This is a genomic window from Nocardioides abyssi (assembly GCF_030412915.1).
In the GTDB taxonomy this organism is placed as follows: Bacteria; Actinomycetota; Actinomycetes; order Propionibacteriales; family Nocardioidaceae; genus Nocardioides; species Nocardioides abyssi.
This window is the reverse complement of sequence record NZ_JAUHJR010000010.1, coordinates 1-57671: the sequence shown is the minus strand read 5'-3', so window position 1 is coordinate 57671 and position 57671 is coordinate 1. Positions and strand designations below refer to the sequence as shown.

The window sequence follows — 57671 nt, the reverse complement described above, 5'->3', positions numbered from 1 at the left end:
GCTTCCTGCGCAAGGCGCTCGACCTGACCTTCTTCCCCGAGCTGTACGCCGTGCGCGGCGAGGTCGGCGCGTGAGCACGGGGGCGGTGGCCCGCCCGACGTCGGCCGAGCTGGACGCGCGCGACCCGCTGGCGGCGTACCGCTCGCGCTTCGTCGGCGCCGACGACCCGGCGGTCGCCGCCTACCTGGACGGCAACTCGCTGGGCCGGCCGGTCGCGGGCGTGGCCGAGCGGCTGACGGCGTTCGTCGAGGGCGCGTGGGGCGACCGGCTGATCCGCAGCTGGGACGAGGCGTGGATGGACGAGCCGACCCGGGTCGGCGACCGGCTGGGGCGGGTCGTGCTGGGTGCGGCGCCGGGCCAGGTCGTCGTCGGCGACTCCACCTCGGTGCTGCTCTACAAGCTGCTGCGCGCGGCGGCCGCGGCCCGACCGGACCGGCGCGAGGTGGTCGTGGACCGCGACAACTTCCCCACCGACCGCTACCTCCTCGAGGGCGTCGCCGCCGAGTGCGGGCTGACGATCCGCTGGGTCGAGGCCGACCCCGACGGCGGTGTCACGGTCGACGACCTGGCGCCCGCGCTGGGTGGGGGCACGGCGTTCGTGCTGCTCAGCCACGTCGCCTTCCGCTCCGGCCACGTCGCCGACGGGCCCGCGCTGACCCGGCTCGTCCATGACGCCGGCGCGCTGGTCGTGTGGGACCTCAGCCACTCGGCCGGCTCCGTCGAGGTCGCGCTCGACGCATGGGGGGCGGACCTCGCGGTCGGCTGCACCTACAAGTACCTCAACGGCGGCCCCGGCTCTCCCGCCTTCGCCTACGTCCGCGCCGACCTGCTGCCCGACCTGAAGCAGCCGCTGTGGGGCTGGATGGGCCACGCCGACCCGTTCGCGATGGGGCCGGCCTACGAGCCGGCGCCGGGCATCCGCCGCCTGCTCACCGGCACCCCGCCGGTGCTCGCGATGCAGCCGCTGCAGGCGATGCTCGACCTGCTCGAGGAGGCCGGCATGCCCGCCGTGCGCGTCAAGGCGATGGCGCTGACCGAGCACGCCGTCGCGCTGGCCGACGAGCGGCTGGCGGCGTACGACGTCCGGCTGGCGAGCCCCCGCGACCCGGCCGAGCGGGGCGCGCACGTGATGCTCGAGCACCCGGCGTTCCGCGAGGTGACCGCCCGCCTCTGGCAGCAGGGCGTCGTGCCCGACTTCCGCCCGCCGGCGGGCCTGCGCATCGGGCTGTCGCCGCTCAGCACGTCGTTCGCCGAGGTCGAGCGCGGGATCGACGCCGTCGCGGCCGCGCTCGCCGAGCTGGGCTGAACCGGCGGCTGCAGGAGTCACCGGTTAACCGGTGACCCCTGCACATATCGGGGCAGATCTGCCCCGATATGTGCAGGGGTCCCGTCGTGCGTGGGACCGGTGTGGCCGCTGGGGTGCTCGAGCCACAGCCCGGCCGGCCCGATCGGCCGGGGCTACTTCGTCGGGTCGTGGCCCCAGTTCATCAACGAGTAGCGCCAGTCGCTGTGCTCGACGTCGCTGCTCGGCCCCTGGGCGAGATGGCGGTGGACGTAGCCGACGACCTTGCGCATGTGCGCGACGTCGTCGTCGGACAGGTCTCCCTTGTTGGTGCGCAGGATCTCGATGATCCGCCTGCCGGAGCGGTGGCCGGTGGACTCGCTGTCGCCACCCGACTTCTGCCCGACGGCCTGGGACTCGTCGGTGTCGAGCCACGTCTCGACCTCCGAGGCGGTCATGTTGACCGCCTCCTTCCAGTCGTCCCAGACGTCGTCGAGGCCGTCGGCGGTCATCGCTGCACCTGGGTGATCGAGCCGACCGGGCCGAGGGTCTTGCCGAAGTCGGCGTCGTCGTCGCCGGCCTGGCTGTCGACGCCGAGGCAGACGAGCAGCACGACGCCGATGAGGGCGACCGCGGAGATGCCGTGCACGGCCATCGCGGCGGTCGGGATGCGGTCCTCGACGGTGTGCTCGGCGTCCTTGCGGCCGCGCAGCGTGCGCACGATCAGGACGTCGCCGATGGCGGCGCCGAGCACCAGCACGACCAGCGTCGTCCACGCCAGCGACTGCTGGCCGGCGGCGAGGTAGGCGATCCACAGCGCCAGGCCCGCGAGCCCGAAGAGCGGGTGCACGAACAGCGCCAGCGGCGGCAGCTTCGAGGGAAGCTGCCCGGGCTCGGCGGTCGCGCGCGACCGGGCCGCGCCGAGGGTGAAGCTGAACATGTAGGCCCCGCCGAACGCGGTCACCGCCCACAGTCCCAGCACCAGCTGTGCCATCTCGTGTCCTCCTGGGGAGCGTCGTACCGTCCCCTGCGAGGTGCCCACCCCGCGCCCCGACACACGCCGGACGAGACCCCAGTGGTTGACGCCACCCGGGTGGGTGGGGTTCCAGACCAGGTGTCCAGACCTCCGGCGCCACCGCGTCACCGGGCGGGCGGCGGGCTCGTTGAGGGAGCCGTGGACCCCCGCTCCTCGCGCTCCGCGCTGCCCGACGTGCCCGGCTGGTGGGACCTCGTGCTGGTCGCGCTCGGGCTGGCGTCGACGGCGGTCTTCGGGTGGGTGCTCACGGTCCTGTGGACCGGCGGCACGCTCCCGTTCACCCCGTGGGAGGTCGCCGGTCGCCCGCTGCTGGCGGTCGCCGCGTTCGGGCTGCTCGCCCCCGCGCAGGGCGTCGCGACGTACGTCGCCGCGCGCCTGCTCACCCTCCTCGTCTGGCGCTCGGGCTCGGCGTGGTCGCGCTCGGGCACGCCGGCCACCGGGCCCGCCGCAGGCCCGGTGGGCGGGCAGTACCCCGCCTGACCCCTGCGCCTAGCCTCGGTGCCCGTGACGGACCACGAGCACCTCGTCGAGATCGGCAGCGACGACCTGCACCTGGGCGTCGCGCCGCTCGGCGCCCGCGTCCACCGCATGCGGGTGCGCGACGGCGACGGCGCCTGGCGCGAGGTGGTGCTGGGGCTGCCGCGGGTGGCCGACCACCTCCAGGACGACGCCTACCTGGGTGCGACCGTCGGGCGCTACGCCAACCGCGTCGCGCACGGCGAGCTGGTCGTCGACGGCACGACCCACCGACTGCCGCGCAACGACCGCGGCCACACGCTGCACGGCGGCCCCGACGGGTTCGACCGCCGCACCTGGACCGTCGTCGAGGCGCACCCCGCCGCCGTCGAGCTGGAGCTGGTCAGCCCCGACGGCGACCAGGGCTTCCCCGGGACGGTGACGGTCCGGGCCCGCTACGAGGTCGCCGGCCGCACGCTGCGCACGTCGTACGCCGCCACGACCGACGCGCCGACCGTGGTCTCGCTGTCGAGCCACGCCTACTACCGCCTCGGCGGGGCGGACCTGCCCGGGCACGAGCTCGTCCTGCACGCCGACGCCTACCTCCCGGTCGTGGACGGCGTGCCGACGGGCGAGGTCGCCGACGTGGCCGGCACGCCCCTCGACCTGCGGGCCGGCGCGCGACCGCCGGCCGACCTCGACCACCCGTTCGTGGTGCGTGGCTGCGGGCCGGGCGACGGCGCCTGGGCGCCGGGCGGGCCGCTGCGGGAGGTCGCCGAGCTGCGCGGGCACGGGCTCGTGCTGAGGCTGCGCAGCGACCAGCCGGGCGTGCAGGTCTACACGGGCGGGGCCTTCAGCGGCCGCTTCCACGCCCCCGGCGCGGGCGTCGCGATCGAGCCGCAGCTGCACCCCGACAGCCCGCACCACCCGGGGTGGCCGTCGGCCGTCCTGCGCCCGGGCGAGACCTACCGCTGGACCTCGGAGACCACGATCTCACCGGACCGTTGACTTTAGTTCGAGTGTCGTACTTAATAGCCGGGTGACCCTCGTCCTCGGCGTCGACACCTCGACCCAGTCCACCAAGGCGCTGCTCGTCGACGCCGCCGACGGCACCGTCGTCGACAGCCGTTCGGTCCCCCACCCCGCCGGCACCGAGGTCGACCCGCGCGCCTGGTCCGCGGCGTACGACGAGGCGGTGGCCGGCCTCGACGGCGGCCGCGGCGCCGGGCGGGCCGAGGCGGTCGCGATCGGCGGCCAGCAGCACGGGATGGTGACGCTCGACGAGGCCGGCGAGCCGGTCCGCGACGCGCTGTTGTGGAACGACACCCGCTCCGCCGCCGCAGCCGCCGAGCTGATCGCCGAGATGGGCGGTCCGCAGGCGTGCGCCGACGCGGTCGGCAGCGTGCTGGTCGCGTCGTTCACCTCCACCAAGCTGCGCTGGCTGCGCGACCACGAGCCCGACCACGCCGCCCGGGTCGCCCGGGTCCTGCTCCCCCACGACTACCTCTCCGCCCACGTCGCGGCGCCGGGCACCGAGCCGTTCACCGACCGCGGCGACGCGTCCGGCACCGGCTACTTCGCGACCGCCGAGGGCACCTGGCGCCCCGACCTCGCCGAGGCCGCGCTCGGCCGGCCCTTCGCGCTCCCCCGCCTCGTCGCCCCCGGCACGGCCGCGGGCGAGACCACCACCGGTGCCGTGCTCGCCGGCGGCACCGGTGACAACGCGGCCGCTGCGCTCGGCCTCGGCCTCGAGACCGGGGACGTGCTCATCTCGATCGGCACGTCCGGCGTGGCCTGCGCGGTCAGCCCGGTGCCCGTGGCCGACGGCAGCGGCGCGGTGGCCGGGTTCGCCGACGCCCACGACGGCTTCCTCCCCCTCGTCGCGACCGTCAACGCCGCGCAGATCCTGGACCTGCAGGCCCGCTGGCTCGGCGTCGACCACGCCGGCCTCGCCGACCTCGCCCTCGCGGCGCCCGCCGGCGCGAACGGCGTCACGCTGCTGCCCTACTACGGCGGCGAGCGCACCCCCAACCGGCCCCACGCCACCGGCACCTGGGCGGGCCTGACCCCGCGCACCACCCGCGAGGACCTCGCCCGCGCCGCCTTCGAGGCGCTGCTGTGCTCGCTGGCCGACGCCGTCGACCACCTCGTCGCCGCCATGGGCCAGCAGCCGCGCCGCATCCTCATGGTCGGCGGTGCCACCCGCTCGCCTGCCGTGCGCGCGCTCGCCCCGGCCGTCCTCGGCCAACCCGTCGTCCTGCCCCCGGCCGGGGAGTACGTCGCGCTCGGCGCCGCCCGGCAGGCCGCCTGGGCCCTGACCGGCGAGCTGCCGGCCTGGACCCTCGCCGACGCCGCGACCTCCGAGGCCGACCCGACCCCCGACGTACGCGCCCGCTACGCCGAGCTCCGCGACCGCACCTGACCTCCCTCCTCCGACCAGCTCCGACCAGCTCCGACCCAGCTCCGACCCGGCTCCGACCTCACCCACCCCCTCGGAAGGCATCCCCATGAGCATCGAGATCCCCACCCCCACCCCGGAGGACAAGTTCTCCTTCGGCCTCTGGACCGTCGGCTGGCAGGGCGTCGACCCCTTCGGCGGCGCGACCCGCCCGCCGATGGACACCGTCCACGCGCTGGAGAAGCTCGCCGAGCTCGGCGCCTACGGCGTGAACTTCCACGACGACGACGTCATCCCCTTCGGCAGCGACGACGCGACCCGCCAGCAGATCATCGACCGGTTCAAGAAGGGCCTGGCCGACACCGGCCTGGTCGTCACGACCGCGACGACCAACCTCTTCAGCCACCCGGTCTTCAAGGCCGGCGGCTTCACCAACAACGACCGCGACATCCGCCGCTTCGCGATCCGCAAGGTCATGCGCAACGTCGACCTCGCCGCCGAGCTCGGCGCCAAGGTCTACGTCGCCTGGGGCGGCCGCGAGGGCGCGGAGTACGGCGCGTCGCAGGACACCGCCGTCGCGCTGGACCGGATGAAGGAGGCCTTCGACGTGCTCGGCCAGTACGTCGTCGACCAGGGCTACGACCTGCGCTTCGCCATCGAGCCCAAGCCCAACGAGCCCCGCGGCGACATCCTGCTCCCGACGATCGGCCACGCGCTGGCCTTCATCAACGAGCTGGAGCGCCCCGAGCTGGTCGGCGTGAACCCGGAGATCGGGCACGAGGAGATGGCCGGCATGAACGCCGCCGCGGGCTACGCCCAGGCGATGTGGGCCGGCAAGCTCTACCACATCGACCTCAACGGCCAGAACGGTCCGAAGTACGACCAGGACCTCCGCTTCGGCGCCGGCAACGTCCGCGGCGCCTTCTGGGTCGTCGACGCGCTGCTGGCCGGCGGCTACGACGGTCCGGTGCACTTCGACTACAAGCCCGCCCGCATCGAGGACGAGGCCGGCGTGTGGGTCTCGGCCGCGGCCAACATGCGCAACTACCTCATCCTGCGCGAGAAGGTGAAGGCGTTCCGCGCCGACCCCGAGGTGCAGGAGGCGCTCGCCGCGGCCAAGCTGCCCGAGCTCGCGCAGCCGTCGCTCGGCGAGGGCGAGGGCTGGCAGGGCCTCCTCGAGTGGGACCTCCCGGACCCCGAGGTCCTCGCGCAGCAGGGCGCCGCGACCGAGCACCTCGACCAGCTCGCGCTCGAGCACCTGTACGGCGTGCGCTGACCGCCCGGTCGGCCACTCCTGCACTGATGAGCACCACCGGGCAGCTGCGCCGCGCCAACACCGCGGCCGTGCTGCAGTCGCTGCGCCGGCTCGGACCCGCCTCGCGGGCCGGGCTGGCGCAGCGCACCGGGCTGGCCAAGGCCACGGTCGGCGCGATCGTCGCCGACCTCGAGGCCGCCGGGGCCGTCGTCGAGTCCACCCTCGAGGACGTCCCGGCGGCCCCGGCCGCCCCCTCCCGGGGGCGCCCCAGCAAGCCCCTCTCGCTCCGCCCCGGCTCCCACGTCGGCCTGGGTCTGGAGCTCAACGTCGACTACGTCTCCGCCGTCGTCGTCGACCTCGCCGGCACCGTGCTGACCAGCGAGTCGCGCCCGGCCGGCGCCGACCGCGTCGCCGTGCTCCTCGCGCTGGCCGCCGAGGTCCGCGCCGCCCACCCGGGCGCGCTGCTCGGCACCACCGTCGCCGTCCCGGCGCTCGTCCGCGACGACGACCGCACCGTCGCGTGGGCGCCCAACCTGCCGCTGCGCGGCGACGCGCTCGTCGCCGAGGTCGCCGCAGCGCTGGCGTGCCCCACCGACGACGTCCGCGTCGTCAACGACGCCAACTGCGCGGCGTACGCCGAGGCGCACCACGGCGCCGCCCGCGGCGTCGACCACGCGCTCTACCTGACCGGGACCGTCGGCATCGGCGCCGGCATCGTCGTCGGCGGCCAGCTCGTGCAGGGCGGCGCCGGGTTCGCCGGCGAGGTCGGCCACATGCCGGTCGGCGACCCGACCGCCCCGTGCGGCTGTGGCCGCCGCGGCTGCTGGGAGGCCTCGATCGGCCTGCTGGCCGTGCTCGACGCCCTCGGCATGGCCGAGCTCGACACCCCGCTCACCACCGCCGCTGCCGTCGCCGCCCGCGCCGCCGACGACCCGGCCGCCCGCGCCACGCTCGAGCGGGTCGGTGAGGACCTCGGCCTCGGGCTCGCGATCCTCACCGGCGTCCTCGACCCGGCCGTCGTCGTGCTCGGTGGCTACTTCGTGCCGCTGGGCGACCTCGTCCTCGGCCCCGCCCGCCGCGTGCTCGACGCCCGGCTCGCCTCCGACGTCCAGGTCCGCCCCGAGCTGCGGCTCGGCACCCTCGACCTGCGCGCCGCGGCGCTCGGCGCCGCCGAGCACTCGCTGGCCCGCGTGCTGACCGGCGCCGCCGACCTCCCGGTCCCCCTGCCGGGGTAGTCACGGACGTCCCCGACCTCCGCCGGGGTAGTCACGGACGTTTCCGACCGTTACTACCCCGCGAGCCGGGCGCCGACGTCGACGAGGGCCGTGCCGAGGGCGGCGACGGGGTCGGCGAAGAGGGGCTCGAGGGCGATCTCGGCCGCGCCGAGCAGCACCGAGTCCGAGCCGAGGCCCGGCAGCGAGAGGGTGACGGACTCCAACGGGGCCGGGAGCGCCCGCTCGGCGAGCGCGTCGTCGACCTCGTGGCGGACCAGGGCGTAGAGCGAGCTGAGGTAGCCGCCGAGCACCACGAGCCGCGGGTTGAACGCGTTGACGATCGAGGCCAGGCCGTAGCCCAGCGCCTTGCCGGTGGCGCCGAGCGCGCGGTGGGGGCCGGCGTACTCGTCCAGGACGTCGCCGAGGGTGACCACGTCGGACTCCGGGCAGCCGATGGCGGCGGCGATCGCGTGCGCGCCGACCTCGGTCTCCCAGCAGCCGATGTTGCCGCAGTGGCACAGCCGCCCCTCGGGCGCGAACGGCAGGTGGCCGACCTCGCCGGCGTACCCGCCCGCGCCCTCGAGCCGCACCCCGCCGGTGATCACGCCGGCGCCGACGCCGACGTTGCCGGAGATGTAGATGAGGTCGTCGATCCCGACGCCCGCGCCGCGACGGTGCTCGGCGAGCGCGCCGAGGTCGGCGTCGTTGGCGAGCTGGACGGGTACGTCGACACCGAGCGCTGCGAGGACGATCGCGCCGAAGGAGACGTCCTGCCACTCCAGGTTCGGAGCGAGCCGCACCAGCCCGTCGCTGCGGCGCACCAGGCCGGGGACGCTGATGCCGACGCCGAGCAGCGGCGCGGCCGCCGGGGCGCCCTCGACCACCCGGCGGATGAGGCCGGCGACGGTCGAGCCGACCTGCCAGGCCTCGCCGCCGCCGACGGGGATCGGCGCGGCCGCCCGCTCGACGACCTCGCCGCCGAGGGCGACCCGGGCGACGACCGCGCGGTCCACGCCGAGGTCGACCGCGACGACGTACGGACCGACCCCGGCCAGCCGCACCCCCGCCGAGGGCCGGCCGGCGCCCGAGCGGACGCCGCTCGGCACCGTCTGCTCGACGACGCCCAGCGACTCCAGCTCGAGCACCAGGTCGGCGATCGTGCTGCGGTTGAGGCCCATGAGCGCGGTCAGCTGGGCCCGGGAGATCTGCCCCGCGCCGTGGACGTGCCGCAGCACCGTGCCGAGGTTGTGCCGTCGCACCGCCTCCTGGTTGGTCCCGAGGCCGCGCCGCTGCGCCGTCACCTCGGCCCTAGACGCCGGCCGCGGAGCGGCGGCGCCGCGAGACGGCGTCGACGCTGGCGGCCAGGAGCAGGACGCCGCCGGTGACGAGGAAGTTGATGTAGCTGGCCTGGTTCAGCAGGCCCAGGCCGTTGGGGATCGTCGCGATCACCAGGCCGCCGACCACGGCGTCGATCGCGCGACCCCGGCCGCCGAAGAGGCTGGTGCCGCCGATGACGGCCGCGCCGACGGCGTACAGCAGGACGTTGCCGCCGCCGGAGCCCGGCGAGACCTTGCCGGTGTACGACGCGGCGAGCAGGCCGCTGACCGCCGCCATCGAGGAGGCGATGACGAAGGCGGTGATCTTGATCCGCGTGACGTTGATGCCGGCCCGGCGGGCGGCCTCGGCGTTGCCACCGACGGCGTACAGGTGGCGCCCGAAGCGGGTGCGGGTGAGCACGAAGGTCCAGAAGAGCAGCAGCGCGATGACGACCGGCGCCACCCACGGGATGCCCGCGATCGTGAAGATGTCGGGGTTCGGAGCGCGGTTGGCGCTGAGCAGGGCGGTGAGGCCGAGGACGATCGCGGCGAGCACGGCGACCTGGACGAGCACCAGCGCGAGCGGCTTGTGGACCAGGCCGCGGGTGGCGCGGGTGCGGTACTGGAAGAGCTGCACCGCCGCGAAGCCGATCACGATGAGCACCGCCGCGATCCAGCCCGCGGTGACCGGCACGTTCTTGATCGACAGGCCGCGCAGGACCTCGTTGTCGAAGCGCAGCGAGCCGCCGGAGCCGATCAGCTTGAGCGGCACCGCCTGGAGCGCGAGGAAGAAGGCCAGGGTCACGACGAACGACGGGATGCCGAGCAACGTCACCAGCGAGCCGATCGCCAGGCCGATGAGGGCGCCGATCGCGATGCCGGCGAGCGCCGCGGCCCACCAGGTCCAGCCGTGGTCGATCATCACCAGCGCGGTGATCGTCGCCGAGGCGCCGCCCGCGACGCCGGCGGACAGGTCGATCTCGCCGAGGAGCAGGACGAAGACCAGGCCCATCGCGAGGACGCAGATGGAGCCGGCCTGCACGACCAGGTTGGCCATGTTGTACGTCGTGAGGAACCGGTCGTGCAGCGAGCTGAACACCACGAACAGCACGACCAGGCCCAGGATCGCCGGCAGCGAGCCCATGTCGCCGCCGCGCAGCCGGTTGAGGTACTCGCGGGCGGCGTCGCCGATGGTGGCCGCCTGCCGGTTGTCGTTGTCGAAGCCGTGCGCCGCCGACTGCTGGTCGGTGGTCTCGGTCTGCAGGGTCATCTCTTCGTCCTCAGATCGTGGCGGTGGCGACGTTGGTGATGCCGAGGTCACCGGAGCGGCCGGCGGTGATCAGCTCGACGACCTGGCTGTGGGTCAGGTCCTTGGCCGGTACGTCGGCCGCGACCCGCCCGAGGTAGAGCGCGGTGATCCGGTCGGCGACCTCGAACACGTCGGTCATGTTGTGCGAGATCAGCACGACCCCGAGGCCACGGTCGGCCAGGCGGCGTACCAGGTCGAGGACCTGGCGGGTCTGCGCGACGCCGAGCGCGGCGGTCGGCTCGTCGAGCAGGACGATCTTGGAGTTCCACAGCACGGCCTTGGCGATGGCCACGGTCTGCCGCTGGCCGCCGGACAGGCTGGCGACGCCCTGGCGCACCGACTTCACCGTGCGCACCGAGAGCGAGGCGAGGGTCTCGCGGGCGCGGGCCTCCATGGTGACCTCGTCGAGTCCGATGCCGCGGGTCTCCTCGCGGCCGAGGAACATGTTCTCGACGATGTCGAGGTTGTCGCACAGCGCGAGGTCCTGGTAGACGACCTCCACCCCGAGGGCCGCGACGTCGCGCGGGCCGTGGACCGTGACGTCCTGGCCGTCGAAGACGTAGTCACCGCTGTCGCGGCCGTAGATGCCGGCGATGATCTTGACCAGCGTCGACTTGCCGGCGCCGTTGTCGCCGACGAGCGCGGTGACCTGGCCCGGGTAGACCGCGAAGTCCACGTCGTGGAGGACGTGCACGGCGCCGAAGCTCTTGTTGACCCCGCGCAGCTCGAGCAGCGGTTGAGTCATGGAGTCCTACTCCCTCGGATTTGTTGTGCGGGTGAACGAAAGGCGCCCGGGCCGCGTGCGGCCCGGGCGCCGATCAGGTGAGGTCCGACGGGTCAGACCTCGGGCGTTGCTCGGGTTGCTCGGGACGGCTCAGGAGATGCCGGCGTCGGCGCAGAGCTTCTCGAACTTGCCGGTGCAGACGTCCTCGACCTTCTGGCCGCCGTCGTCGATCACGTCGCCGACGTTGTCCTTGGTGATGGACTGCGGCTCGAGCAGGATCGACGGCACGTCGCGGCCGCCCTCGGAGTCGGTCGTCGTGCCGGTGGTCTCGGCCTCCTCGCCGTTGACCAGCGCGATCGCGGCCTCGGCGAGCGCCGCGGCCTCCTGCTTGGCGGACTTGTAGACCGTCATGCACTGGGTGCCGGCGAGGACGTTCTGCAGGCCCTCGACCGTGGCGTCCTGGCCGGTGACCGGGACCTTGCCGGCCTGGCCGTTGCCCTCGAGGATGCCGATCGCGGCACCGGCGAGGCCGTCGTTGGCGGCGAGGACGCCGTCGACCTTGCCGTCGGCGGCGGTGTAGAGCTGCTGGAAGATCGTCGCCGCCTCCTCGTTGTCCCACTCGGGGACGGCCTGCTCGCCGACGTTCTTGTAGCTGCTGATCCCGTCGAGCACGCTGTGCGCGCCCTCGGCGAACAGCGTCGCGTTGTTGTCGGTGGGCGAGCCGTTGAGGAAGACCACGTTGGCGGCCTTCTCGCCGAGGCAGTCCGCGAGGCCCTGGCCCTGCAGCTCGCCGACGACGGTGTTGTCGAAGGAGACGTAGTACTCCGCCGAGCCGCCCAGGGTCAGGCGGTCGTAGTCGATGGTGGCGACGCCCTGCGAGGCGGCCTTCTCCTGGATGGCCGCGCCCGACTCGGAGTCGAGGTTGACGATCGCGAGGACGGTGACGCCGTTGCCGATCATCGTGTCGGCGATCTGGGTCATCCGCTCCGCGTCGCCCTCGGCGTTCTGGATGTCGTACTCGACGCCGGCCTCGTCGAAGGCGGCCGCGAGGGCCGGGCGGTCCGCGCTCTCCCACCGCACCGAGGACTCGGTGTCGGGGAGGATGACGCCGATCTTGCCGTCGGCGCTGCTGCTCGAGCTGCTGCTGCTGTCGTCGGCGCTGTCGCCACCGTCGTCCGACCCGCAGGCCGAGACCGTCAGGGCCAGCCCCATCAGGGCCGCCATGGCCAGGCTGTGCTTCCGCTTCACGCGATCCGCCTCCTTGAGCGATCGTCCGCGCCCGCTCTACCGACTCCCGGAGGCATCACGCGTTTGTTGTGCGGCACAACATATGCATGTGACGACGCCCACGTCCAGAGGTGACGGCGCGATGGTCCGGACGTTTCCAAACCGTTACTTGACGCCGCTGTGGGCGCGACGACCTTGCGCCCCGTCGCCGACGGGGCGCTTGGCGCGCGCAGGGGTGGGGCGGGCGGGCCGCTCAGCCGCGCCGAGCGGGCTGCGGGGTGAGCGATCGGGTGAGCGACCCGGCCAGCGAGGCGGCGTCGTCGACCTGGACGAGCAGCTCGTCGTACCGCTGGCCGTCGAGGCGCACGCGCAGGGCGGGCCGGCCGGGGCGGACGTCGACCAGGCGACGGCCGGCGCCGCGCCAGGTGCCGATGAACCGGTGGCCCGGCACCGCGTAACCGGGGGCCCGGACGCCGCGGATCGCGTCGCGGCCGTCGGCGACCACGTCGGCGGACACGACCGACGAGAGCGGAACGTCGAGGTCGCGCAGCAACCCGAGGACCTTCTCGGCGCGGGTGAGGCGGAGGGAGAGGACGTCGTCGTGGATGGTCAGCGTGGCCATGGCGGGATTGTCCCGGAGCCTCACCGCGCGGCTCCACTCGCTTTGCCGAACAGGTCGAGACCAGTGTCGCCGCGGGGCTTCGGGTCAGCGCCGGGGCGCCCGGAGGCGGAAGCGCGTGCGCTCGAGCGGCACGACCTCCTTGGTCCAGCCGTCGGTGGTGACGAGGCGCGCGCGCAGGACGAACCGCCCCGGCCGGGTGGCCGCGCGGCACAGCCGGTAGCGGCGCTTGCCGGTCGCCGGCTCGCTCTCGGCGTGGAGCAGGTCGCTGGCGACCGCCTCGCCGGAGGGGTCCACCACGGTGACCTCGAGGCTCCACGACTCGGTCGGCACCTCGACCCCGTAGCGGTAGGTGTAGGCCCGGCACCCGTCGTGGAGCGTCCCGCTGCGGCCCTTCGTCCAGCCCGAGGCGCCCGACCCGTCGTCCGCGGAAACGGTGGTCGCACCGGCGGGGGCGGCGTGCGCCGCGAGGACGAGCACGAGCGCGGGCACGAGCGCTGGCACGAGCGCGCGGAGGGACCGGGTCACGACCGGAGAAACGACGCCGGGGGCGGTCGGTCACGCGACGTACTCTCGAGGGGGTGAGCGTCGCACCCTCCTCCCTGTCCGGCTCGACCGTCCGTCTCGGCCACCGGTTCGCCGACGAGCTGCCCGACCTGGCGGTGCCGTGGCAGGCCGCCGAGGCGCCCGAGCCCCGGCTGCTCGCCCTCGACGAGGAGCTGGCCACCGAGCTCGACCTCGACGCCGACTGGCTGCGCAGCCCCGACGGGCTCGGCCTGCTGACCGGCACCCGCGTGCCCGAGGGCGCGCGGACCGTGGCGCAGGCCTACTCGGGCCACCAGTTCGGCGGCTTCTCCCCGCGGCTCGGCGACGGCCGCGCGCTGCTGCTCGGCGAGCTGGCGATGCCCGACGGAAGCCTGCGCGACCTGCACCTCAAGGGCTCGGGCCGCACGCCGTTCGCGCGCGGCGGCGACGGGCTCGCGGCCGTCGGGCCGATGCTGCGCGAGCACGTCGTCGCGACCGCGATGCACGCGTTGGGCATCCCGACGACCCGCTCGCTCGCGGTCGTCGCGACCGGGCGGAAGGTGCAGCGCGAGACCGTGCTGCCCGGGGCCGTGCTGGCGCGGGTCGCCTCGAGCCACCTGCGGGTCGGCACGGTGCAGTACGCCCGGGCGACCGGCGACACCGAGCTGCTCCGGCGGCTGGTCGACCACGCGATCGACCGGCACCACCCGGCGGCGGCGCGGGACGCGGAGGCGCCGTACGTCGCGTTCCTGGCCGCCGTCGTCGACGTGCAGGCGCGGCTGGTGGCGCAGTGGATGGCCGTCGGCTTCGTCCACGGCGTGATGAACACCGACAACATGACGCTCTCGGGCGAGACGATCGACTACGGGCCGTGCGCGTTCATGGAGGCCTTCGACCCCACGACGGTCTTCAGCTCGATCGACGAGGGCGGCCGCTACGCCTACGGCAACCAGCCGGTCGTCGCGGAGTGGAACCTCGCCCGGCTGGCCGAGGCGCTGCTGCCGCTGCTCGACGAGTCCGAGGACCGCGCGATCGAGGTCGCCACCGAGGCGCTGGGGGCGTTCCGCACGACCTACAGCGCGGCCTTCACCGACCAGATGCGGCGCAAGACCGGCCTGCCCGAGGGGCTGGCCGACGACGTGCTGGTGCCGCTGGTCGACGAGCTGTTCCCGATCCTGCGGTCCGGCCACGTCGACTGGACGACGTTCTTCCGCGCGCTCTCGTCGGCCGCCCGCGGCGACGCCGAGCCCGTGCGTGGCCTGGTGCTCGACCTGCGCCCGCTCGACGACTGGCTCGAGCGGTGGCGCGCGCTCGGCCCCGACGCCGACGCGATGGACCGGGTCAACCCCGTCTACGTCCCCCGCAACCACCTGGTCGAGGAGGCGCTGGACGCCGCCACCGCCGGTGACCTCGGCCCGGTCGAGCGGCTGGTGGACGTGCTGCGCTCGCCGTACGACGAGCGGCCCGGCCTCGCGGCGTACGCCGCCCCCGCCCCGCCCGACTTCGGCGCCTACACGACGTACTGCGGGACCTGAGGCGGGCGGCCCGAAGTTTCGTCGGCTGGCCGATGAAACTGCCGGTGGGCCGATGAAGTTTCATCGGCCCACCGTGAGGTTCAGCGGCTGGCCGATGAACCTCACGGCTGCGGGGCGAACGGCCGAACTGCCCCGCGCAGCGGCCGTCGGTTCATCCAGGTATGCAGCCGAACCGTCACTCCCCCGTGTGAGCTCACCGTGGGAAGCGGGGGTTCATCAAGGTATGCAGGCGAACCGACACCGCCCGGTTCGTTGGCTTCCCTGCATACCTTGATGGAGCGACAGGATCAGCGACCGAGCTTCACGTTGATCTGCTTGGTCTGGGTGAAGCCCTCGATGGCGCCCTCGATGGAGAACTCCCGGCCGATGCCGGAGGACTTGTAGCCGCCGTAGGACTGGCCGACGACCTGGCCGCCGCCCTGGTTGACCTGCACCCAGCCGGACTCGATGCGGTGGGCGAGGCCGAGGGCCTGGTCGAGGTCGCGGGACCAGACGAAAGCGGCGAGGCCGTAGTGGGAGTCGTTGGCCATGGCGACGACCTCGTCCTCGTCCTTCCACGGGATGACGACGAGCACGGGGCCGAAGATCTCCTCGCGGGCGATGCGCCAGTCGTTGGCGACGCCGGCGAGGATCGTGGGGCCCTGGTAGTAGCCCTCGAGGCCCTCGGGCACGTCGCGGGACATGTCGAGGGCGACGCGGACACCGGGCTGGGACTTGCCGTCCTCGATGTAGTCGAGGACCTGCTCGTACTGCGAGCGGTTGATGATCGCGCCCATGTCGGTCTCCTCGGCGAGCGGGTCGCCGACCTTGAGCTTCGAGACCTTGTCGACCAGGACCTTCAGGAACTCGTCGTGCACGTCCTCGTGCAGGAACAGCCGCGAGCCCGCGGTGCACGACTGGCCCTGGCGGCTGAAGCGCATCGCGAGCAGCACGCCCTCGGCGGTCGCCTCGATGACGTCGGGCGCGGCGGCCGAGGGGCACACGATGTTGGGCGACTTGCCGCCGAGCTCGAGCGACTGGTGGGCGAGCCGGTTGCCGGCGGTGGCGCCGACGATCCGGCCGACCTCGGAGGAGCCGGTGAAGGAGACCTTGTGGATGCCCGGGTGCTCGGAGATCGCCTGGCCGACGGTCTCGCCGACACCGGTGACGACGTTGAGCACGCCGGCCGGGAGGTGCTCGGACATGACCTGGGCGAGCAGCAGGATCGTCAGCGGCGCGTCCTCGGCCGGCTTGACGACGAGGGTGTTGCCGGCGGCGAGCGCGGCGGGCAGCTTCATCGCGGCGATCATGAGCGGGGAGTTCCACGGCAGGATCGCGCCGACGACGCCGAGCGGCTCGAGCCGGGTGTACTGCAGCTGGTCGTCGCCGGCCGGCAGCACCGTGCCCTTGAACTCGCCGGCCACGCCGCCGAAGTAGCGGAACAGCGCCACCAGCGTCGCCGACTCCGGCCGCGCCTGGGTTCGCAGCGCGTTGCCGGTGTCCTGGGCGGTGAGCTGGGCGAAGTCCTCGGCCCGGGCCTCGAGCGCGTCGGCGATGCGCAGCAGGATCGTGCCGCGCTCGCGGAAGTGCAGCGCGCGCCAGGCCGGCAGCGCGGCGGTCGCCGCGTCGACGGCGCGGTCGAGGTCGGCCTTGGTGCTCTCCGGCACCCGCGCGAGCACCTTCTCCGCACGCGCCGGGGTCACCACGTCGCGCCACGCGCCGCTCTCCGAGGGGACCCACTCCCCGCCGATCAGCATCGGCCAGTCGGGGGTGCCGGCGTCGGGGGCGTCGATGGTGGTCTGCAGCTTCACGGTGCGGGTCTCCTCGGGTGGGACACGGGGGTACGACGGCGGCGCGGCGGACGCGCCGGACCGGTAACAGGTTCGCCCATCCGAAGCCCCGGAACAACGCCGACCCCCGCACACGGGCTGTGCAAGGATGCACAGCGCTGCTCGTCGGACCAGGGAGGCCATCGATGCGCGCCGACGACCTGGTCGTGCTGCTGGAGGTCGCGCGCACCGGCAACCTGAGCGCCGCCGGCACCGCGCTCGGGCTGACCCACTCCACGGTCTCGCGCCGCCTCGACGCGCTGGAGGCGACCGTCGGCGCGCCGGTCGTCTCGCGCACCACCCGCGGCTGCCACCTCACCGAGCTGGGCCGGTCCCTGCTGCCGGCCGCGGAGTCGGTCGAGCGCGCAGTCACCACCGCCCGCCACGCGCTCAGCGCCGACGGCGACGGGGAGGGCGAGCTCGCCGGGCTGGTGCGGGTCTCCGCGCCCGAGGCGTTCGCCGCGGTGTACGCCGCGCCGGCGCTCGCCGCGCTCCGGCGTCGGCACCCGCGGGTCACCGTCGAGCTGACGGCGGCCACCCGCCCGATCGTGCACGGCAGCGGCGCCGACGTGGAGGTCGGCGTGGGCGAGCCGCTGTCGCCGCGCGTGCGGACGATCGACCTGGCGCCGTACGACCTCGGCCTCTTCGCGTCCCCCGACTACCTCGACCGGGCCGGGCGACCGCGCTCGCAGGCCGAGCTCGACGACCACGCGCTCGTCTACTACGTCGAGGGCGCGCTGCGGGTCAGCGACCTGCAGCTGGTCGACCGGCTCTTCGCCGAGCGGGCGGTGCAGCTGGGGTCGACGAGCGTCTTCGCACAGCTGGAGGCGGCGCGGGCGGGGGCCGGGATCGCCCTGCTGCCGACCTTCCTGGCGCGCCGCTCGACCGGCCTGGAGCCGGTGCTCCCGCGCAGGGTGCGGGTCGAGCTCACCTTCGTCGCCGCCCTGGCCAGCGCGAGCGTGCGGCGCGCTCCGGCGGTCGCCGCGCTCGCCGCGATCCGCAGCGAGGTGCAGGCCCGCGCGGCCGAGCTGCGCTGAGGCACTTGGGCGCCGGCCGGCTGCCGCTACGGTCGCGGGCATGAGCGAGGCCGCCCGCCTGACCATGATCGACCGCGTCCCCGAGGCCGAGCGGGCCTCGGTCCGCGCCCTGCTGCGCCCGGTGGCCGCGGGCCGGCCGGCGCCGACGACCGGCGGTCGAGCGCTCCGGTCCCAAGTCGGCGGCCTGCCGTTCCTGCCCGCCGGCGGGACGTGGCCGCGCGACCACGAGGGCCGACCGATGGACTTCCTGGTGCAGGTCGACCTCGCCGAGGTGCCGCCGGTCCCGGGCTTCCCCCGGGCCGGGCTGCTGCAGTGGTTCGTCCGCTCCGACGAGCTGCACGGGATGGACCTCGACGACGCACCGGAGACCGGCGGCTTGACCGTCCGGTGGCACGACGAGGCGGTGCTCGTGGCCCCCGGAGCGGGCCCCGCCGAGGCCTTCCCCGCGGGCCACCCGGACCCGGAGCTGGCGAGCCCGGTGGCCGAGCCGGAGACCGCCCGGCCGTTGGTGTTCGCGGCCGCCACGATGCTGCCGACCGCCTGGGAGCACCTCGAGGAGGACGTCGCGGCGTCGCCGGCGGCGTACGCCGCTCTGGAGCGGGTCGCCGAGGACGACGACGACCTGAAGGAGGAGGCGACCGACCTGCCGTCGGTGCAGGTCGGGGGCTGGCCGCACTTCGTGCAGGGTCCGCCGACGGTGCCACCGGGCCGGCCGCACCGTCTGCTGCTGCGGCTGGACGCCGAGCCCGACGGGCTCTTCGAGTGGGGCGACCTCGGCGCGGCGCACCTTTTCGGGGACCCCGAGGCGCTCGCGGCCGGCGACGTCAGCGGCTGCTGGTGGGAGTGGGCCTGCGGCTGAGCGCCGGCCCTCAGCCGCAGAGCACCGCGGTGTCGGTCTCCTCCTCGCGCCCGCGGAGCAGGACCGGCTCGTGCCGGGTCCACCGGCCGGCCTCGTCGTCCGCGGCCTCGGTGACGGTCTGCCACGCGGCCAGCGCGCAGCCGGGGACCTGCTTGGCGAGGTCGGTGAGGCGGGCGGCGCTGTTGACCGCGTCGCCGACGACGGTGTACTCCAACCGGCTCGCGGCGCCGACGTTGCCGGCCACGGCGTCCCCGGTCGCGACGCCGATGCCGGCACTGACCTCCGGCACCTCCTCGGCGAGCCGGGCCGCGATCGCGCGGGCGGCGGCGAGCGCTGCGGTGGCGTGGTCGGGGTGGTCGACGGGCGCGCCGAAGACCGCGAGCACCGCGTCGCCCATGAACTTGTTGACCAGCCCCCGCTGCCGGTCGACCTCCTCGACGACCACGCCGAAGAACCGGTTGAGCGTCCGCACGACCTCCCCCGGCTCGTGCCGGGTGGCGTACGTCGTGGAGCCGACCAGGTCGACGAAGAGCACCGTCACCCGGCGGGACTCCCCGCCGAGCTCGACCCCCTTGGCTGCCGCGGCCAGGGCGACGTCGCGGCCGACGTGGCGGCCGAAGAGGTCGCGCAGCTGCTCGCGCTCGCGCAGCCCCTGCGCCATCGCGTTGAAGCCGGCCTGCAGCGAGCCCAGCTCGGTGCCGTCGAAGACCACCACCTCGCGGTCGAGGTCGCCACGCTCGACGTCGAGCAGCGCCTCCTGCACGCTGCTGACCGGAGCGACGATCGACCGCGCGTTGAGCACGGTGGTCATCAGCCCGAAGACCAGCACGACCGCGCTGATCGCGAGCACGGTGAACGGCAGCCGGTCCCGCGCGCCGTCGTCGCCGGCCACCCCGACGACCGAGGCGACGACCATGCCGCAGACCGGGGCCGCGGTGCCGAGGCACCAGAAGAGCACCATCCGGCCACCGACCCCGGCGCCGCGCGGCCGGTCGGCGACCGCCAGGCCGTCGAGCGCGCGGGCGGAGATCGGCCGCATGACGAAGTCGGTCAGCAGGAAGGCGATGCCGCACGCCACCAGGCCGGCGATGCCGACCGAGACGCCGGAGCCGAGGGCGCGGTCGGGCTGCAGCACCAGCGCGAGGGTGGTGAAGAGCGCGGTCGCCGCCAGCCACAGCGCCCCCTGCATGACCGTCAGCCACAGCGGGACGCGCAGGGCTGCGAGCCGTTGCCGCAGGTCGGGCTCGGTGCCCTCGGTCGCCCACCGCAGGGCGCGCAGGGCCAGCCGGGTGCCGACCGCGACGCCGACGACGACCGCCACGCCGACGTACGTCGGCACCGCGATCGCCAGCGCCAGCACCGTCGCCCCGGTCGGGGACGGCGCGGGCACGACGAAGGAGGCGATGAGGAAGACGACGCCGGCGGCGACGACGTTGGTGCCGACCAGCATCACGGTGAGCAGCACCTGCACGCGCAGCCGCAGCGCGCGCACCGACTGGTCGGGCCGGCCGAGCACGCGCGCGCCGAAGGGTGCCGAACGCCTGGCCATCCGCACCTCCCGGTCGTCGCCGGTGCTCCCGGGCCGGGGTGGTCCGCGGTCCGTGGTGGCCGCACGGTACCGGGCCGCGACCCGTAGGCTCGCGACACCGCCATGCGACCTCCTCCCGACCGCCCCCGCAAGCTGCTGCTCGCCGTCGACGCCCCCTCGCTGCTGCACCGCAACCACCACGCGCGGGCCCACACCGACCTGCGCGACCGCGGCGGGCGACCGGCCTGGGCGCTGCACGGGATGCTGCGGCAGATCCTCGAGGCGGTCGACCAGTTCGCGCCCGACGCGGTGCTCTTCGGGCTCGACGACCGGACCGCGTCGGAGCGCGAGGCGGCGTACCCGGCGTACAAGGCCGGCCGAGCGCCCAAGGACGACGCGCTCGTCGACCAGCTCGAGCGGGCCGGGGCGCTGCTCGACGCCCTCGGCCTGCTGACGGTCACCCCGCCCGGCCTCGAGGCCGACGACGTCAACGCCTCCGCCGCGACCTGGGCCGAGCGGGAGGGCTGGAGCTGCGTGCTCGTCACCTCCGACCGCGACTCCTTCGCCCACATCTCCGAGCACACCTCGGTGCTGCGCCTCATCGACGGCGGCATCACCGCCTCGCCGCTGCTGAACCCGGGCCGGCTGCGTGCGATGTACGGCGTGGCGGCGGAGCGCTACCTGGAGTTCGCCGCGCTGCGGGGCGACGCCAGCGACAACCTGCCCGGCGTGCCCGGGATCGGCGAGAAGACCGCCCCGGTGCTGCTCGAGCAGGTCGGCCCGATGCAGGCGGTCTGGGCCGACATCGACCACTGCGCCGGGGAGAACCTCGTCGCCGCCGTCGACTCCTGGTGCACCGAGACGGGCGTGCCACGCATCGGCAAGCGGCTGCTGACCCGGCTGACGGCCGAGGGCGCGCGCGAGCGGTACGAGTTCAACCTCGCGATCATGCGCGGCCGCGAGGTCGACCTGGGGCTGCACCCCGACGTCGCCGGCTCCCCTGGCCTGCTGCCGCTCGACCCGGTCCGCGTCACCCGCGTGGTCGGCCACCTCGGCGTGGAGTCGACCACCGCGCTCGCGCTGCGCGTGCTCACCGAGCCCCCGGCCTCGGCCGGCTGACGGCGTACGCCGTGTGCTCGCTGGTGGGCTGTCCCGGTCGCTGATGTGGGGGGACCGACCGAGACAGCCCGACGGGCCACGGAGGTAACCCGTCCTGCTGGTGCCTTGCGGCAGTCATGCTCCCTCCAGCAGGACCTCATCGTCCCCGACCGGGTGACCACGAAACGCGGACTAGACCGCGTCGACGGCAAAGAAATGCCGTCGCGGGCCGGTCAGCGGACCGGCTACTGCACCATCCGGAAGAGCGGGCTGGTCGGCTCGACGACCTCGACCCGGATGCCGGAGGAGGTCATCCGCTCCAGCAGCGCCGCGTAGTCGGTCGGCCGCTGGAGCTCGATGCCGACCAGCGCCGGCCCGGTCTCGCGGTTGGACCGCTTGACGTACTCGAAGAGCACGATGTCGTCGTCGGGCCCGAGCACCTCGTCGAGGAACATCCGCAGCGCGCCCGGCTCCTGGGGGAACTCCACGAGGAAGTAGTGCCGCAGCCCCTCGTGGACGAGCGCCCGCTCGACCACCTCGGCGTAGCGGCTGACGTCGTTGTTGCCGCCCGAGAGCACGCACACCACGGTGGCACCGGGGTCCGCGACCGGCCCGACCGCGGGGTCGCGGAGCGCGGCGGGAGCGAGGGCGCCGGCGGGCTCGGCGATGATCCCGTCGGACTGGTAGAGGTCGAGCATCTCGACGCAGACCAGACCCTCGGGGACCGTGACCAGCCGCGGCCGCTGCGCGCCCTGCGCGGCGAGCACCGCGTGGGTCCAGTCGCCGGCCCGCCGCACGGCGGCACCGTCGACGAACGAGTCGACGGTCGCCAGCTCCACCGGCCCGCCCGCCGCGAGCGCGGCCGTCATCGACGCGGCGCCCGCGGGCTCCACCCCGACGAGCCCCACCTCGGGGGCGCGCTCGGCGAGCAGGGTGACCATGCCGGCCAGGAGCCCGCCGCCGCCGACGGGCGCGACGACCACGTCGGGGCTGCGGCCCTGCTGGGCGAGCTGGTCGAGCACCTCCAGCGCGACGGTGCCCTGCCCGGCGATCGTGCGGGGGTCGTCGAAGGCCGGCACGACGGCCGCGCCGGTCGAGGCCGCGAGCTCCTGGCAGAGCCGGTTGGCGTCGTCGTACGTGTCGCCGTCCACGACCACGTCGACCAGCGGCCCGCCGAGCGCGGCGATGCGCGCCCGCTTCTGCCGGGGCGTCGTGCGGGGCAGGAAGATCGTGGCGCGGACCCCGAGCCGCGAGCAGGCGAAGGCGACGCCCTGCGCGTGGTTGCCCGCGCTCGCGCAGGTCACCCCGCGCTGCTGCTCCTCCGCGCCCAGCCCGGCGACGAGGTTGTAGGCGCCGCGGCCCTTGTAGGAGCGCACCTCCTGCAGGTCCTCGCGCTTGAGCCACACGTCGAGGCCGGTCAGCGCGGAGAGTCGCGCGGAGTGCTGCAGCGGGCTGGTGCCGACCACCCCGCCCAGCAGCCGCGCAGCGCGCTCGACGTCCGTCGCGGTCGGCAGCTCCACGCCGACGACCCTAGTGCGCGGCCCGGACGGCCTCGGCGCGCAGGTCGAAGTCGTCGTCGCGGTGCTCGGTCGTCGGCCGCGCCTGCGCCAGCTCGACCTCGCGCGCCCGCAGCTCGACGCGGCGGATCTTGCCCGAGATCGTCTTGGGCAGCTCGAAGAACTCCAGCCGGCGCACCCGGAGGTACGGCGGCAGCTGCTCGCGCGCGTGGGCCAGGATCGACCGCGCGGTCTCGGCCGTGGGCTGGTGGCCGGGGGCCAGCGCGACGTACGCCTTGGGGACCGCGAGGCGCACCGGGTCGGGCGCCGGCACGACGGCCGCCTCCGCGACCGCGGGGTGCTCGATGAGCACCGACTCCAGCTCGAACGGCGAGACCTTGTAGTCGGAGGCCTTGAAGACGTCGTCGGTGCGACCGACGTAGGTGATGTAGCCGTCCGCGTCGCGCTCGGCGACGTCGCCGGTGTGGTACCAGCCGCCCGCCATCGCCTCGGCGTTGCGCACCGCGTCGCCCTGGTAGCCGGTCATCAGGTTCACCGGTGCCGCCGACAGGTCGAGGCAGATCTCCCCCTCGCCGACGCCCTCGACGACCTGCCCGCTCATCGGGTCGACCAGCACGACCGGCACGCCCGGCAGCGGCCGGCCCATCGAGCCCGCCCGGACCGGCTGGCCCGGGGTGTTGGCGATCGACGCGGTGGTCTCGGTCTGGCCGAACCCGTCGCGGATCGTCAGGCCCCAGTGGTCGCGGACCTGCTTGATGACCTCGGCGTTGAGCGGCTCGCCCGCACCGATCGCCTCGCGCAGCGTGCCCGGCCCGCCGGTCAGGTCGGCGTTGATGAGCATCCGCCACACCGTCGGCGGCGCGCAGAACGTCGTCACCTGTTCCTCGCGCAGCACGCCGAGCATCGAGGTGGGCTCGAAGCGCCGGTAGTTGTGCACCAGCACGGTCGCCTCCGCCAGCCACGGCGCGAAGAAGCTCGACCACGCGTGCTTGGCCCACCCGGGGCTGGAGACGTTGAGGTGCACGTCGCCGGGCTGCAGCCCGAGCCAGTACATCGTCGTCAGGTGCCCCACCGGGTAGGACCGGTGCGTGTGCTCGACCAGCTTGGGCCGGCTCGTCGTGCCGCTGGTGAAGTAGAGGAGCAGCCGGTCGTCGCTGAGGTTGCCGGGGTGCGGGAGCGGCCGCGGCTCGAGGTCGTACGCCGCCCGGTGGTCCACCCAGCCGTCGACCTCGCCCACGGCGAACCGCAGCAGGTCGCGCTCCAGCCCGGCGAACTTCTCGGTGTCGGCGGGGTTGCACACCACGGCCCGCGCGTCGCCGCGCTCGACCCGGTCGGCCAGCTCCGCCGCCGTCACCGCAGTCGTGGTCGGCATGACCACCGCGCCCAGCTTGAGCACCGCGAGCATGGTCTCCCACAGCTCGACCTGGTTGCCCAGCATCACCAGCACCGCGTCGCCACGCCGCACGCCGTGGGAGGCCAGCGCCGCCGCGACCTGGTCGGAGCGGTCGACGAGCTCCCCGAAGGAGTACGACGCGCGGCTGCCGTCCTCCTCCCGGATGACCAGCCCGGGCCGGTCGTCGCCACGGGCGAACGCGTCGAACCAGTCGTGCGCGAAGTTGAAGTGGGGACCCACGTCCGGCCAGACGAAGCCGGCCACGGCAGCGTCGTACGCCGCGCGGTGCCGCAGCAGCGTCTCCCGCGCCCGGCGCAGCTCCTCGGTGGGCGTCGTGGCAGCGATGGGGATCATGCGTTCCAGGGTCGGCGACCAGCGACGCTCGTCACACCCCCCGATGGGGGTCCTCGCCGACGGACCCGCTCGGCCGTGGAGCCGGGTCAGGGCACGAGCCGGAGGCGGCGGGCCTCGGCGACGGCCTCGTGGCGGCTGTGGGCGCCGAGGACGACGAGCAGGTCGCGCATGTAGGACTTCACGGTCTGGGCGGAGAGCCCGAGCCGCTCGCCGACGGCGGCATAGCTGGCCCCGGTGGCGACGAGCGAGAGCACGTCGACCTGGCGCGGGGTGAGGGCGGGCCGCTCGGCGGGGCCGAGGACGAGCAGCGAGGCGAGCCGTTCGAGCCGGTCGCGCAGCTCGGGGTCGGCGGTCGTCCCGACGAGCGCCCGGACCTCGGCGTGGGCCCGGCCGAGGGCGGTGGCGGCCTGCTCGTCGCGGGCCCGCCGGGCGGCGACGCGCCGCTCGACCTCGTCCTCGAGGGCGATCTGGCGGGCGAGGGCGCGGGCGGCGCTGACGGCGGCGTCGCGGAGGCGGTCACCCGTGACGGGGGCGCCCCGGGTGCCGGCGTACACGACGCCCCGCACCGCCCGGTCGACGAGGACAGGCGCGCCGACGACGGTGCGCAGGCCCTCGGCGCGGACCGGCTCGTCGTAGTCGTGGGAGATGTCGGAGGCGAGGCCGTAGTCGGCGACGACCCGCGCGTCGGACTCCTGCCAGACGCGACCGCCGAGGCCGGAGCCGGGCCGGACGAGCAGCCCCTCCAGCGAGCCGGTCCGGGCGCCGACGAAGTGGGTCAGCCTCAGGCCGCCGGGGACGATCGCGCCGCCGAAGACCATCGGCACCCCGGTGCGCTCGCGGAGCGCGCCGAGCGCGGACGCCCACAGGCGCGTCTCCTCGGCCCTCGGGTCCACGCGACCTCCCTGCTGGTCTCTCGCCAGCAGGTTACCCGGCGTCGCGGGTCAGGATCGGCCTGCGAGCGGCCCGCGAGCGGTCCGCGAGCAGCGCTCCGCACGACGACCGGCCGACCCGGCTCACCCCAGCCCGAGCTCCGCTGTGGACCGCTCGCGCATCTCGACCTTGCGCACCTTGCCGGTGACGGTCATCGGGAACTCGTCGACGACGAGCACGTACCGCGGCACCTTGTAGTGCGCGAGCCGGCCCTCGCAGAACGACCGGACGGCGTCGGCGTCCAGCGGCGGGGCGCCGGCGCGCAGGCGGACCCAGGCGCAGAGCTCCTCGCCGTAGCGCTCGTCGGGGACGCCGACGACCTGGACGTCCTCGACGTCGGGGTGGGTGTGCAGGAAGTCCTCGACCTCGCGCGGGTAGATGTTCTCCCCGCCCCGGATGACCATGTCCTTGATCCGGCCGACGATCGTGCAGTAGCCGTCCTCGCGCATGACCGCGAGGTCGCCGGTGTGCATCCAGCCGTCCGCGTCGATGGCCTCCCGGGTCTTCTCCGGCTCCTGCCAGTAGCCGAGCATCACCGAGTAGCCGCGGGTGCAGTACTCCCCCGGCTCCCCGCGCGGGACGGTCTCGCCGGTCACCGGGTCGACGACCTTGACCTCCAGGTGCGGGTGGACCCGGCCGATGGTGGCGGTGCGGCGCTCGACGTCGTCGTCGACGCGCGTCTGGCAGGAGACCGGCGAGGTCTCGGTCATGCCGTAGGCGATCGACACCTCGGTCATCCCCATGTCGTCGATGCAGCGGCGCATCACCTCGATCGGGCAGACGGAGCCGGCCATGATCCCGGTGCGCAGCGACGACAGGTCGTGGTCGGCGAAGGTCGGGTGGTGCTGCATCGCGATGAACATCGTGGGCACGCCGTAGACGCCGGTGCACCGCTCGGCCGCGATCGTGGCGAGGGTGATCTCGGGGTCGAACGCCGGCGCGGGGATGACCATCGTGGTGCCGTGGCTGGTGCAGCCGAGGTTGGCCATCACCATCCCGAAGCAGTGGTAGAAGGGCACCGGGATGCACAGCCGGTCCTCGGGGCCGAGGCGGATCAGCTCGGTGGTCAGGAAGCCGTTGCCGAGGATGTTGCGGTGGCTGAGCGTCGCGCCCTTCGGCCGGCCGGTGGTGCCGGAGGTGTACTGGATGTTGATCGGGTCGTCCGGCGCCAGGCCGGCCGCGCGCTCGGCCAGCACGTCCGCGGGCAGGTGCTCCCCCTCGGCCAGCAGGTCGGCCCAGTCGTCGGTGTCGAGCAGCACCACCCGCTCCAGCGCGGGGCACTCCTCGCGCACGTCGGCCAGCATCGCGGCGTACTCCGAGGTCTTGAAGCGGGACGCCGCGACGACCATCCGCATGCCGCTCTGGTTGACGGCGTAGGCCAGCTCGTGGCGGCGGTAGGCCGGGTTGACGTTGACGAGGACGGCGCCGATCGTGGCGGTGGCGTACTGCACCATCGTCCACTCGGCGCAGTTCGGCGCCCAGATGCCGACCCGGTCGCCCGCCTCGATCCCGGCGGCGACCAGCCCGCGGGCGAGCGCGTCGACGTCGCGGCCGAGCTCGGTCCACGTCCAGCGGCGGCCGGTGGCGACCTCGACGAGGGCCTCGCGGTCGGCGTACGTCGCCACGGTCCGCGCGAAGCTCGCGCCGATCGTCTCGTCGGGCAGCGGCGGCTCGCCCTCGCCCCGTGCGTACGACGGCTCCAGCTGTGCGGTCATCAGGTCCCTCCCGAGGGGTCTCGTCCTCGCACCCTAGGGTGACCCAGGTCACCGACAGGCCCCAAAGGCCCCCATTCTTGACTTGGTCCAGAAAAGGCGCGAGGGTGGGGACATGCCGACGCCCGACTTCGCAGCACTGCTGCGCGCGGCCTCGCTCCGGGTCACCAAGCCCCGCTTGGCCGTGCTCACCGCCGTGCACGAGCACCCGCACGCCGACACCGACACGGTCATCGGCCACGTCCGCGCCGACCTCGGCGCGGTCTCCCACCAGGCGGTGTACGACGTGCTCCGCGCGCTCACCGAGGCGGGCATCGTGCGGCGCATCCAGCCCGCCGGCGCGACCGCCCGCTACGAGGCCCGCGTCGGCGACAACCACCACCACCTGGTGTGCCGCTCGTGCGGCACGATCGCCGACGTCGACTGCGCGGTCGGCCACGTCCCGTGCCTCACCGCCTCCGACGACCACGGCTTCACCGTCGAGGAGGCGGAGGTCGTCTACTGGGGCACCTGCCCCGCCTGCGCAACCGCCCGCAGCACCGGCGAGCCCGTCCCGACCAGCTAGACCCAGCACGACCCGTCACCACCAGCACAGACCAGCCAGACCAGCACCACCTCCCACCCGTACAGCCGGAAGGATCCAGATGACCCAGGACGACAACGCCCCCGTCAGCCCGCAGGGGGTCGACCGCAAGGCCGAGGGCGGTTGCCCGGTCATGCACGACTCCGCCGCCGCCCAGGGCAGCGAGAGCGAGAACCCGGCGATCGACTCGCCGCAGCCGTCGACCGACCGTCGGCCGCACACCAACCAGGACTGGTGGCCCAACAGCCTCAACCTGTCCCCGCTGCACGCGCACTCCTCCAAGAGCAACCCGCTCGGCCCGGACTTCGACTACTCCGAGGAGTTCAAGAAGCTCGACCTGGCCGAGCTGCGCCGCGACGTGGTCGAGGTGCTCAACACCTCCCAGGACTGGTGGCCCGCGGACTTCGGCCACTACGGCGGCCTCTTCATCCGGATGAGCTGGCACGCCGCCGGCACCTACCGGATCTACGACGGCCGCGGCGGCGCGGGCGAGGGCTCGCAGCGCTTCGCCCCGCTCAACAGCTGGCCCGACAACGCCAACCTCGACAAGGCCCGCCGCCTGCTGTGGCCGGTCAAGCAGAAGCACGGCCAGAAGATCTCCTGGGCCGACCTGCTGGTCTACGCCGGCACCGTCGCCATGGAGGACATGGGCTTCCAGACCTTCGGCTTCGGCTTCGGCCGCGAGGACATCTGGGAGCCCGAGGAGATCATCTGGGGTCCCGAGGACACCTGGCTCGGCGACGAGCGGTACGCCGGCGAGCGCGAGCTCGACGAGATGCTCGGCGCGGTCCAGATGGGCCTGATCTACGTCAACCCCGAGGGCCCGAACGGCAACCCGGACCCGCTGGCCTCGGCCCGCGACATCCGCGACACCTTCGCCCGGATGGCGATGAACGACGAGGAGACCGTCGCGCTGATCGCCGGCGGCCACACCTTCGGCAAGACCCACGGCGCCGGCGACGCCGACCTCGTGGGCCCCGAGCCGGAGGGCGCCCCGCTCGAGGAGCAGGGCCTGGGCTGGAAGTCCTCCTTCGGCTCCGGCAAGGGCAAGGACACCATCACGTCGGGCCTCGAGGTCACCTGGACCTCCACGCCGACCCGGTGGAGCAACGACTACTTCAAGTTCCTCTTCAAGTACGAGTGGGAGCTGGAGAAGAGCCCCGCCGGTGCCTGGCAGTGGGTGGCCAAGGACGCCGAGGCGATCGTGCCCGGCCCGACGCCGGACTCCCCGCCGCGCCGGCCCACGATGCTGACCTCCGACCTCGCGCTGCGCGTCGACCCGGACTACGAGAAGATCTCGCGCCGCTTCCTCGAGAACCCCAACGAGTTCTCGCAGGCGTTCGCGAAGGCCTGGTACAAGCTGCTGCACCGCGACATGGGTCCGGTCGACCGCTACCTCGGCCCCTGGGTCCCCGAGCCGCAGCTGTGGCAGGACCCGGTCCCGCCGGTCCAGGGCGAGCTCGTCGGTGACGCCGACGTCGCCGCGCTGAAGACCGCCGTGCTCGAGTCCGGCCTCACCACCGCCGAGCTCGTCTCGACGGCGTGGGCCTCGGCCGCGACCTTCCGCTCCACCGACAAGCGCGGTGGCGCCAACGGCGCGCGCATCCGCCTCGAGCCGCAGCGCGGCTGGGCGGCCAACCAGCCCGAGCAGCTCGAGCGCGTGCTCGAGAAGCTCGAGGCCGTCCGGGCCGACTTCAACGGCAAGGGCGGTGCCCAGGTCTCGCTGGCCGACCTCATCGTCCTCGCGGGCACCGCGGCGGTCGAGAAGGCCGCCCGGGACGCCGGCGTCGAGGTCGAGGTGCCGTTCCACGCCGGTCGCACCGACGCCACCCAGGAGCAGACCGACGTCGAGTCCTTCCGCGTCCTCGAGCCGCGGGCCGACGGCTTCCGCAACTACCTGCGGGCCGGCGAGAAGCTCATGCCGGAGAAGCTGCTGGTCGAGCGGGCCTACATGCTCGACCTCACCGCTCCGGAGATGACCGTCCTGGTCGGCGGCCTGCGGGCGCTCGGCAACAACGTCGGCGGCGTCCAGCACGGTGTGCTGACCGACCGTCCCGGCGTGCTGACCAACGACTTCTTCGCCAACCTGCTGGCCCCCGGCACGCAGTGGAAGGCCTCGGACTCGGAGGAGAACGTCTACGAGATCCGCGACGCCGCCTCGGGCGAGCTGAAGTGGACCGCCACCGCGGTCGACCTCATCTTCGGCTCGAACTCCCAGCTGCGCGCGCTCTCGGAGGTCTACGCCAGCGACGACGCCCGCGAGAAGTTCGTGCGCGACTTCGTCGCCGCCTGGACCAAGGTCATGGAGCTGGACCGCTTCGACCTGGAGAAGTGACCCGCTCCTAGCGGGCCTCCCACGAGCCCGGTCGTCCCCACCAGGGGCGGCCGGGCTCGTGCCGTCCCCGGGCATTAGCGTGCCGCCGTGGTCGCCGGAGCCGTGGTCCCCGACGCGCTGGTCGACGCCGTCGGGTCGGCGTGGACGACCACCTGGCCGGTGCTGGCCTTCCTGCTGGTGATCACACTGGTGAGCGACCTGTGCGCGGACGCCCGGCTCTTCGACGTCGCCGCGTCGCTGGTCGCCCGCCTGGCCCGCGGCCGGACCCCGCTCCTCTTCGCCGCCCACTGCCTGCTGGCCACGGTGGTGACCGTGCTGCTCGGCATCGACACCACCGCGGTCATGCTCACCCCGGTCTCGCTGGCGCTCGCCGCGCAGGTCGGCGTCGCGCCACTGCCGTTCGCCTTCGCGACCGTCTGGCTGGCCAACGCCGCGAGCCTGCTCCTGCCGATCTCCAACCTCACCAACCTGCTCGCGGTCGAGCGCACCGGCAGCTCGGCCGGCGCGTTCGTCACCGACCTGTGGCTGCCGCAGCTGGTCGTGCTGGCCGTCGTCCTGGTCGTGCTCGGGCTCCGGCACCGCACCGCGCTCGCCGGCACCTACGCCGTCCCCCGCACGCTCCCGTCGTACGACGCCGTGCTGGTCGCCGGCAGCGCGACCGTCGCGCTGGGGATCGCGGTGGCGACCGTGCTGGGTGCACCGGCGTGGGCCGCGGCGACCGGCGGACTGGCCGTGCTGGTGGCGCTCGCGGCGCTGCGCTCCCCCGACCTCGTGCGTCCCGGGCGGCTGGCGCGGTCGGTGCCGGCGGTGATCCTGGTCGGGACGTTCGCGCTGTTCACCCTCGTCGAGCTGCTCGTGCGGGTGCTCGACCCGGGGCCGGTCGACTGGCCGGGACCGGTCGCCGTCGCGGGCGCCGCGGCGCTGCTGTCGAACCTCGTCAACAACCTGCCCGCGTGGCTGGCCCTGGCACCGCTGACCGGCGACGCCCTCCAGCCGGCGCTGCTCGTCGGCGTCAACACCGGCGGGATGCTGCTGCTGTGGGGCTCGCTGGCCAACCTGCTGTGGCGTCGCCGCTGCCGGCTGGCCGGGCTGCACGTGTCCGGCGCGGCGTTCCTCCGCGAGGGGCTTCTCGTCGTGCCGCTGAGCGTCGTCCTCGGCGCGCTCGTCGCCTGAGGCCATCCGCCGCCGCGACGGGGGCGGCAGCGCGGGTCCGCAGGCGTCAGCGACCGGCCGACGAACCTCGCTGTCGGGTCGGCCGGGCGACCGCGACCGCGGCGAGGTCGCCGGCGAGCCGCTCGGCCTGGGTCCGGATCTCGGGGACGGCCGTGGTCTCCCACAGCTCGCCGCGGCGCAGCGCCCCGAGGGTCCACACCGGCTGGAGCGCGCCGGTGGGGTCGACCAGCTGGCCATCGACGGTGGTCAGGCCGAGGCCCAGCGGGTCCGTGGTGGCCAGGGCGGGCGAGCCGTCGGCGCCGAGGAGCGCGTCGAGCACGGGGTTGCCCAGGGTGCGGATGTCGGAGCGGGGGCCGGTGCAGTTGACAACCCAGGCGGCCCGCACGCGGCGGCCGTCGACGGTCTCGACCACGAACCCGTCCCCGGTCGTCTCGACGGCCACGACCCGGCCGGCGGCCACCTCGAGACGGCCCGCCGCGACGGCCACGTCGACGGCCTCGGCGGTGGTGGGGGGCATCCGGTGGCGGCGTACGCCCCAGTCGCCGACGACCTCGCGCAGGAACCGCGCCCGGTCGGCGTCGTCCAGCCGGCCCCACAGCTCCGCGACCCGGTAGCGCAGGCCGTCCACGGCCGGGCGCCAGTCGCCCTGCGTGCCCTCGACGTCGCGCAGGTGCCGGACGGCCGCGTCGCGGAGCTCGTCGAGGCTGTCGCCCCAGGTCGAGACGTCGGGGACGACCTCGCCGAGGTACGACGCGGCGTGCGGCTGCGGGAGTCGGCCGGCCCGCGAGAGGGCGACGACGCGACGGTCGCCGTCACCGGAGCCGGCCACGCTGACCGCGACGTCGACCATTGTCAGCCCGGTGCCGACGACCAGCACGTCCCCGTCGCCGCGCACCACGGCGTCGAGCGCGCCGGGGCGCCACGGGTCGGCGACGTAGCGCTGGTGGCCCGCCAGCGCGGCCGCGCCGCCAGTGGGGACCCAGTCGTCGCCCACGCTCGGCAGGCCGGTCGCGAGCACGAGCTGGTCGGCCTCGACGGCCTCGCCGCCAGCGGTGGTCACCTGGACCCCCTCGCCGACACGCGCCACGCCGGCCACGGCGTCGGCCACGTGCCGCACCGCGAGCCGGTCGGCGGCCGCGGCCAGCGCGTCGTCCAGCCGTGAGCGCAGGTAGCGCGCCCACTGCGCACGGGGCGCGAAGAAGTACGGCGACGCCCCCTCCTCCAGCACCCCCTCGCCCACCAGCCAGGCCACGAAGTCGAACCGGTCCTCGGCATCGACCGACATGCCGGACGCCGGCACGTTGAGCAGGTGCCGGTCGTCGGTCGTGCAGAACGCCGCACCGTTGACCGGGCCGTTCGGGTCGAGCACGACGACCTCGACGCGCGGCGCTCCCGGAGCGCCGGCCGCGCCCCGGGCGAGGTGCCGCGCGAGGTGGAGCAGGACGAGCGAGCCGGCCGCACCGGCGCCGACCACGACGAGGCGCAGCCCCGCCGGCTGGGCAGCGGTCGTCGTACCAATGGCGTCCTCGCTCGTCAAAGTCATGTGACTCACTCTAGTCAGCCGACTTGGTCGCGTCACGCCGGGCTGATGGCGGCGTGGCGCAGACCACGCCCCGGCGAGGAGTGGACCCGACCTGCTGGTCGTTGAACGTTCCATGACCTACGAGCTGCCGCTGTCCCCCGACGCCCAGGCCCTGCTGTTCCGCGACGCCCGCACCGCCAACGCGTTCACCGACGAGCCGGTCACCGACGAGCAGGTCGCCGCGATCTACGACCTGGTGAAGTACGGCCCGACCGCGATGAACACCCAACCGCTGCGGATCGTCCTCGTCCGCGCCGGCGAGGCCCGCGAGCGGCTGCTCAAGCACATGGCCGAGGGCAACCGGGAGAAGACCGCCGCCGCCCCGCTCGTCGCCGTCCTCGCGGCGGACACCGACTTCCACGAGCACCTGACCCGCACCTTCCCGCACTTCGCCGGCGCCAAGGACGTCTTCGCCGACGACGAGGCGCGCGAGCAGGCCGCCCGCTTCAACGCCACGCTGCAGGTCGGCTACTTCCTCGTGGGCGTCCGCGCCGCCGGGCTCGCCGCGGGGCCGATGACCGGCTTCGACGCCGCGGCGCTCGACGCCGACCTCTTCGAGGGCACCGGCCTGACGTCGCTGGTCGTCGTCAACCTCGGCCGGCCGGCCGAGAACGCGTGGTTCGACCGCCTCCCCCGCCTCGACCTCGACCAGGTCGTCCGCGAGGCCTGAGCGGCCCGGCCGGGACACCGGCGTCAGCCGGCCGGGGTGCCGACCACCTCGTCGCGCAGCACCCGCTTGAGGATCTTCCCGCTGGGGTTCTTCGGCAGGGCGTCGCGCAGCTCGATCCGCTTCGGGCACTTGAACGGCGCCAGGACGCCGCGGCAGTGCTCGGCGAGGTCGGCGACCGTCGTGGTCGAGCCCTCCTTGAGGACGACCGCGGCGGTCACGGCCTCGATCCACTTCGCGTCCGCGACGCCGAAGACCGCGACCTCCGAGACGTCGGGGTGGAGGTAGAGCGCCTCCTCGACCTCGCGGCTCGCGACGTTCTCGCCCCCGGACTTGATCATGTCCTTCTTGCGGTCCACGACGGTCAGCCGGCCGTGCTCGTCGATCACGCCGAGGTCGCCGGAGTGGAACCACCCGCCGCGGAACGCCTCGGCCGTCTTCTCGGGGTTGCGCCAGTAGCCGAGCGTCGCCTGCGGCGTGCGGTGCACGATCTCCCCGACCTCGCCGACGGCCACCGGCCGGTCCTCGTCGTCGACGACGCGGGTCTCGACGTTCAGCACCGGCCGCCCGGCCGAGCCGGCGGCCTCGAGCTGCTCGTGCGGCTGGAGGATCGTGGCGACGGGCGCGATCTCGGTCTGGCCGTAGAAGTTCCACAGGTCCACGTCCGGCAGCCGCTCGAGGAGCTCGCGCAGCACCTCCACCGGCATCGGCGAGGCGCCGTAGTAGCCCTTGCGCAGGGTCGAGACGTCGCGTCGCTCCAGCTCGGGGCTGCGCAGCAGCGAGATCCACACGGTCGGCGGCGCGAAGTACTTGGTCACCCCGTGCTCCTCGATCGCCGACAGCACCGCGACCGGGTCCGGCGCCGGGAGGATGACGCTGGTCGCGCCGAGCATCAGGTCCGGGCCGAGGAAGCAGTCCAGCTGCGCGCAGTGGTAGAGCGGGAGAGTGTGCAGGTCGACGTCGTCGGCGCTCATGCCGCCGTCGACGATGCAGCTGGTGTACTCCGCGACCAGCGACCGGCTCGAGAGCATCGCGCCCTTCGGGCGGGACTCGGTGCCGGAGGTGTACATGATGCGGACCGGCGCGTCGTCGTCGACGTACGGCGCCTGCCAGTCCTCCGGTGCGGGCTGCAGCCAGTGCTCGAACGCCCTCCCGCCCGCCCCGTCGCCCGTCCCGCGGATCGTCACCAGCGGGACGTCGAGCCCGGCCGAGCCGAGCGCGTCGCGCATCACCGGCACGAAGGCGTCCTGGGCGAACGCCAGCGACACCTCGGCGTCGTCGAGCAGGAACGCCACCTCGGGTGCGGTCAGCATGAAGTTGACCGGCACGAGCACGGCACCCCTCCGCGCCACGCCCCAGGCGAGCGCGGCGAACTCCCAGCAGTTGCGGCTCAGCAGCGCGACCCGGTCGCCCGCGGCCACCCCGTGCGCCTCCAGGGTCGCGGCCACCGCGTCGACGGTCGCGTCGAGCTCGCGGTAGGTCAGCGTCCGGTCCCCGTCGATGATCGCCGCCTTGGCCGGGTAGCGGGCGGCGCTGCGACGCAGGACGTCGCCGAGAGCGTTGCCGCGCGCCGCGGTGGTCTCGGCAGGCCGGACGGGGCTGGGCACGGGCTGGGGCTGGCTGGACACGGCGGGGCTGGACACGTGGTGGCTCGCTTCCTGGTGGTGCGGCGGGGGGAGCACCACGCTAGGACCCCGGGGACGACGGACGGCCCCCGACCTGGTGGTCGGGGGCCGTCTCGGGACGCTCGGTGCAGCTGGCAGCTGGCAGCTGGCTGCTGGCTGCTGGGTGCCGGTCAGGCGGCCGGCGGCGTGGAGGCGTCGAGGTCGAGCGAGTAGGAGGTCTGCGCGAGGACCGTGCGGGCCAGCTCGGGCTCGTCGCTGAGGCGCCGGCCGTAGCTGGGGATGACCTTCTCCAGCGCGGGGCGCCAGTCCTCCATCCGGTCGGGGAAGCAGCGCGCCATCACGTCGAGCATCGCGGGGACGGCGGTCGACGCACCCGGCGAGGCGCCGAGCAGGCCGGCGATGCTGCCGTCCCGGGCGGTGATCACCTCGGTGCCGAACTGCAGGACCCCACCCTGGCCGGGCACGTCCTTGATGACCTGGACGCGCTGCCCGGCGGTGATCTTCTCCCACTTGTCGGCGGTGGCGCCGGGGAAGAAGGTCTGCAGCTCGCGCAGCTGCTTGTCGCGGCCGGCGAGGAGCTCCTTGACGAGGTAGACGACCAGGCCCAGGTTGCGCAGGCCGGCCTGCACCATCGGGCGCAGGTTGTGCAGCCGCACCGAGCGCAGCAGGTCGAAGAGCGAACCGTGCTTGAGGAAGCGTGGACTGAAGCCGGCGTACGGCCCGAACATCAGGCTGGGGGCGCCGTCGACGACGCGGGTGTCGAGGTGCGGCACCGACATCGGCGGCGCGCCGACGGCGGCCTTGCCGTAGACCTTCGCCTGGTGGCGAGCCACCAGCTCGGGGTCGGTGGTGCGCCAGAACTCGCCGCTGACCGGGAAGCCGCCGTATCCGCGGATCTCCTCGATCCCCGAGCGCTGCAGCAGGGTGAGCGCCTGGCCGCCGGCGCCGACGAAGACGAAGCGCGCGCGGGCCTCGAAGCCACCCTTCGCGGTGACGTGCCAGCCCTCGGCCGTGCGGCGCAGGCGGCGGACCTCGGTGCCGGTGAGCAGGTCCACGGCGCCGCTGTCGGCGAGCCCGGTGACGAGCTGGCGGGTGAGCGAGCCGAAGTCGACGTCGGTGCCGCCGACGGCGCGCGTGGCGGCGACCGGCTCGGCGCGGTCCCGGCCGTCCATGAGCAGCGGGGCCCACTCGGCGATCACGTCGGGGTCGTCGGTGAACTCGATGCCGGCGAAGAGCGGGTGGTCGACCAGCTCGACGTGGCGGCGGCGGAGGTACTCGACGTTCTCGGCACCCCACACGAACGACAGGTGCGGCGTCGGGCGCACGAACGTCGACGGGTCCGGCAGCGCGCCGCTCTCGACGAGGAACGACCACAGCTGGCGGGTGACCTGGAACTGCTCGTTGACCTCGATCGCCTTGCTGACGTCGACCGAGCCGTCGGGCCGCTGCGGGGAGTAGTTGAGCTCGCACAGCGCCGCGTGGCCGGTGCCGGCGTTGTTCCACGGGCCCGAGGACTCCTGGGCCAGCTCGTCGAGACGCTCGACGATGCCGATGCGCCAGGTGGGCTCCACGTGGTGCAGCAGCGTGGCCAGCGTGGCGGACATGATGCCGCCGCCGACCAGCAGCGCGTCGTACGCCGCCGGGCCCTCGTGGTGGGCCCCTCCAGCGGTCGCGGGACCGCTGGCGGTGGGGCGTGCTACATCGTTTCCGTCAGGCTGCACGGGCCGTTCTCCTGATCGCTCAGCGCAGGGCTTGCTTGCCAACGACCCACTGTGACGGGCCCATATCTCACACCCGCCAGTGCCCCTCGACGGAGGGTCCCTGCTTGAGAGGTGCGCCACACGGGCCCCACCGACCCCGGTCGCTACGCTCCCCGGACCGGCGCCGCAGGGGTGCTGCGCGGGGTGCTGCGGGGAGGGGTGGGTACGTCGCTCGACCACCGTCCTGCCCGCCCGACCGTCCTCGCCGCGGTCGGCTGCGCCGTGGTCTCCGTCGGCATCCTGCTGGTCGGCGGCGCCGGTGCGGAGCCGGCCGCCGGCCTGCCCCGGGCGGGCGGGCCCGCCTGGTGGGCGACCGTCGCGGGGCTGCTGCTCCAGTCGCTCGCGCTGTGCTGGACGCGGGCGCGTCCCCGGGCCGCGCTGCTCGCGGTCGCGCTGCTGGCGGTGGCGGTCGCGGTCTGCGGCGGGCGCGACGCCACCAGCCTCACCACGCTCGCGGTCGTGGTGGCGGTGTACGTCGCCGGGACCACCCGGCCGCTGCGCGCGCTCGCCCCGACGGTGGCCGCGGTCGCGGTGCTGGTGACCCTCGCCGGGACGGTCGCGGCCGCCGACGGCGGGCTGGCCGTCTGGCAGGCGCTCGGCGTCGCCGCGCTGCAGGCCGGGGTCACCCTCGGGCTGGTGCTGCTGGTGACCGGCTGGGTCGCCGCGCTGCGCGAGAGCACCCGCGCCCGGGAGGACGAGCGGCGCGCGCTGGTGCGCGAGCACGAGGCGCTCGTGCAGGCCGCGCTCGACCGCGAGCGGACCGCGATGGCCCGCGAGCTCCACGACATCGCCGCCCACCACCTGTCCGGGATCGCGATCGCCGCGGCGGCGCTCGAGCGGCAGGTCGGCACCGACCCCGACGGCGCCCGGGCCGCGGCCCGCGCGGTGCGGCAGCAGAGCCGGTCGGTGCTGCGCGACCTGCGCAGCCTGGTCGGGCTGCTCCGCGACCGGGACGCCGCGGGCGGTGCCCGGCCCGAGACCCTGGCGGGGATCGCCGACCTGGTGGCCGACGTGGTCGCCACCGGCCGGGACGTCACCTGGACGGTCCACGGGGAGGCCGGCGCCGCGGAGCAGCAGGTCGGGCCACTGGCCCAGCTGGCGGCGTACCGCGTGGTGCAGGAGGCGCTTGCGAACGCCGGCCGGCACGCCCCTGGCGCGGCGTGCTCGGTCGTGCTCGACGCGGACGGGCCCGAGGTGGTGCTGGTCGTGCGCAACGGGCCGGCCCGGGAGGAGCCCGGCGTCGACGGGTCGTCCGCGGGAGGCTTCGGGCTGCTGGGCATGCGGGAGCGGGCCGAGCTCACCGGCGCGCGGGTCGACGCCGGCCCGACCGACGACGGGGGCTGGGAGGTGCGGCTGGTGCTGCCGCGGGAGGATGAGGTCACGTGAGCGGGACCCCGGAGGTGGCGACCCCCGAGGGGGTGGTCCGCGTGGTCGTCGCCGACGACCAGGCCCTCGTGCGCGCCGGGCTGGAGGCGCTGCTCGGCGCCGAGCCCGACATCGAGGTGGTCGGCGTGGCCGCCGACGGCCGCGAGGCGGTGGACCTCGCCCGCCGGCTGCGCCCCGACGTGGTGTGCATGGACGTCCGGATGCCCGTGCTCGACGGCATCGGCGCGACCCGCGAGCTCGCGGGGCCGGGGGTCGAGGACCCGGTGCCGGTGCTGGTGCTGACGACCTTCGAGATCGACGACTACCTCTTCGGCGCGCTCGAGGCGGGGGCGGCGGGCTTCCAGCTCAAGGACGCCGAGCCCGAGGTGCTCGTCCGTGCCGTCCGGTCGGTCGCCGCCGGCAACGGGACGCTGCACGACAGCCTCACCAAGCGGGTCGTCAGCGAGGTGCTCGCCCGCCGGCGGGCGCAGCCGGTCACCGCCGCCCGCGGCACCGACCTGCTGACCGCCCGCGAGCTCGACATCGTGCTGCTGCTCGCCGAGGGGATGTCGAACGACGAGATCGCCCGCGAGCTCGTCCTGGAGGTGTCCACCGTCAAGTCGCACCTCGCCCGGATCCTGCCCAAGCTCGGGGTCCGCTCGCGGCTCCAGGCCGCCGTCTGGGCCTACCAGAACCGGCTCGTGCGGTTGCCGGACTGACCGTTCGCCGGGGCCGCAGGACCGGGCCCTCCATCGAAGGATGGAACCCGCGGGTTGGTCCCTTCGGCGCTCGATGGCGGGGGCGTCGCATCCCTAGCGTCGAAGCCACCCCTCCACACCGACCTCGGGAGCCACGATGAGAGACCGACGCACGACCCGGACCGCCCTGCGAGCGCTGCTGCTCGGCGGCCTCCTGACGGCCCTGCCCGCCACCCTGCTGGCCGGCGTCCCTACCTCGACCGTCCCGGCCTCCGCCGCCCCGGAGACCCCCAGCGCGACCGCGGGACGCGTGCCCGCCGTCCAGCGCCAGGTCGAGCGCCTGGTGGCGGAGGCCGGCTTCCCCGGCGCCACGATCACGGTGCGCGGCGAGGACGGGCGGGTCCGCACCTATCGGGCCGGCGCGGGCGACCTGCGCACGGGCGCCCCGATGCCGGAGGACGGCCGGGTGCGCATCGCCAGCAACACCAAGATGTTCACGGCCGTGCTCGTGCTGCAGCTGGTGGCCGAGGGCGAGGTGGAGCTCGACGCGGCGGTCGAGAGGTACCTGCCCGGGGTCGTCCGCGGACGTGGAGGCGACGGGCGCAGGATCACCGTCCGCCAGCTGCTCCAGCAGACCAGCGGGCTGCCCGACTACGACTCGATCGTCATCGACGGCGGCGACGACCTGCGCTCCATCGCCCACACCTACTTCGAGCCCCACGAGCTCGTCGACGCCGCGCTCGCCGAGGAGCCGCAGTTCGCGCCCGGGGCGGGCTGGGCCTACAGCAACACCAACTACGTCCTGCTCGGGCTGCTCGCCCAGCGCGTGACCGGTCGCCCGGTCGGCGAGCTGGTGCAGCGCCGGATCATCGCCCCGCTCGGCCTGCGCGACACCTACTGGCCGAAGGCCGGCGAGCAGCGCATCCGTGGCACCCACCCGCACGGCTACCACGCCGACGAGCCGGGCGGCGCGTGGCACGACCTCACCCGGATGGACCCCTCCCTCGGGTGGGCCGCCGGCCAGCTGGTCAGCACGCCGCGCGACCTCGGCCGGTTCATGGCCGCCCTGCTCCGCGGCGACCTGCTGCCCCCGGCCCAGCTGGCCGCGATGAAGCGGACCGTGGCGGCGGCTGACTTCGACCTCGACCCGGGTTGGCGCTACGGCCTGGGCCTGGCTCGCAGGACGCTGGACTGCGGCGTGACCGGCTGGGGCCACGGCGGCGACATCCAGGGCTTCGAGACGCGCAACCTCGCCACCACCGACGGCCGGTGGGCGGTCGTCACCGTCAACGCCCTGCCGACCGAGCTGTCGATGCTGGCGGCGGTCAACCGGGCCGTCGAGGTCGCGCTCTGCCGCTCCTGACCCTCGACGCCGGCCACGCCGACGCACCACCCGGGCCCCGCGGCCGGTGCCACCTGACACCGGCCGCGGGGCAGCGTGGCAGGAGTTGCCATTCAGCCGCCGGAGCCCTGGAAGTAGCGTCGGGCCCATGTCCGCGATGCTCGACGACGTCCTGGTGCTCGACCTCACCCGCGCCCTGGCCGGGCCCCACGCCGCGATGATGCTGGGCGACCTCGGCGCCCGCGTGATCAAGGTGGAGAGCCCGGCCGGTGACGACACCCGCGGCTGGGGCCCGCCGTTCGTGGACCCCGCGGACGCGGAGGAGACCGGGGCGTCGCGCGAGTCGACGTACTTCCTCTCCACCAACCGCAACAAGGAGTCGATCACCCTCGACCTCAAGGACCCCGCCGACCAGGAGGTCCTCGCCAAGCTGGTGCAGCGCGCCGACGTGCTGATGGAGAACTTCCGGGTGGGTGTCCTCGACCGCCTCGGCTTCCCCGTCGAGCGGCTCCACGAGCTCAACCCGCGCCTGGTCGTCCTGCAGATCACCGGCTTCGGCCACGACGGCCCCGAGGCCAGCCGCTCCGGATTCGACCAGATCGCCCAGGGCGAGGGCGGCCTGATGTCGCTGACCGGCCTCACCGAGCCGACCAAGGTCGGGGTCCCGATCGCCGACCTGCTCGCCGGCATGAACGGTGCGTACGGCGTCGTCTCGGCCCTCTACGAGCGCGAGCGCACCGGCAAGGGCCGCGTCGTGCACACCTCGCTGCTCGCCGGCATGGTCGGCGTCCACGCCTTCCAGGGCACCAAGTGGACCGTCGCCAAGGAGGTCCCCGGCCTCGCGGGCGGGCACCACCCGTCGATCGCGCCGTACGGCATGTTCAGGTCCGCCACCGCGCCCGTGCAGATCGCGTGCGGCTCCGAGAAGCTGTGGCAGGCGTTCGCCCGGGAGTTCGGCATCGACCCGGCCGGCGAGGGCTTCGCCACCAACGCCGAGCGCGTGGCCAACCGCGACGCCCTCATCGAGACCATCGAGGGGCTGCTCGCCGACGTCGACGCCGAGACCGCCCTGGCCCGCCTCGACGCCGCCGGCGTCCCGGCCGGCAAGGTCCGCTCGCTCGACGACGTCTACTCGTGGGAGCAGACGCTCTCGCAGGGCCTGCTCCTCGACGTCGAGCACTCCACGCTCGGCCCGATCCAGCTCCCGGGCTCCCCGCTGCGCTTCGACGACAACGCCTACTCCGGCGGCCGCGAGCAGCACGTCGCCCCGCCCACCCTCGGCCAGCACAACGACGCCATCCGCGCCTGGCTCGACGAGGACTGAGCGCCGCGCCGACCCGGTTGTCCACAGGCACGCGGTCGGTCTCGCGGTAGTCCGTGACGTTCGGCAGGGGTTTCGACCCGATCCGCCTGCCGAGCGTCACGGACTATCCCCCGACGGTCTCCTGCAGCACGCGCGCGGCGGCGGCGTACCCCGAGGTGTCGTCGCCGGTGAAGCTCAGCCGGAGGTACGCCGCCGTGGGCTCGGTCGGGAACCACTCGTCCCCCGGCGCGACCCACACCCCGCGCGCCTCGCACGTGGCGACGACCCGGCCCACGTCGGACCCGTCGGGCAGCCGGCACCACAGGTGCAGCCCGCCGGTGGGCACGACCGCGAGATCCACCGCCGGGGCGTGCTCGCGCAGGGCGGCGACGAGCAGGTCGCGCCGCTCCCGCAGCCGTGGCCGGAGCCGTCGCAGGTGGGTGCGCCAGCCGGGGTCGGTGACGACCTCGAGCGCGGCCTGCTGCAGCACGCCGCTGGTGTAGAGCGACTCCGCGCCGCGGTCGGCCAGCAGCCGCTCGCGCACCGGTCCCCGCGCGACGAGCGCGCCGACCCGCACGGCCGGGGAGACGCTCTTGGTCAGCGACCGGACGTGCACGACGTGGCCGCCGTCGTCCTGGGCGGCGAGCGGACGCGGATCGGCGTCGATGCCGAGGTCGTGCGCCCAGTCGTCCTCCACCAGGAAAGCGCCGTGCCGCCGCACCACGTCGAGCACCGCGGCGGAGCGCTCGGCCGACCACTGCACGCCGGTCGGGTTGGCCCAGGTGGGCTGCGCGTAGACCGCGCGCGCCCCGGTCGCGCGCAGCGCCCGGTCGAGCTCGTCGGGGTCGAGGCCGTCGGCGTCGCCGGTGACCGGGACGGCGCGGACGCCGGCCTGGGCGGCGGCGAGGACCGCGCCCCAGTAGGTCGGGGACTCGACCAGCAGCGGCCCGCCCAGGGGCACGAGCGCCCGGAAGACCGTCGTCAGGCCGCTCTGGGTCCCGGGCACGACCACCACGTCCGCCGCGGTCGGTGCGGTCCGGTCGGCCGGGGTGGCCGCCGCGAGGTCGGCCGCGAACCACGCCCGCAGGTCCGGCAGCCCGGCCGCCGGCGGGCGGGTCGTCGCCGCCGACCCGCGGGCCGCCCGGGCCAGCGCCGAGCGCACCAGCCGCTCGGGCAGCAGGCCCGACTCCGGGTAGCCCGAGTGCAGCGCCACCGCCCCCTCCGGCGCCACGCGCATCGCCCCCGCGACCCGTGGCAGCACCGCCCGCGGGGCCCCGAGCGCACCGGTCTGCCACCCGTGGTCGGCGGCGCGCAGCGACCGCTGCGCGCGCACGAAGGTCCCCACTCCCGGCCGCGTCTCCACCAGGCCCTCCGCGGTCAGCACGCGCAACGCCTGCTGCACGGTGACGGGGCTCGCCGCGTGCTCCAGCACCAGCTCGCGGGTCGAGGGCAGCCGCGAGCCCGGCGGCGTCGTCCGGATCCGGTCCCGCAGCACCTGGACGATCCGCGCGCTGCTACCGTCGTTCATGACGGACGACAGTAGCGCTACTACGCTCGCGATGGAGCCGATACCCATCGCCCCGGGGGTCACCACCGCCGGTCTCGCCTGGGGCGCCCTCGGCGTCGCAGCCTTCTCTCTCACGGTGCCGCTCACCCGGGTCGCCGTCGGCGGGCTCTCGCCGCTGCTCATCGGCGCCGGCCGCGCGGTGGTCGCCGCCCTCCTCGCCGCCGTCGCCCTCGGCCTGGCCCGCGCCACCCGTCCCGCGGGACGGCAGTGGGCGCGGCTCGCGGTCGTCGCGGGCGGGGTCGTCGTGGGGTTCCCCCTGCTGACGACGTACGCCCTCACGAGCGTGCCGGCCGCCCACGGCGCCGTCGTCATCGCGCTGCTGCCGGCCGCGACGGCGGTCGTCGCGGTGCTCCGGACCGGGGAGTCGCCGACGCCCCGCTTCTGGGCGTTCTCGGCCGCGGGGGCGGTGGCGGCCGTCGGGTTCGCGGTGGCCGGCGGGACGGGCGGCGGGGTGCACGTCGCCGACCTGCTGCTGCTCGGGGCGGTGCTCGCCGCGGCGGTGGGGTACGCCGAGGGCGGGCTGCTCAGCCGGGAGCTCGGCTCGTGGCAGACGGTCTCCTGGGCACTGCTCGTGGCCGCGCCGCTCATGGTCGTGCTGACCGTCGTCGCGGTGGTGCGCCGCCCGCCGGAGGGATCGGCGGCGGAGTGGGCAGCGTTCGGCTACCTGGCCGCGGTGAGCATGTTCCTCGGGTTCTTCGCGTGGTACCGCGGTCTCGCCATCGGCCCGATGGCCCAGGTCAGCCAGGTGCAGCTCGCCCAGCCCGTGCTCAGCCTGCTGTGGGCCACCCTGCTGCTGGGCGAGGCGGTCGGCTGGCGCACGGGCCTCGGCGCGGTGGCCGTCATCGGGTGCGCGGCCGGCGCCGTCCGCTCCCGGCTCCGCCTGCGCCCGGCCTGATCCTGGTGGGTCCGAGAGCCGCCGAGTCGCCACCTGTGTCCGCTCGAGTCGCCACCTCCGACGTACCGAGTCGCCACTTCTGACGCACCGAGTCGGCACTTCGGGCCGGCGCCCGCAACTCCTGCCTACTCGGCGCGCCAGAAGTGCCGACTCGGCGTGCAGGAACTGGCTACTCGGCGTCCCAGCCAGGCGAGCGAGTGAGCGGGCGAGCGGCCACGACGTACGCCGGAGGGCCCGACCGCGGTGCGGTCGGGCCCTCCGGATGGAGCAGGTGGAGCAGGTGTCGCTGGTTCAGCCGAGGTCGACGATCGCGGCGACCGGGCCGCCACCGTCGGGGCCCTGGTGGGCCGCGGAGACCGAGACGAAGACCGCCGGGTCGCCGGTGACCGCAGCGGTCACGCCGCCGACGGTGGCCTTGATCTGGCGGTGCCAGTGCACGTCGGAGTCGTCCAGCATGGCGTTGCGGCGGCCGCGGACCTGGCCGTCGCCGGAGACCTCGCACTTGAGGAACACGTTGACGAGCTTGCCGTCGAGGTCCGTGTGGTGCGGGCGCTCGGGCAGGTCGAGGCCGGCGTCCTTGATGGCGTTCCAGATGCCGTCCTGGTCGAGGGCGTCGTTCATGACCGAGTGGCCGATGCGGTAGCGGCCGCCGACGCCGGTGGCGTTGCCGACGACGACGATCTGGGCCTGGTCGAGCTCGACGCCCGAGGAGCAGGAGGCCACCGCGGAGTAGAGGTCGCGGTTCTTCATGACGTCCGCGTCGGTCGGCATGTCGATCTCGCCCAGGGCGACGGCGATGCCGAGGCCGGTGACGCCGTTGGAGAGGTCCATGGACTCGTGGGTGTGCTCGGTCCACACCTCCTTGCCGCGGCTGTGCGCGTCGCGGATGGTGTGGATCGTCAGCAGCGGGGTCTTGGTCTGGACGTAGTGGACGTCCTTGGGGTCGGAGATGCCGGCCCGCTCCATCGCGACCTTCACGCCGTCGGCGACCTTCTTGATCATCGCGACGTAGCCGATCTCCTCGGGGAGGATCGGCTCGCTCATCGCGAAGCCCACGGTCAGGCGCTGCTCCTGGCGGGTCGGGTCGTCCTCGGGGACGTCCACGGTCGCGAAGATGGTGGCGTGGGGGCTGATGACACCGTCGGTGCCGCCGGACCACACGATCGGGACCTGCTTGACCTGGTCGGCCGGGGCACCCTTCTCGACGAGGACCTCGCGGAAGGCGCGGTCGGCGATGATCCGCGTGTAGTCGTTGACACCGCCGTTGCCCTCGGTCTTGCCGATGATCGCGATGACGCGGTCGGCCGCGAAGACGCCCTCGTCGATGAGCTTCGCGAGCTCGGAGGCGTCGGCGACGGAGTGGATCGGGACCTTGCGGACCTCGATGGCGCTGGGCATGGGTCAGGCTTCCTTTCGGTCGGGGACGACGATCGTCCCGGCGGTGCGGTTGGCGGCCGCGACGATGGTGCCGAGGTCGGTGATGACCCCCGGCCGCCCGGAGTGCTCGACGAACCGGCAGACGGCGTCGACCTTCGGGCCCATGGAGCCACCGGCGAAGTGCCCGGCAGCGGCGTGCTCACGCATCTGGGTGAGCGTGACCTCGCCGACGTCCTCGGCCTCCGGGGTGCCGAAGTTGAGGACGGCGTGCGCCACGTCGGTGGCGATCACGAGCATGTCGACCTCGATGTCGCGGGCGAGGAGCGCCGCGCCGAGGTCCTTGTCGATGACGGCCTCGACGCCGGCCAGCGAGCCGTCGCCGCGGCGTACGGTCGGGATGCCGCCGCCGCCGTTGGCGACCACGACGTACCCGGCGTCGACCAGCGCGGTGACCGCGCCGGCGTCGAGGACCTCGAGCGGCTCGGGCGAGGCGACGACGCGTCGCCAGCCCCGCTCGCCACGGTCCTCCCAGGTCTCGCCGTGCTCGACCATCTTCTTGGCCTCGTCGGCGGGCAGGTAGCGGCCGACGGGCTTGCTCGGCTTGTCGAACGCCGGGTCGTCGGCGTCGACACGCGTGCGCGTGACGAGGGCGGCGGCCGGCCGGGCGATGCCGCGCAGCGCGAGCGCGCGGTCGAGGGCGTTGACGAGGATGTCGCCGATCGTGCCCTGGGTCTGGGCACCGCACCAGTCGAGGGGGACGGGCGGGACGACGTGGGCCGCGACCTCGTTCTTGACGAGGAGGTTGCCGACCTGGGGACCGTTGCCGTGGGTGACGATGACGTCGATGCCCTCGGCGACGAGGGCCGCGACGGCCTCCATCGCCTTCTCGGCGGCCGCGATCTGGTCCTCGGGACGCGCCTTGCCGTCGGGCGAGGTCATGGCGTTGCCGCCCAGCGCGAGGAGGATTCTCATGCCTCGAACCTAGTGAGCGCGGTCACCTGCGTTCATCGTGCGGATCGACCGAACCCTCGCCGCAGCGATGTCAACTTGTGCCAGCAAGGTCCCGACGCAGAACGGCTCCTACCGACCGCGGCGCACGCCCGACGAGCCCCAGCAGCGCGGTGAGCGGCAGCGGACCGGTCGGCAGGCCGTGGTCGTCGTAGTAGGCGAACATCGCCAGCAGCCACGTCCGCTCCCGCTCGTCGAGGCCGTCGCCGCGCCAGGCGTCGGGATCGGTACGCCGCGCGGCGACCGGCCGGCCGAGCACCTCGCTCGCGGCGGCCGCGACATCCGCGACCGACACCAGCGCCGGGCCGCCGATCTCGTAGGTCGCGCCGTCGTGGCCCGGGGTGGTCAGCACGACCGCCGTGGCCGCAGCGACGTCGTCGAGGTCGACCAGCCCGAAGGGGGTGTCGACGGCGTACGGCACCGCCAGCTCTCCCCCGGCCTCGGGAGCAGCCGGGAGGTCGCGCAGCGCCGGCACGAAGTTCTGCACGTAGGCGCACGGCTGCAGCACCGTCCACCGCAGGCCCGACCGGCGGACGAGGTCCTCCGCGACGGCCTTGCCGAGGTGGTGCGGCATCGCCGGCGCGTAGGGCGACGCGACGGAGTGGTAGGTCAGCCGGTCGACGCCGGCGGCCCGCGCGGCCTCGAGCACCGAGGCGACGTACGCCGGCTCGTCGGGGTGGAGGTTGGGCGCGACGACGTGGACGGCGTCGGCTCCGGCGAGGGCGGCGGGGAGGTCCTGGAACGCGGAACGGCCCAGGGGGCGTGCGGACACGCCCACCTGGGCCAGAGCCGCGACCACGGCGCGACCGGTCTTGCCGGTCCCGCCGAGGACGGCGACGTTCATCAGTGCTTCCGGTCGACTCAGAGGTGGTCGACCTGCGCGGAGGCGGCGCCCCCGGCGAGCGTCCCGTAGCCCGGGCCGCGGTCGAAGAACGCGTCCTCGACCTCGGGCGCCGGCCGGCCGGCCCGCTCCTTGGTGGTCGCCTCGGCGTCGTACGACAGCGTGTCGTCGTCGACCGAGCCGGTCAGCACCACGCCGTAGTCGGCGAGCGCCGCCTCGGCGGACACCTTGCGCCACCGCACGTCGCGGACGACGAGCGCGGGGTCGCGGTCCAGCGGGTTGCCCCAGCCGCCACCACCGGTGGTGCGGATGCGGATGACCTCGCCGGCCTTGACCTCCTCGGCGTCGGCCAGGGCGTCGACCTCACGCTCGTTCGGGCCGCCCGCGTCGATGACGACCTGGAACGGGGTGCCGGCCTTGCCGCCCTTGACGCCCCAGCACGCCAGGATCGACCGGTCGGCGATCGACATGAAGTGGGCGTCCTTGAGCATCCGGATGTGCTTCTCGTAGCCGAGGCCGCCGCGGTACTGGCCGGCGCCGCCGGAGTCCACCGCGAGGCTGAGCGACTCGACGATGAACGGGAAGCGGGACTCGGTGAACTCCGTGGGGAGGTTCCGGCTGTCCGGGACGACGTGGATGGTGTCCTCGCCGTCGGCGTAGTAGCGACCGCCGGAGCCGCCGCCGAGCACCTCGCGCATGAGGTACGGGCGGCCGTCGAGGTCCTCGCCGTACACACCGGTGTAGCGGATCGTCTCCTGGTCGGCCGGCATCTTGCCGTCGACCGCCTTGGCGATCACGCCGGCCAGCACGCCGAGCAGGCGCAGGATGACGAAGGTGCGGGCGTTGGTCGGCGCCGGGAAGATCGGCGTGAGCAGCGTGCCCTTCTCCGGGAACCGCATCTCGATGAGCGGCACGACGCCCTCGTTGACGTCGAGCTCGGCCATCCGCTCGGGGGTGTCGGCGAGGTTGCGCAGGATCGGCGCGAGCCACTTCTTGAGGAAGACGCCGTCGGAGTAGTCACCGCAGTGGTTGATCGGGCCCTTGGCCTGCGGGCTCGTGCCGGCGAAGTCGAGCACCAGGCGCTCGCCGTCGGGGTCGTCGGCCGCGGTGCGGGTCAGGGTGATCCGCTGGGTGTGCAGCTGCGGGTCGTCGACGCCGTCGTGCTCGGCGTAGTCCTCCCACGTCCACGTGCCGACCGGGATCTTGGAGAGGATCTCGCGGCGGTAGGTCTCGGTGGAGCGGTCGATGATCGCGTCGAAGCAGGCCTCGACGGTCTCGACGCCGTAGCGGTCGAACAGCTCACCGAGGCGACGGGCGCCCATGAGGCAGGCCGAGCACTCGGCGTCGAGGTCGGCGGCCAGCGACTCCGGCATGCGCGAGTTGCGGGTCATGATCGCCAGCGCGGAACGGTTCGGCACGCCGGCGTCCCACAGCTTGATCGGGGGGACCGCGAGGCCCTCCTCGTAGACGCTGGTGGCGTGCGAGGGCATCGAGCCCGGCACGGCGCCACCGATGTCGTCGTGGTGGCCGAAGGCCTGGACGAACGCGACGACGCGACGGTCGCCCTCCGGGCCGGCGAAGACCGGCACGGTGACGCACAGGTCCGGGAGGTGGCCGATGCCGCCCTCGGACATGTAGACGTCGTTGTGGAAGAAGACGTCGCCCTCCTTCATCTCCTCCAGCGGGAAGTCACGTGCCACGGGGTGCACGAGCGCCGAGTAGGAGCGCCCGGTGAGCTTGCGCAGCTTGCGGTCGTGGATGCCCGCGCGGAAGTCGTGGGCGTCGCGGATCATCGGGCTGCGGCTGGTGCGCGCGATGGCCGTCTCGACCTCGTGCTCGACCGCGGCCAGGGAGCCCTGGACGATCTCGACGAGGACCGGGTCGGCGCTGCGGCCGGCGTCGTCGGTCAGCGCCCCGAAGGGGAACTGGGTCGGTGCCCGGCGGCTGCCGAGGTCCGGTGCACCGGCGAAGGTGCCCGACGGGGTGCCCGGGTGGGTGTCGGTGGTCATGCGTCGCTCCTCGTCACCACGATGTTGGCGTAGTCGTCGACCCGGGCCGTGAAACCGGGGTGGATGGGCACGGTCGAGCCGAACTCCTCGATGATCACCGGGCCGGTGAGCACCTGGCCGGCGGGCAGGTCGGTGCGCCAGTAGACCGGCGTGTCGACGTACCCGTCCTCGGCGTCGAAGCACACCTGGCGCGAGCCGGTCTGCTGCGGCGCCGACTGGTCGCTGGAGGCCTTCGGGATCTCCGGGCGCTTGATCGGGCCGACGCCGGAGACGCGGAGGTTGACGACCTCGACCTGCTGGGTCGGGTCCTGCGCGAAGTCGTAGCCGTAGAGCGTGTGGTGCTCGGCGTGGAAGCGGTCCGCCACGGTCTGCAGGGACTCGGCCGTGATCGGCCCGTCCGGCACCCCGACGCGCACCTCGAAGGCCTGGCCGAAGTAGCGGACGTCCGCGGTGCGCACGAAGACGTGCTGCTCCGGGGCGAAGCCCTCCTTGGCCAGCGCCGCGGCGGCGCGCTCGGCGAGCACGTCGTACTCCGCCTGCAGCGAGGTCGGGTCGAGGTCCTCGTGGAGGGCCACGTGGGTCTGCACGTAGTCGTTCTTGACGTCCACGGTGAGCAGGCCGAAGGCCGAGACGTTGCCCGGGTTCGGCGGGACCAGGACGGTCGGCACACCGAGCACGTCCATGAGCCGGCACAGCAGCAGCGAGCCGGAGCCGCCGAAGGTGGTGAGGGTGAAGTCGCGGACGTCGAGGCCGCGCTTGACCGTGACCTGGCGCAGGGCGTTGGCCTGGTTCCACGCCGAGATCTCGAGGATGCCGGTGGCGCAGGCCTCCGGGGTGATCTCCAGCTTGGCCGCGAGCTCGCGGATCGCCGCGGACGCCGCGTCGACGTCGAGCGGGATCTCGCCACCGAGCAGGTGCGGGGGGATCCGGCCGAGGAAGACGTGCGCGTCGGTGATCGTGACCTCGGTGCCGCCCTTGCGGTAGCAGATCGGGCCCGGGTCGGCGCCGGCGCTGTGCGGGCCGACCTTGAGGGTGCCCTCGGGCGAGAGCCAGGCGATCGAGCCGCCGCCCGCGCCGACGGTGACGACGTCGATCATCGGGATCTTCGAGGGGTAGACGCCGACGCTGCCCTCGGTGGTGAGCGTGGGCTCGCCGTCGATGACGACCGAGACGTCGGTGGAGGTGCCGCCACCGTCGGAGGTGAGGACCTTGTCGAAGCCCGCGACCTTCGCGATGAGCGCGGCGCCGAGCGCGCCGGCCGCCGGGCCGGAGAGCACGGTGGTGATGGGCTGGTGCACGACCTCGTCGGCCGAGAGCACACCGCCGTTGGACTTCATCACGTAGAACGGGATGGTCCGGCCACTCTGGGAGGCCAGGCGGTCTTTGATGTTGTTGACGTAGCGGGAGAGCTTCGGCTTCACCGCGGCGTCGACGAGGGTGGTCATCGAGCGCTCGTACTCGCGGTACTCGCGCAGCACCTCGCTGGAGATCGAGACGACGGCCTCGGGGTGCTCCTCGAGGAGGATCTCCCGCATCCGCTCCTCGTGCGCCGGGTTGGCGTAGGCGTGCAGGAAGCACACGCCGAGGGTGTCGATGCCCTGCTGCTTGAACCAGCGGGCGACGGTGCGCGCGCCGTCCTCGTCGAAGGGGCGGATCTCCGCGCCGGTGTGGTCGAGCCGACCGCCGACGCCCTTGACCAGGTCGCGGGGCACGATGCGGTCCGGCTTCACCCAGAAGTAGGAGTTGCCGTAGCCGTCGGGCACCGACTGGCGGGCGATCTCGAGCATCGCCTCGTAGCCCTCGGTGGTGATGAACCCGAGCGCGTCGACCTTCCCCTCGAGGAGCTGGTTGGTCGCGACCGTGGTGCCGTGGCTGACCGCGACGACGTCGTCGAACGACGCCCCCGCCAGGTCGAGCACCTTGTCGATGCCCGCCAGGAACCCGTCGGCCGGGTTCCCCGGCGTGCTGGGGGTCTTGGTGGTGACCACCGCACCGCTGTCCTCGTCGAAGGCCACGACATCGGTGAACGTGCCGCCGGTGTCGATGCCGATCCTCATCCGCCTCGCTGTCATGACGGACATTCAAGGCGGTCGAGACCACCTGGCACGACGGCACCGTCTGCCTACAGATCTTCGATCCTTGGGCAACTCAACACAACGTCAGCGTCGTGTCGCGTCATGGGCAGGCCGCGGAGTGCCGTGGATCCCACGTGATCCTGGGATGTCCTCACTTCGCGGCCATCCTGCTCGCTTCCCGGCCAATGCAGAGACCGCGAAGCGTGAGCATCCCAGGTTTACTTGGGATGCTCACGCTTCGCGGCCAGAGCAATACCGGGCGCCCGAGGAGGCGCGACGTGGGTCAGGGGCTGACGAGCTCCTCGACGGCGCGGGCGACCTCGAGGAGGCGGCGGTCGGCGCCGTGGGGGGCGACGAGCTGCACGCCGACGGGGAGGCCGTCGCGGGTGTGGCCGGCGGGGACGGAGATCGCCGGGCAGCCGGTGACGGTGATGAAGTACGCCGAGCGCATCCAGTCCAGGTAGGTCTCCATCGGCTTGCCGTTGATCGCCGAGGGGAACTCCTGGTCCGCCGGGAAGGGCGGCACCTGCGAGACCGGCAGCACGAGCACGTCGTACGACGTGAAGAACGCGCGCATCGTCTCCGAGAGGGCCGTGCGCTGGCGGTAGGCGCGGGCGACGTCGGCCCCGGTGAGGGACTCCCCCGCCCGGATGTTGTCGGCCAGCGACGGCTTGAACGCCTCCGGGTGCTCGGCGAGCAGGCCGCCGAGCTTGGCCTGGAAGTGCCAGGCGCGCAGCGTGCGGAAGGTGTCCTCGGCCAGGCCGAGGTCGGGGTGGGCACCCTCGACCGAGGCGCCCGCGCCGGCGAGCGCGCGGCCGGTGGCCTCGACGACGCCGGCGACCTCGTGGTCGACCTCGAAGGCGCCCCCGAGGTCGGTGCTGAGCGCGACGCGCAGCCCGGCCAGGGAGGCGGGCGCCGGGTCCGCGAAGGTCGCACCGGGGTCACCGAGCGCGTGCGGGGCACGCGGGTCGGGTCCGGCCATGACGGACAGCAGCAGCGCCAGGTCGGCGACGTTGCGGGCCATCGGGCCGCCGACGGACGTGGTCTCCCACTGGTTGTAGAGCGGCCACTCCGGGACCCGGCCCAGGCTCGGCCGCATGCCCACCACGCCGCAGAACGACGCGGGGTTGCGCAGCGAGCCGCCCATGTCCGAGCCGTCCGCGAGCGGCACCATCCCGGAGGCCAGCGCGCACGCGGCACCGCCGGAGGAGCCACCGGCCGACCGCGAGGGGTCGACGGGGTTCAGCGTGGTGCCGAAGACCTTGTTGAACGTGTGCGACCCGGCCGCGAACTCCGGCACGTTGGTCTTGCCGATCGTCACCGCGCCGGCCCGGCGCACCCGCTCCACGATCAGCTCGTCGGCGTCGGGGACGTGGTCGGCACGGAGCGTCGAGCCGTACGTCGTGCGCCACCCGCCCACGGCGTGGGTGTCCTTGAAGGCGAACGGCAGGCCGTGCAGCGGACCGACCTCCGCGCCACCGGCGAGCGCCTCGTCGGCTGCCGCGGCGCCGGCGCGGGCCCGCTCCTCGTCGAGGGAGACGACCGCGTTGAGCTGCGGGTTGCGCTCGGCGATCCGCGCGAGGTGCAGGTCGAGCAGCTCGCGGGCGGAGATCTCCCGCGAGCGGACCGCCGCGGCCATCTCCCGGGCGGTCGAGTCCACCGACACCGGGGCCGGGACCGAGGTCATCGGCGACGGCCCAGCAGCCCGCCCACCACGACACCGGCGAGCACGAGCGCACCCCCGAGGGCGACGCCGGCGAGGAACGACTGGTCCCCACCGACGGCCGCACCGCGCGACGCGGCCGGGGCGGGGGCGAAGACGGTCTGGTCGGCGGCCGGGGCCGCGGCGACCTCGCCCCCGGTCGCGGCGGCAGGAGCAGCAGCAGCGGCGGGAGCGGCCTCGGCCGGCAGGCCGTTGGCGATGACCTTCTCGACGTTGCCGAAGAACTCGGCGGCCATCCGGCGCGAGACGCTGGTGAGCATCCGCTGGCCGACGCCGCCGATCATGCCGCCGACGACCGCGTCCGCGTCGTAGGAGAGCAGCGTCTGGTCGCCCTGCGCCTCGAAGCGCACGCCGACGGTCGCGTCGATCGTGCCGGGGGCGCCGGCACCCTTCAGGCCCATGGTCAGCGACTCGTGGGGCTGGAGGTCCGAGAGCGTGCACGCGCCGTTGTAGGTGCCCTTGATGGCGGCGACGCCGGCGCTGACGGTCATGGCGTAGGCGTTCTCGCCGGTGGTCTGCAGCTGCTCGCAGCCGGGGATCGTGGCGACCAGGACGCGCGGGTCGAGCAGCGCCTCCCAGACCTTCTCGACGGGGGCGGCGATGGTGTTCTGACCGGCGATCTTCATCGGGTCTCCTCAGGAGTCGTGGTGGCCACGGCGTGCTGCGCGCGGAGCTCGAAGAGCTCCGACGGCGAGATCGGCATGGCGGTGATGGGCAGCCCCTCGGCGTCCTCGATGGCGGCCGCGATGGCGGCCGACCCGGGGATGACGCCGGCCTCGCCGGCGCCCTTGATGCCCAGGGGGTTGAGCGGGGACGGGGTCTCGAGGTGGTCGATGTCGATCGAGTCCGGGACCTCGGTGACGTAGGGCATCAGGAAGTCCATGAAGGACGCGTTGAGCAGCTGGCCGGACTCGTCGTAGGCCATCTTCTCGTAGAGCGCCCCGCCGATCCCCTGGGCGACGCCGCCGTGGATCTGGCCCTCGACGATCATCGGGTTGATGACCGTGCCGCAGTCGTGGACGACGGCGTACTTGAGGATCGTGATCTCGGCGGTGTCGGGGTCGGTCTCGACGATCACGGCGTGCATGCCGGAGGCGAAGGTCGAGCGGACCGGCGAGTAGAAGTCCTTGCCCTCCAGGCCCGGCTCGTCGTCCTCGGCGACCGGCGGCTTGCTGGCGTCGCCGACCGAGAACTGCGTGGCGGCCTTGGACGCCTCGTCGAAGGCGTAGCGCAGCGGGTTGGACAGCACCGCGACCGTGCCCAGGCTGATCGACGTGCCCGGGGAGCCCTTGACCGAGACGACGCCGTCGACGATCTGCAGGTCCTCGGGGTCGGCCTCGAGGGCGTCGGAGGCCAGGCGCAGCACCTTCTCCTTGGCGCGCTTGGCGGCGAGGTGGATCGCCGACCCGCTCATCACCGCGGCGCGCGAGGCGAAGGTGCCGACGGCGTACGCCATCCGGCGGGTGTCGCCGGTGGTGATCTCGACGTCCTCGAACGGCACGCCCAGCTCGTCGGCGACGATCTGCGCGAAGGCCGTCTGGTGGCCCTGTCCCTGGCTGGTCAGGCCGGTGGCGACCTTGACCTTGCCCGAGCTCTCGATGTTGACGTGCGCACCCTCGTAGGGGCCGGCGCCGGTGCCCTCGACGTACGCCGCCAGGCCGATGCCGACGCGGCGGCCCTGCGCGGCCATCTCGGCGCGGTAGGACTCGAAGTCGTCCCAGCTCACTAGCGTCTTGATCTTCTGCAGCATCGTCGGGAAGTCGCCGGAGTCGTAGATCGTCTCGCGACCGTCCTGGAAGACCAGGCCGTGGTCGTAGGGGAACTCGTCGGGCTGGATCAGGTTGACCTCGCGGACGTCGGCGCGGTCCTTGCCGAGGTACGCCGCGATCGCGTCCATCGTCCGCTCCATCACGAAGCAACCCTGCGGGCGACCGGCGCCACGGTACGGCGTGACGATCACGGTGTTGGTGTAGAGCGAGTCGAACGTGACCCGGTAGGGGCCGGTCTTGTAGGGACCGACCAGCTGGGTCGAGGCGTTGATCGGGACGATCAGGCCGTACGGCGTGTAGGCGCCGTGGTCGTGCCAGAACCGGACGTCGAGGCCCAGCAGGCGGCCCTCGTCGTCGAAGCCGACGTCGACGTGGTGCAGCTGCGCGCGCTCGTGCGCGGAGGAGATGAAGTGCTCGCGACGGTCCTCGGTGAACTTCACCGGGCGACCGAGCCGCTGCGCTGCGAGCGAGACCAGCAGCTCCTCCGGCCAGGGGTGGTTGATCTTGACGCCGAAGCCGCCACCCACGTCGGGGGTGATGACGTCGACCTGGAGCAGGTCGAGGCCGAGCTTCGCGGCGACCGCGGCGCGGACGCCGGTCGAGGTCTGCGTGGAGGTCCACACCTGGAGCCGGCCGTTGGCGGTGTCCCAGCGTGCGGTGACACCGCGGCCCTCCATCGGCATGCAGGCGCTGCGCTCGATGTCGAAGTCCAGCGACAGCGAGTGCGGGGCGGCCTTGATCCCGGCCTCCGCGTCACCGTTCTGCTGCACCGAGCGGGCGGCGATGTTGCCGGGGACGTCGTCGTGGACGAGGTTCTCGGCGGCGCGCGCGGCCTCGACGCCGACGACGGCGGGCAGCAGCTCGAAGTCGACGACGACCCGGCCGACGGCGTCCTCGGCGACGTAGCGGTCGTCGGCGACGACGATCGCGATCGCCTCGCCGACGTAGTTGACCTCGTCGCGGGCCAGGGCGTACTGCGTGCGCCCGTGGGTCAGCGTGGGGTGCGGGATGAGCAGCGGCAGCGGCTCGGCCATCGCGCCGTCGAGGTCGTCGTAGGTCCACACGGCGTGGACGCCCTCGATGTCGAGCACGGCGTCGACGTCGATCGAGCGGATGCGGGCGTGCGCGTGGGGGCTGCGGACCACGGCGAGGTGGAGCGCGCCGAGGTCGATGTCGTCGACGTACTGCCCGCCGCCGCGGACCAGCCGGTCGTCCTCGACCCGCTGGACGGCCTCACCCATCAGCTTCGTGCTCATGCGCCCAGTCCCGTCGTCGATGCGTCGTCGTCGCGGGCGACCTCGGCGTCACCGGTCGCCGCCTCGAGGCCGCCGTCGTCACCCTCCGGCGGGGCGGCCGCGGGCGCGTCGCCGCGCGCGATCTCCGCCGCACGCTCGACCGCCTTGACGATGTTCTGGTAGCCGGTGCACCGGCAGAGGTTGCCGGCCACCATCTCCCGCGCCTCGTCGTGCGTGGGGCAGGGGTTCTCCTTGATCCCGGCGGTGACCGTGGTCAGGAAGCCCGGGGTGCAGAAGCCGCACTGCAGGCCGTGGCACTCGCGGAAGGCCTGCTGGACGGGGTTGAGCGACCCGTCGGGCTCGGCCAGTCCCTCGACGGTGGTGATCTCGCTGCCCACGGCGGACACGGCGAACATCAGGCAGCTGCGCACCGGACGGCCGTCGACCAGCACGGTGCAGGCGCCGCAGACACCGTGCTCGCAGCCGACGTGCGTGCCGGTCAGGCCGCACTCCTGGCGCAGGGCGTCGGACAGCAGGCGTCGGGCGGGGACGGCGACCGCGTGGGTCACGCCGTTCACCTCGAGCCGGACGTCGTGGATCTTCTCAGCGGTCTTCCCAGCGGTGTTCTCAGCCACGGTCACTCCTCCCGAGCGTGGTCGTGGGCCGCGGTCAGCACGCGCGCGGTGAGCACCTTGGCCAGGTGCGCGCGGTACGCCGCGGAGGCATGGATGTCGGTCTCCGGCTCGAGCTGCGCCAGGGCGGCCTCGGCGGCCCGGACCAGCGCGGCGTCGTCGACGGAGCCGGCGAGCGCGTCGGTCAGGTCGACCACGGTCGGCACGTCGGAGACCGACAGGTAGCCGGCGCGGGCCGAGGTGACCCGGTCGCCCTCGACGGCGACGACGGCGGCCACGCCGCACATCGCGTAGTCGCCGTGGCGGCGCGAGATCTCCTCGAAGGCCACGCCTGAGCCGGCGGGCAGCGCGGGGAAGAACGCCTCGACGGCGACCTCGTCGTGGCCCAGGCTCGACTCGAGCGGACCGACGTAGAGCTCGTCGGCGGCGATGGTGCGCCGGCCGGCGGGGCCGACGACGTCGACCGAGCCGCCGAGCAGCTGCAGGACCATCGGCATCTCCGCGGCGGCGTCGGCGTGGACGATCGAGCCGACGGTGGTGCCGCGGTTGCGGATGGTCGGGTGGGCCACGTTGGCGAGCGCCAGCGAGACCAGGGGCTGCACGCGGCGTACGTCGGCGGAGGCCAGGACGTCCGCGTGGCGGGCGAGGGCACCGATCCGGACGCCGGAGGCGTCGGCGGTGACGTGGTCGAGGCCCGGCAGGCCGTTAATGTCGACGAGCAGGGCCGGGGCGGCCAGCCGCATCGACATGAGCGGCACCAGGCTCTGGCCACCGGCGAGCACCTTGGAGTCGGGGTGGCTGCCCAACGCCTGGACCGCCTCCTCCAACGTCTCCGGACGGGCGTAGTCGAACGCCGTGGGTTTCACGTGGGGAGCCGGCCTTTCCTTGTCGCTTGTTCCGAGAGGGGTGGCCGGCCGGACGCGGGGTGCCGCGTCCGGCCGACCGGGGGCGCTAGAGCGCCCCGGGGGCGTGCAG

General features: G+C 74.1%; 48 protein-coding genes (1 of these 48 running past the window's edge). 20 read left to right on the top strand and 28 right to left on the bottom strand.

The features are described from left to right. On the top strand, nucleotides 1–74 hold the 3' portion of the coding sequence (kynA, locus tag QWY29_RS17970; RefSeq protein WP_300962528.1) for a tryptophan 2,3-dioxygenase. It extends 778 nt beyond the left edge of the window; the window shows 74 of its 852 coding nt (coding positions 779–852); the start codon falls outside the window, past its left edge; it ends in the stop codon at nucleotides 72–74. Then, on the top strand, nucleotides 71–1306 hold the full coding sequence (locus tag QWY29_RS17965) for a kynureninase (protein ID WP_300962526.1): 1236 nt from the start codon (nucleotides 71–73) through the stop codon (nucleotides 1304–1306). The genes kynA and QWY29_RS17965 overlap by 4 nt, the downstream gene beginning before the upstream one ends. 152 nt (nucleotides 1307–1458) lie before the next feature. Here QWY29_RS17965 and QWY29_RS17960 read toward each other — a convergent pair whose 3' ends face one another. Next, nucleotides 1459–1794 carry a DUF3140 domain-containing protein gene (locus QWY29_RS17960; protein WP_300962525.1) on the bottom strand — a complete coding sequence of 112 codons (336 nt, stop codon included), beginning with the start codon at nucleotides 1792–1794 and terminating at the stop codon, nucleotides 1459–1461. After that, complete coding sequence (locus QWY29_RS17955) at nucleotides 1791–2276, bottom strand: hypothetical protein (protein WP_300962524.1); 486 nt, start codon at nucleotides 2274–2276, stop codon at nucleotides 1791–1793. The genes QWY29_RS17960 and QWY29_RS17955 overlap by 4 nt, the downstream gene beginning before the upstream one ends. 180 nt (nucleotides 2277–2456) lie before the next feature. Here QWY29_RS17955 and QWY29_RS17950 point away from each other — a divergent pair, with 180 nt between their 5' ends. From QWY29_RS17950 to QWY29_RS17930, 5 genes are all read left to right on the top strand, one after another. Further along, nucleotides 2457–2798, top strand: a complete 342-nt coding sequence (locus tag QWY29_RS17950; protein ID WP_300962523.1) for a hypothetical protein — start codon at nucleotides 2457–2459, stop codon at nucleotides 2796–2798. Between the two features lie 24 nt (nucleotides 2799–2822). Next, nucleotides 2823–3782 (top strand): aldose epimerase family protein, encoded by a 960-nt coding sequence (locus QWY29_RS17945; protein ID WP_300962522.1) that lies wholly within the window; start codon nucleotides 2823–2825, stop codon nucleotides 3780–3782. A gap of 31 nt (nucleotides 3783–3813) precedes the next feature. Further along, nucleotides 3814–5196 (top strand): xylulokinase, encoded by a 1383-nt coding sequence (gene xylB, locus QWY29_RS17940; protein ID WP_300962518.1) that lies wholly within the window; start codon nucleotides 3814–3816, stop codon nucleotides 5194–5196. Between the two features lie 85 nt (nucleotides 5197–5281). Further along, complete coding sequence (gene xylA / locus QWY29_RS17935; protein WP_300962517.1) at nucleotides 5282–6448, top strand: xylose isomerase; 1167 nt, start codon at nucleotides 5282–5284, stop codon at nucleotides 6446–6448. A 26-nt stretch (nucleotides 6449–6474) separates the two neighbouring features. Continuing rightward, nucleotides 6475–7662, top strand: coding sequence for an ROK family protein (locus tag QWY29_RS17930; protein WP_300962516.1), 1188 nt, complete (start codon nucleotides 6475–6477; stop codon nucleotides 7660–7662). A gap of 53 nt (nucleotides 7663–7715) precedes the next feature. Here the strand turns inward: QWY29_RS17930 and QWY29_RS17925 are convergent, their stop codons facing one another. The 6 genes from QWY29_RS17925 to QWY29_RS17900 all read right to left on the bottom strand — a co-directional run bounded on the left by QWY29_RS17925 (nucleotide 7716) and on the right by QWY29_RS17900 (nucleotide 13364). After that, nucleotides 7716–8942: an ROK family protein gene (locus QWY29_RS17925; RefSeq protein WP_300962514.1), complete on the bottom strand. Its 1227-nt coding sequence runs from the start codon at nucleotides 8940–8942 to the stop codon at nucleotides 7716–7718. A 7-nt stretch (nucleotides 8943–8949) separates the two neighbouring features. Next, nucleotides 8950–10227 carry a sugar ABC transporter permease gene (locus QWY29_RS17920; RefSeq protein ID WP_300962512.1) on the bottom strand — a complete coding sequence of 426 codons (1278 nt, stop codon included), beginning with the start codon at nucleotides 10225–10227 and terminating at the stop codon, nucleotides 8950–8952. A gap of 10 nt (nucleotides 10228–10237) precedes the next feature. Beyond that, nucleotides 10238–11011 (bottom strand): ATP-binding cassette domain-containing protein, encoded by a 774-nt coding sequence (locus QWY29_RS17915; protein ID WP_300962510.1) that lies wholly within the window; start codon nucleotides 11009–11011, stop codon nucleotides 10238–10240. A gap of 129 nt (nucleotides 11012–11140) precedes the next feature. Further along, complete coding sequence (locus QWY29_RS17910; RefSeq protein ID WP_300962509.1) at nucleotides 11141–12238, bottom strand: sugar ABC transporter substrate-binding protein; 1098 nt, start codon at nucleotides 12236–12238, stop codon at nucleotides 11141–11143. A 232-nt stretch (nucleotides 12239–12470) separates the two neighbouring features. Then, entirely contained in the window at nucleotides 12471–12839 is a 369-nt protein-coding gene (locus tag QWY29_RS17905) for a hypothetical protein (RefSeq protein ID WP_300962508.1), read from the bottom strand. Nucleotides 12840–12923: 84 nt separating this feature from the next. Then, nucleotides 12924–13364, bottom strand: a complete 441-nt coding sequence (locus QWY29_RS17900; RefSeq protein ID WP_300962507.1) for a hypothetical protein — start codon at nucleotides 13362–13364, stop codon at nucleotides 12924–12926. Between the two features lie 53 nt (nucleotides 13365–13417). Between QWY29_RS17900 and QWY29_RS17895 the strand changes: the two genes are divergently transcribed. Then, nucleotides 13418–14896 carry a protein adenylyltransferase SelO gene (locus QWY29_RS17895; RefSeq protein WP_300962506.1) on the top strand — a complete coding sequence of 493 codons (1479 nt, stop codon included), beginning with the start codon at nucleotides 13418–13420 and terminating at the stop codon, nucleotides 14894–14896. 287 nt (nucleotides 14897–15183) lie between these two features. Here QWY29_RS17895 and QWY29_RS17890 read toward each other — a convergent pair whose 3' ends face one another. Continuing rightward, the gene (locus tag QWY29_RS17890) at nucleotides 15184–16686 is read right to left on the bottom strand and encodes an aldehyde dehydrogenase family protein (RefSeq protein WP_300962505.1); all 1503 of its coding nucleotides are present in this window, start codon (nucleotides 16684–16686) and stop codon (nucleotides 15184–15186) included. A gap of 164 nt (nucleotides 16687–16850) precedes the next feature. On the opposite strand from QWY29_RS17890, the gene QWY29_RS17885 reads away from it, so the two are divergent. After that, nucleotides 16851–17741 carry a LysR family transcriptional regulator gene (locus tag QWY29_RS17885; protein WP_300962504.1) on the top strand — a complete coding sequence of 297 codons (891 nt, stop codon included), beginning with the start codon at nucleotides 16851–16853 and terminating at the stop codon, nucleotides 17739–17741. A gap of 40 nt (nucleotides 17742–17781) precedes the next feature. Next, nucleotides 17782–18600: a YwqG family protein gene (locus QWY29_RS17880; protein ID WP_300962502.1), complete on the top strand. Its 819-nt coding sequence runs from the start codon at nucleotides 17782–17784 to the stop codon at nucleotides 18598–18600. Nucleotides 18601–18610: 10 nt separating this feature from the next. Here the strand turns inward: QWY29_RS17880 and QWY29_RS17875 are convergent, their stop codons facing one another. Then, complete coding sequence (locus QWY29_RS17875) at nucleotides 18611–20149, bottom strand: adenylate/guanylate cyclase domain-containing protein (RefSeq protein ID WP_300962500.1); 1539 nt, start codon at nucleotides 20147–20149, stop codon at nucleotides 18611–18613. 102 nt (nucleotides 20150–20251) lie between these two features. Between QWY29_RS17875 and QWY29_RS17870 the strand changes: the two genes are divergently transcribed. Further along, the gene (locus QWY29_RS17870) at nucleotides 20252–21247 is read left to right on the top strand and encodes a 5'-3' exonuclease (RefSeq protein WP_300962499.1); all 996 of its coding nucleotides are present in this window, start codon (nucleotides 20252–20254) and stop codon (nucleotides 21245–21247) included. Nucleotides 21248–21471: 224 nt separating this feature from the next. On the opposite strand, the gene ilvA is transcribed toward QWY29_RS17870, so the two are convergent. From ilvA to QWY29_RS17850, 4 genes are all read right to left on the bottom strand, one after another. Then, complete coding sequence (gene ilvA, locus QWY29_RS17865) at nucleotides 21472–22746, bottom strand: threonine ammonia-lyase IlvA (protein ID WP_300962498.1); 1275 nt, start codon at nucleotides 22744–22746, stop codon at nucleotides 21472–21474. A gap of 10 nt (nucleotides 22747–22756) precedes the next feature. Next, a complete protein-coding gene (locus tag QWY29_RS17860) occupies nucleotides 22757–24490 on the bottom strand; it encodes an AMP-binding protein (RefSeq protein WP_300962497.1) in 1734 nt (577 codons plus the stop codon). 86 nt (nucleotides 24491–24576) lie between these two features. Further along, nucleotides 24577–25383 (bottom strand): helix-turn-helix transcriptional regulator, encoded by an 807-nt coding sequence (locus tag QWY29_RS17855; protein ID WP_300962495.1) that lies wholly within the window; start codon nucleotides 25381–25383, stop codon nucleotides 24577–24579. Nucleotides 25384–25503: 120 nt separating this feature from the next. Beyond that, nucleotides 25504–27135, bottom strand: a complete 1632-nt coding sequence (locus QWY29_RS17850; RefSeq protein WP_300962494.1) for an AMP-binding protein — start codon at nucleotides 27133–27135, stop codon at nucleotides 25504–25506. Between the two features lie 112 nt (nucleotides 27136–27247). Between QWY29_RS17850 and QWY29_RS17845 the strand changes: the two genes are divergently transcribed. The 3 genes from QWY29_RS17845 to QWY29_RS17835 all read left to right on the top strand — a co-directional run bounded on the left by QWY29_RS17845 (nucleotide 27248) and on the right by QWY29_RS17835 (nucleotide 31223). Then, the gene (locus QWY29_RS17845) at nucleotides 27248–27697 is read left to right on the top strand and encodes a Fur family transcriptional regulator (protein ID WP_300962492.1); all 450 of its coding nucleotides are present in this window, start codon (nucleotides 27248–27250) and stop codon (nucleotides 27695–27697) included. Between the two features lie 79 nt (nucleotides 27698–27776). Beyond that, the gene (gene katG / locus QWY29_RS17840; protein ID WP_300962491.1) at nucleotides 27777–30050 is read left to right on the top strand and encodes a catalase/peroxidase HPI; all 2274 of its coding nucleotides are present in this window, start codon (nucleotides 27777–27779) and stop codon (nucleotides 30048–30050) included. Nucleotides 30051–30137: 87 nt separating this feature from the next. Further along, nucleotides 30138–31223, top strand: coding sequence for an SLC13 family permease (locus tag QWY29_RS17835; protein WP_300962490.1), 1086 nt, complete (start codon nucleotides 30138–30140; stop codon nucleotides 31221–31223). Between the two features lie 46 nt (nucleotides 31224–31269). Here the strand turns inward: QWY29_RS17835 and QWY29_RS17830 are convergent, their stop codons facing one another. Beyond that, entirely contained in the window at nucleotides 31270–32766 is a 1497-nt protein-coding gene (locus QWY29_RS17830) for an FAD/NAD(P)-binding protein (RefSeq protein ID WP_300962489.1), read from the bottom strand. Nucleotides 32767–32878: 112 nt separating this feature from the next. On the opposite strand from QWY29_RS17830, the gene QWY29_RS17825 reads away from it, so the two are divergent. Further along, nucleotides 32879–33475: a malonic semialdehyde reductase gene (locus QWY29_RS17825; RefSeq protein ID WP_300962488.1), complete on the top strand. Its 597-nt coding sequence runs from the start codon at nucleotides 32879–32881 to the stop codon at nucleotides 33473–33475. Nucleotides 33476–33498: 23 nt separating this feature from the next. Here the strand turns inward: QWY29_RS17825 and QWY29_RS17820 are convergent, their stop codons facing one another. Further along, entirely contained in the window at nucleotides 33499–35079 is a 1581-nt protein-coding gene (locus tag QWY29_RS17820; protein WP_300962486.1) for a fatty acyl-CoA synthetase, read from the bottom strand. Nucleotides 35080–35267: 188 nt separating this feature from the next. Then, complete coding sequence (gene mqo / locus QWY29_RS17815; protein WP_300962485.1) at nucleotides 35268–36818, bottom strand: malate dehydrogenase (quinone); 1551 nt, start codon at nucleotides 36816–36818, stop codon at nucleotides 35268–35270. A gap of 111 nt (nucleotides 36819–36929) precedes the next feature. Here mqo and QWY29_RS17810 point away from each other — a divergent pair, with 111 nt between their 5' ends. The 4 genes from QWY29_RS17810 to QWY29_RS17795 all read left to right on the top strand — a co-directional run bounded on the left by QWY29_RS17810 (nucleotide 36930) and on the right by QWY29_RS17795 (nucleotide 41586). Continuing rightward, nucleotides 36930–38243, top strand: coding sequence for a sensor histidine kinase (locus QWY29_RS17810; protein ID WP_300962483.1), 1314 nt, complete (start codon nucleotides 36930–36932; stop codon nucleotides 38241–38243). Further along, complete coding sequence (locus tag QWY29_RS17805; protein WP_300962481.1) at nucleotides 38240–38941, top strand: response regulator; 702 nt, start codon at nucleotides 38240–38242, stop codon at nucleotides 38939–38941. The genes QWY29_RS17810 and QWY29_RS17805 overlap by 4 nt, the downstream gene beginning before the upstream one ends. A 136-nt stretch (nucleotides 38942–39077) precedes the next feature. Then, nucleotides 39078–40283, top strand: coding sequence for a serine hydrolase domain-containing protein (locus QWY29_RS17800; protein WP_300962480.1), 1206 nt, complete (start codon nucleotides 39078–39080; stop codon nucleotides 40281–40283). Between the two features lie 127 nt (nucleotides 40284–40410). Further along, nucleotides 40411–41586 carry a CaiB/BaiF CoA transferase family protein gene (locus QWY29_RS17795; protein WP_300962478.1) on the top strand — a complete coding sequence of 392 codons (1176 nt, stop codon included), beginning with the start codon at nucleotides 40411–40413 and terminating at the stop codon, nucleotides 41584–41586. A 103-nt stretch (nucleotides 41587–41689) separates the two neighbouring features. On the opposite strand, the gene QWY29_RS17790 is transcribed toward QWY29_RS17795, so the two are convergent. Next, a complete protein-coding gene (locus QWY29_RS17790; protein ID WP_300962476.1) occupies nucleotides 41690–43093 on the bottom strand; it encodes an aminotransferase-like domain-containing protein in 1404 nt (467 codons plus the stop codon). 31 nt (nucleotides 43094–43124) lie between these two features. Here QWY29_RS17790 and QWY29_RS17785 point away from each other — a divergent pair, with 31 nt between their 5' ends. After that, a complete protein-coding gene (locus QWY29_RS17785) occupies nucleotides 43125–44027 on the top strand; it encodes a DMT family transporter (protein WP_300962474.1) in 903 nt (300 codons plus the stop codon). Nucleotides 44028–44318: 291 nt separating this feature from the next. Here the strand turns inward: QWY29_RS17785 and bar are convergent, their stop codons facing one another. From bar to QWY29_RS17735, 10 genes are all read right to left on the bottom strand, one after another. Beyond that, entirely contained in the window at nucleotides 44319–45425 is a 1107-nt protein-coding gene (gene bar / locus QWY29_RS17780; RefSeq protein ID WP_300962473.1) for a barbiturase, read from the bottom strand. 3 nt (nucleotides 45426–45428) lie between these two features. Next, on the bottom strand, nucleotides 45429–46376 hold the full coding sequence (locus QWY29_RS17775; RefSeq protein ID WP_300962472.1) for a carbamate kinase: 948 nt from the start codon (nucleotides 46374–46376) through the stop codon (nucleotides 45429–45431). A gap of 70 nt (nucleotides 46377–46446) precedes the next feature. Next, nucleotides 46447–47256 carry an SDR family oxidoreductase gene (locus QWY29_RS17770; RefSeq protein WP_300962470.1) on the bottom strand — a complete coding sequence of 270 codons (810 nt, stop codon included), beginning with the start codon at nucleotides 47254–47256 and terminating at the stop codon, nucleotides 46447–46449. A 17-nt stretch (nucleotides 47257–47273) separates the two neighbouring features. Continuing rightward, the gene (locus QWY29_RS17765) at nucleotides 47274–49262 is read right to left on the bottom strand and encodes a hydantoinase B/oxoprolinase family protein (protein ID WP_300962469.1); all 1989 of its coding nucleotides are present in this window, start codon (nucleotides 49260–49262) and stop codon (nucleotides 47274–47276) included. Further along, a complete protein-coding gene (locus tag QWY29_RS17760; protein WP_300962468.1) occupies nucleotides 49259–51334 on the bottom strand; it encodes a hydantoinase/oxoprolinase family protein in 2076 nt (691 codons plus the stop codon). The genes QWY29_RS17765 and QWY29_RS17760 overlap by 4 nt, the downstream gene beginning before the upstream one ends. Before the next feature lie 286 nt (nucleotides 51335–51620). Further along, nucleotides 51621–53024, bottom strand: coding sequence for an amidase (locus QWY29_RS17755; protein ID WP_300962467.1), 1404 nt, complete (start codon nucleotides 53022–53024; stop codon nucleotides 51621–51623). Further along, nucleotides 53021–53686 (bottom strand): SRPBCC family protein, encoded by a 666-nt coding sequence (locus QWY29_RS17750; protein ID WP_300962466.1) that lies wholly within the window; start codon nucleotides 53684–53686, stop codon nucleotides 53021–53023. The genes QWY29_RS17755 and QWY29_RS17750 overlap by 4 nt, the downstream gene beginning before the upstream one ends. Beyond that, nucleotides 53683–56085, bottom strand: coding sequence for an aerobic carbon-monoxide dehydrogenase large subunit (gene cutA / locus QWY29_RS17745; protein WP_300962464.1), 2403 nt, complete (start codon nucleotides 56083–56085; stop codon nucleotides 53683–53685). The genes QWY29_RS17750 and cutA overlap by 4 nt, the downstream gene beginning before the upstream one ends. Next, nucleotides 56082–56699: a (2Fe-2S)-binding protein gene (locus tag QWY29_RS17740; RefSeq protein WP_336621850.1), complete on the bottom strand. Its 618-nt coding sequence runs from the start codon at nucleotides 56697–56699 to the stop codon at nucleotides 56082–56084. The genes cutA and QWY29_RS17740 overlap by 4 nt, the downstream gene beginning before the upstream one ends. A gap of 2 nt (nucleotides 56700–56701) precedes the next feature. Next, nucleotides 56702–57562 (bottom strand): FAD binding domain-containing protein, encoded by an 861-nt coding sequence (locus QWY29_RS17735; protein WP_300962463.1) that lies wholly within the window; start codon nucleotides 57560–57562, stop codon nucleotides 56702–56704. Between the last annotated feature and the right edge of the window lie 109 nt (nucleotides 57563–57671).

Excerpts from the sequence above, each read along its gene's own strand:
- QWY29_RS17870 (WP_300962499.1), top strand. The coding sequence starts at position 20,252 with ATGCGACCTCCTCCCGACCGCCCCCGCAAGCTGCTGCTCGCCGTCGAC.
- QWY29_RS17770 (WP_300962470.1), bottom strand. The coding sequence starts at position 47,256 with ATGAACGTCGCCGTCCTCGGCGGGACCGGCAAGACCGGTCGCGCCGTG.
- QWY29_RS17920 (WP_300962512.1), bottom strand. The coding sequence starts at position 10,227 with ATGACCCTGCAGACCGAGACCACCGACCAGCAGTCGGCGGCGCACGGC.
- QWY29_RS17755 (WP_300962467.1), bottom strand. The coding sequence starts at position 53,024 with ATGACCTCGGTCCCGGCCCCGGTGTCGGTGGACTCGACCGCCCGGGAG.
- QWY29_RS17875 (WP_300962500.1), bottom strand. The coding sequence starts at position 20,149 with ATGGCCAGGCGTTCGGCACCCTTCGGCGCGCGCGTGCTCGGCCGGCCC.
- QWY29_RS17830 (WP_300962489.1), bottom strand. The coding sequence starts at position 32,766 with ATGACTTTGACGAGCGAGGACGCCATTGGTACGACGACCGCTGCCCAG.
- QWY29_RS17760 (WP_300962468.1), bottom strand. The coding sequence starts at position 51,334 with ATGACAGCGAGGCGGATGAGGATCGGCATCGACACCGGCGGCACGTTC.
- QWY29_RS17915 (WP_300962510.1), bottom strand. The coding sequence starts at position 11,011 with ATGACTCAACCGCTGCTCGAGCTGCGCGGGGTCAACAAGAGCTTCGGC.
- QWY29_RS17765 (WP_300962469.1), bottom strand. The coding sequence starts at position 49,262 with ATGACCACCGACACCCACCCGGGCACCCCGTCGGGCACCTTCGCCGGT.
- QWY29_RS17860 (WP_300962497.1), bottom strand. The coding sequence starts at position 24,490 with ATGATCCCCATCGCTGCCACGACGCCCACCGAGGAGCTGCGCCGGGCG.
- QWY29_RS17880 (WP_300962502.1), top strand. The coding sequence starts at position 17,782 with ATGAGCGAGGCCGCCCGCCTGACCATGATCGACCGCGTCCCCGAGGCC.
- QWY29_RS17850 (WP_300962494.1), bottom strand. The coding sequence starts at position 27,135 with ATGACCGCACAGCTGGAGCCGTCGTACGCACGGGGCGAGGGCGAGCCG.
- QWY29_RS17930 (WP_300962516.1), top strand. The coding sequence starts at position 6,475 with ATGAGCACCACCGGGCAGCTGCGCCGCGCCAACACCGCGGCCGTGCTG.
- QWY29_RS17790 (WP_300962476.1), bottom strand. The coding sequence starts at position 43,093 with ATGAACGACGGTAGCAGCGCGCGGATCGTCCAGGTGCTGCGGGACCGG.
- QWY29_RS17750 (WP_300962466.1), bottom strand. The coding sequence starts at position 53,686 with ATGAAGATCGCCGGTCAGAACACCATCGCCGCCCCCGTCGAGAAGGTC.
- cutA (WP_300962464.1), bottom strand. The coding sequence starts at position 56,085 with ATGAGCACGAAGCTGATGGGTGAGGCCGTCCAGCGGGTCGAGGACGAC.
- QWY29_RS17775 (WP_300962472.1), bottom strand. The coding sequence starts at position 46,376 with ATGAGAATCCTCCTCGCGCTGGGCGGCAACGCCATGACCTCGCCCGAC.
- QWY29_RS17795 (WP_300962478.1), top strand. The coding sequence starts at position 40,411 with ATGTCCGCGATGCTCGACGACGTCCTGGTGCTCGACCTCACCCGCGCC.
- bar (WP_300962473.1), bottom strand. The coding sequence starts at position 45,425 with ATGCCCAGCGCCATCGAGGTCCGCAAGGTCCCGATCCACTCCGTCGCC.
- QWY29_RS17845 (WP_300962492.1), top strand. The coding sequence starts at position 27,248 with ATGCCGACGCCCGACTTCGCAGCACTGCTGCGCGCGGCCTCGCTCCGG.
- QWY29_RS17825 (WP_300962488.1), top strand. The coding sequence starts at position 32,879 with ATGACCTACGAGCTGCCGCTGTCCCCCGACGCCCAGGCCCTGCTGTTC.
- katG (WP_300962491.1), top strand. The coding sequence starts at position 27,777 with ATGACCCAGGACGACAACGCCCCCGTCAGCCCGCAGGGGGTCGACCGC.
- QWY29_RS17960 (WP_300962525.1), bottom strand. The coding sequence starts at position 1,794 with ATGACCGCCGACGGCCTCGACGACGTCTGGGACGACTGGAAGGAGGCG.
- QWY29_RS17885 (WP_300962504.1), top strand. The coding sequence starts at position 16,851 with ATGCGCGCCGACGACCTGGTCGTGCTGCTGGAGGTCGCGCGCACCGGC.
- QWY29_RS17955 (WP_300962524.1), bottom strand. The coding sequence starts at position 2,276 with ATGGCACAGCTGGTGCTGGGACTGTGGGCGGTGACCGCGTTCGGCGGG.
- QWY29_RS17785 (WP_300962474.1), top strand. The coding sequence starts at position 43,125 with ATGGAGCCGATACCCATCGCCCCGGGGGTCACCACCGCCGGTCTCGCC.
- QWY29_RS17905 (WP_300962508.1), bottom strand. The coding sequence starts at position 12,839 with ATGGCCACGCTGACCATCCACGACGACGTCCTCTCCCTCCGCCTCACC.
- QWY29_RS17800 (WP_300962480.1), top strand. The coding sequence starts at position 39,078 with ATGAGAGACCGACGCACGACCCGGACCGCCCTGCGAGCGCTGCTGCTC.
- xylA (WP_300962517.1), top strand. The coding sequence starts at position 5,282 with ATGAGCATCGAGATCCCCACCCCCACCCCGGAGGACAAGTTCTCCTTC.